The organism is Pseudomonas sp. GW458-11-26-14-LB4 (assembly GCF_059423925.1).
The window spans coordinates 391,176-447,432 of record NZ_JBWKYU010000002.1; the positions used below are offsets into that span (position 1 = coordinate 391,176).

The following is a 56,257-nucleotide window of genomic DNA, read 5'->3' on the forward strand; positions in this document are numbered from 1 at the left end:
CGCGTTTGTAGTTGCTCCTGTCAACGCGGACGCAATCACGCAAGGCCAGCCATTGCGCTTGATGGTATGGCGAATGCCATTGCGCTTCAGCACCATAATCTGACCGGCTTTAGTTTTAGCTCCGGTCAGTTCGCAGACTTGCTCATGGCTAAGAAATTGAATACTCATGCTGGCTCCTTGCTAGGAAATGCAGAGCGCTTCGAATGCGCTTGCATTGCGGCCTTGCCGCCCTCGGTTCCTGGGTACAGCTGCGCAGCCATTACAAGCACCTGTTCGCGCAGCGATCGGGCATCACACTCGAGCTTCTTGCCGGTACGAAAGGCGCTGAAGGTCTCGGCGGCGATCCGTAGCAGCTCGCCGATATCGACCAGCGTCTGGTGCTCGGCCGGGCCGAAGAGTGGACCTGCTTCAAATCGTTTGCAGGTGTGTGCCAGGCGCTTGTGATCGGCCCAGACGAACTGCAGGGAGGCCTGGAGCTCGCGGATGGTTTTGGCGCTTGCGGCGCGCTGGATGTCTTCACCCTCGCGCAGGCCTGTCTCCAGGCCATCGCTGCGGCCCATGATGTAACCGCCCCAGAGCAGAAGGGCGGCCAGCACTATCAGGGTGACGAGTGCACCGATTTGTATTGGGGTCATCATGTGGTGTGCTCCTGGGATTGTCGTTGGCCGGTGGTGACGGCCGTCAGTGGTGTGGGGGCAACAGGGCGTTGGCCGTCCTGCTGTCGCTGCATGTCTTCATCCGCTTTGTAGGCGCGGATGTCGATCAGCGAGGCGACGTGGCGGATGTGCGCGTACTTCAGCGCCTTGCGGCTGGTGTCCAGCGTGGTGATCGGAAGCTGGATCCGGCCGCTGTTGATCTCCGTCACGAACGACTGCTCGTTGAGATTGCGAAAGTACTGCTCGCGGACTTTTTCCAGCGGGATCAGGACGTCACCGAAGATTCGATAGAGCAGTTCGACGGTGGCCGATTCGGGCGCCGGATACAGGCGAAGCGGATTCTGTGCAGCGTTACTCATGGCCTTGTCGAGCCTCCTTGCGTTGTTGTCGTGCCGGGTGGTTCCAGGCGTTCAGGCAGTGGCGTCTGGTCAGCTCGCGCAGATGCTCGGGCACTTCGAGGAGCGCGGCGTTGCGCTCCCCGCGTGTGCGCATGGCAATGATCTGGCGGGCGTACTCCCTAGGCCACGTCACGGCGATCTGCCGGTATGGCAGGAAGATTGATGTCCAACTGCTCGGCCAGCCAACGGATACCGGCCTGCTTCACCCGAGTCGACTGGCTGTACTGCATTCCGTGTTTCTCGTCATACCAAGGACTGTCCTTGACCCGCAGGTACGCTTTGTCTCGCTTCGGGTTCGCCGGCAGGTTTCCCTTGAGCAAACCTTTTTCCCGCATGAGAGCGATCAGTTTGGGGCGAGTGAGGCCGAGTTGAGCGGCTGCTTGGGCGAGGGTGCGTTCCATAAACTGTTCCTCAAGCAGCATGCGCAGCAGGAGTGGCCGCTGCAGCAAGGTGGTTGATGGACTCAATGAGCTTTGCGTAGATCTCGACATCGGGGGCGTACAGGGTGAAGCAACGCGTATGCGGGCTCTTGTTGCCGATGCTCATGATGGTGGTGGCGCCGCGGCGCGAATGGGTGCGATGCAGCGCCACGTGCAGGGGAAGCTCGAAACCCATGTCGAGACTCAGCACACCGCCGGTGTGCACCAGTTCGAACACGCGCTGTTTGTCCTGGACTTCAAAACGGCCGTATTGACGATCGGCATGCGGGAGATGCATCAGGTCGCAGGAGTTGCTCGCGTCGAACGGACCGTTGGCAATCTCTTCGATGAAGTCGGCGAGTTTGAGGTGCATCTTCTTGTCGTTTTGCAGGGTCAGCGTGTGGCGTTCGCTGCCCAGTTCGACGACAAAAGTGCTTTCCACTGTGCCGCGCTCAGCCTTGAGGCGAAACGCCAGGCAATCACGCTTCGGTGCTGTGCGCAGGATGTGGTTGAAGGTCTCGGTCAGATTGACCTGGGCATTGAGCAACTGCACGGTGCGGTTGTCGATCTTGTACTTGATCATGCCGCGCGCCCTCCGCCGTTCGGGTCGAAACTTTTGGCAGGAGGGCGACGTTTTTTGAAGGTCTTGGTGCTGATAAAAGCGCAGCCAGTTTCTCGGGCCAAACGGCGAACCTCGAAAATACGGCAGGGATCAGCGATGGTTGGGTGCAGGTGAATCGTAGCTTTGGTATGCATGAACTTTGCTCGCTCTGTGGTGAAAGAGTGAGCGCAAATTAGCAACAGCTAATCTGTTTCGCAATAGCAAATGCTAAATTTCAGATCTCCAAGTACTTTGACGCCTTCAAAATAGCGCCTACGTAATGAATTTTTTCGACGAGCTTTTCTTCCAAGAAGATAGGAGGGTAGCTGTCGTTAATGCTGTCGAACCGCAGTTGACCGTCCCGGTGATAAATGAACTCTTTCACCATCGCCCTACCGTCGGTGGTCCGCACGAGTACCTCATCGCCAGTTTGATAACGATGATTCGGCTCAATAAGCACAAACTCCCCGTTTTTGATGCGTGGGTGCATGCTGCTTCCCACGACTTTCAAGCCATATGCATCGGGATCGGAACTGATGATTTCCAAGTACCCATCGCCATGCCCAGGGGGGTATTCAAGCGCGTCGAAATAGCCGTCAGTACCCAACATTGCCTTTCCGACTACGGGCACTGGGGCGGGGCGCCGTTGCTCGCTTGCTTCTCGCTCCTCAGCGGTTCTAAGGGCGGTTTCGTTGATGGTTGCATTGAAGAAAGCGGGGTGGGGCAAAACTGGGGGCTTGAGGCCAAGAGCTATCCAAGCGGCGGTGATTTGATGCTGATCCTCGGCCGAGTAGGTACCCGTGGTAAGCAAATCAGCAGGAATTGCGAGCTTTTTAGCAAGGTTCGTGGCAGCCCGGTCACCCAACGTCCGGTGCCCGTTCAGGATCTGAGAAATGTACGAAGCGTCCACATCTGCATGCGCTCCGGCAAAGTCCTTGAGTTGGTTTTCACCAATCAGGGCTTTAAGAATCGTGAGGCGTTTTTCGTAGATATTCATATAGGGAATCATCCGTGCTCCGTTAGCAAAATGTAAATTACGTTTTGCTATTGCGGACCGGATTAGCAGTTGCTAATCTTGTGTGGAATAGGGGGTTAGCAATGACGCTTCTCGAATACATAAAGATCCTAGACGACGCACAGCTCAAGACCTTTGCCTCTCGGTGTAATACCTCAGTCGGCCAATTAAAGCAGGTCGCTTATGGCAATCGTCGGGCGAACGCAGCTTTATCCATTTCGATTGATCGACATAGCAGTAGTCGAGTGACGTGTGAGTCGTTAAGGCCAGACATTGATTGGCAATATTTGCGAATGCAGGCACCAGCTAATCACAGCGTAGAAAACGCTGCATAGAAAAAAGGCGACCCAAGGGTCGCCCAGTTTCTCCCGACAGCATCACCACAATGCGGTCGGGCCGCGATGTCGGAAGGTGAGCACACCACATGCCGCCGACCTTCATCGCGTTTCCAAGACTCGGAAGCCTTGGTGTTGCTGCCGTTCTTACCACAGAGCTGGCAGCTGTTGCGCCAGGGGTGAACAACGGATTGTTCGCCCCGGCACGGTGCCGGTCATCCCCTGCAAGGGTTCCCGGCGTTTGGGCCATACCAAGCCACGCGACAAATGTATCACCACTCCCTGTCGCGCGGCACTGGCAACTTTTAGGATTAATGCCATGAGCCGAATCGCTCTCAGTTCTCTGGAACGGGCGCAGCGGGAAATCCTGCCGCTCGATTTAGCGCTGTACCACGCCGCCCGCGATTACCCGGGCGGCGCTGCTGCCATCGCAGCCACCACTGGCCGTAACCCGACCACGCTGCAACACAAACTGTCGCCGACTCACCCGAGCCACTCCATCAACATTCAGGAATTCGGCGAGATCCTCGAACTGACCAAGGATCGCCGCATTCTCGATGCGGTGCATGCGCTGGTCGGCGACACGGTTTGGCAGGAACTGGCCGACACTTACACCAACGACATGCCTGAGACGCTCACCACTGGTATCGCCGAATACTTTCGCCAAGTCGCCGATCTGGCCGAGACCTGGGCCAAGAGCATCGGTGACGGTGTGGTGACTGATCAGGAACTGGCAGCGATTCGTCTGCAGGTGTTCCGCGGCATTCAAGGGCTGCTCGGGTTGTTCAACCGCGCCACCTACGTCAACCAGACGACGCGAGGTGCTGACCGTGGCTGACATCGCCGATTTCGCCAACGATCTGGTGCAGGAACGCATCGATCAGGCCATGGCCGCGCGCAGCGCTGCCAAAGCAGAAAGCGCTGCCCATTCTTTGCTGTTCTGTGAAGCCTGCGACGACCCGATCCCGGAAGCACGCCGCCTGGCCCAACCGGGTTGTGCGCAATGCATCAGTTGCCAGTCCCTCTCTGAGCGGGGGATTCAGCATGCTCGATGAGGTATTGGGCCAATTCGCCGATTACGGTCTGGAGCCAGCGCAACCGCTGGTGTTCGGCAAGCTGACCCGCTGCAAGACATCGCAGGACAAGGGCAAGGAAAAGAACGGCTGGTACGTGGTCCACGAGCAGCGCACGGAAAAGGGCGACACCCTGATCTTCGGCGCTTTCGGTGACTGGCGTTCGGGCGAGACGCAGAAGATCAAGGTCAAGGCCGGTCGGATGTCGCCGGAAGAGCGCGAAGTGATGCGCGCCCGCCAGGAAGAAGCCAAGCGCCGCGCCGCGGAAATCGCGAATAACGCTGCGCGACGGGCCGCGAAGAGGGCGCAGGGATTGTTCGAGCGCATGCCGACCACCGGGCGCAGCGATTACCTGGACCGCAAACAGATCGTTGGCATCAACGTCCGTTACGCGCCGCGCACCGGCGCCGTGCTGGTCCCAATGAAGAACGCCCGTGATCAGATCATGGGCCTGCAGGTGATCTTCCCGAACAAACAGGAAGACACCGGCCGCGACAAATCCTACTGGCCCTACGGGATGGCGAAGGAGGGCACGTTTCACCTGCTCGGTCCGCATCCGGTGCCGGGCGAACCGGTGCTGGTCTGTGAGGGTTACGCCACCGGCGCCAGCCTGCACATGGCGACGTCGCTCGCCGTGGCCGTGGCCTTCGATGCGGGCAACCTGTTGGCCGTGTGCAAGGCCATGCGCGAGCGCTTTGCCGGCTGCCCGCTGATCATCTGCCGCGATGACGACTGGAAGACCACCAAGCCCAACGGCGATGCTTGGAACCCCGGCGAAGAGAAAGCCAGCAACGCCGCGCTGATTGTCGGTGCCCAGGTGGTTGCGCCGATCTTCTCGGTCGAGCGTCACGACAAGTGGACTGACTTCAACGACCTGCACGTCGCCGAAGGGCTCGACGCGGTGCGTCGACAAGTGCTGGCCGTGGTCCGCCCACCCGCCGCCGGTGGCTGGAAAGACCAGCTCGCCCGCAGCGAGAGCGGCGCCCTGATCGCACACATGCAGAACGTCGAACTGATCCTGGCTCACGACGAACGCTGGGCCGGGGTGATCAGCTACTGCGCCTTCAGCTCGAAGATCGTCAAGTTACGTGCCGCGCCCTATGGCGGTGGCACCGGTGAGTGGGCCGACATCGATGACGTGCGCGTGATGAAGTGGCTCGCCCAGCAGTACAACCTGCGCGTGAAGTCCTCGCACGTGATCGAGGCCGTCAGCGTCGTCGCGCACGACCACGCGTTTCACCCGGTGCGCGAGTACCTGAAAAAGCTCGAATGGGATCGTGTGCCGCGCCTGGACCGTTGGCTGACCGATGTCATGGGGGTGAAGGAAACCGACTACACCTCCAAGGTCGGCAAACGCTGGTTGATCTCGGCCGTGGCGCGCGTGATGAAACCCGGCTGCAAGGCGGACTCGGTGATGATCCTCGAAGGCGTACAAGGCGCCGGTAAGTCGACCGCCATGAGCGTGCTCGGCGGTGAGTGGTTCATGGACACACCATTTGCCCTTGGCGACAAGGACGGCTTTCAGGCGATTCGCGGTAAGTGGATTGTCGAGCTCGGCGAGCTGGACAGCTTCAACAAGGCCGAGAGCACCAAGGCCAAACAGTTCTTCTCGGCGTCGACTGACACATACCGCGAAAGCTATGGCCGCAGAACCCTGGACGTGCCACGCCAGTGTGTCTTCGTCGGTACCACCAACCAGGACGAATACCTCAAGGACGCCACCGGCAACCGTCGTTATTGGCCGGTGGCCTGTACCAAGGTCGATGTGCCGTTGCTGCTTGAGATCCGCGACCAGCTTTGGGCCGAAGCGGTGTTCTGCTTCGAGGCGGGCGACCTCTGGTGGGTCACGCGAGAGGAAGCGCCGATGTTCAGCGAGGAGCAGGACGAACGCTTTGTGGTGGACGAATGGGAGACGCCCATCCTGACCTGGCTCGAAGAGTCGCAGATCGGTGAGACCACCACCGGCAGCGAGGTAATGAGTCAAGCACTCAAGCTCGACCCAGGTCATTGGGGTAAGCCCGAGCAGATGCGCGTCGGTGCAATCCTGCACCGGCTCGGCTGGCGACGCTTCCGGCTGGGGGCTTTGAACAAGAGCGGTCAGCGGCCATGGGCGTACAAGAAACCCGAGCACTGGGGCAGGGCGCCTGCGCTGCAACGGGACGAGTTCGAGGAGCCGTGCTTCGATGATTAAGGCAATCGATATGGCCCTCAAACAATGGGCGCAGGAGCTGCACAGCGATGAGGTGGCCGCCGGTTACTCGGGCGGCAACATGGTCGCTATGATGATGGAGAGCGGTGGCCAGTTGGTGCGCGGCAGGCGCGGAAGCCGGGTGCCGCTGGAGGCGTCTCTGGACATTGAGCGCATTGTCAAGAAACGCCTCGATCCTGAGCTGATGACCGTGGTGCAGGTGCATTACTTCCAGCCTGACGCGCCGTTGGCGGCACGTCTGACGCGCAGTGGTTGCTCACGCAACGTCTACTACCAACGCCTGCATGACGCCCACATCGTGGTCGAGCACTTCCTCCTAGGGGAAGCGGCTTGATCGTGGGCATCCCTTTGGCTCACGCCGTCCCACCGACCTGCGTCCGTCCTACTGCTTTTGCAGCAATGGGACGGGCGCAGGCCCCGTCGTTGTTGGGCTGTCCCACCGTCCCACCTTTTTCGCCTCCCACCCGTGTATGCGTAGTGGGCACAGGTACGCGCGTTCACGCGCACGCGTGCTTTTTAAATTTCTCTCTATACACGAGAAAAGAGAAACAAAAGTAGGACGGTGGGGCAACGCCCCAATCTGCGGGGCTTTCAGACGTCCCACCTTGTTTTAGAGAAGTGGGACGCGTGGGACGCCGCTAAAACAACAGAAGCAAAAGCCAGCCGGGTTGAGATATTCACCGACATTCGCCAGCCGTTCACCGGACCTAAGACACACATTCACCGGATGGCATTAAAACGGCCTTGCTGCCACCAGAATCGAGCTGTAAAAAGGGGCCATCTTCGATGGGTGCGACCGCAAGGCGCGGCAGGCCACCCACCACCTGACCCGGCCATAACGCCGGGTCTTTTTGTTTAAGGGGCAGGGCAATGACGAACGAGCAACAGGCGCTGGCAGAGATGCCGATCTGGTTGGTGATTGCCCTGTCATTGGTTGGCGGCGTGTCCGGCGAGATGTGGCGCGCTGACAAGGACGGGGCACGGGGCTGGGCGTTACTGCGCCGGCTCGCACTTCGGTCCGGTGCCTGCATCGTCTGCGGCGTGTCAGCGATGATGTTGCTGTTTGGCGCGGGCTTGTCGATCTGGACGGCGGGCGCCCTGGGTTGCCTGACCGCGATGGCCGGCGCCGATGTCGCCATCGGCTTGTACGAGCGCTGGGTGGCCAAGCGCCTGGACCTGAGCGAGGCCGAGCCGAAGGCATGAGCCGGGTAGGCCGGGTAGGGCGCAGATTTTCACGGGTCCTCCCTGAGGGCCGCCCCCTACACGGGTTAGTGAACTCGCGGAATCTCTCTAGCTGAAACCTGCGCAGGGATGTCCGTCTTTCCATACGAAGTGCGTAAGGTGCTCAGTACTTGATGCTTAGAGAGCTTTTTTGGTTTTTGCCTGAAGCAGTATTTTTCTCGTCACTCGGTTTGTTCGGTTATCGATTTTGTATACGGTCTGATTCGCGAGAAGAAAAGCGCTTTTAGTATCTGCTGTCACGAGGTACCCAGTAACGCTTTCTCCTTCTTTGGTTACGATGGTATGTACTTGGCTTATTCCGTTCACTACTTCGATACCAGCTGCTTCGCGGATGTCATGTCTGCCCCTGTCAACGCCATGCCTTACCCCGATGGTGGGCAAGATGAAAATTACGAATAGTGCGAAGCTTCCCATTAGTCCTTTTACAACAAGGGATTGCCCATTCGATTCGTGATGCGCAAGCATGTAAACATAAGCTAAAGCCACGGTCCCAAATGGAAACCATTGCAGAAACGGGCCGACAATGGGCATGTCATCAACCCAGCCCATAACCATGGTGAACCAGTGTATGTAACCCGCAGCCAAGATCGTCGGGTTAGTCAATTCGAGCTCGCTTGTCGAGATCCCGAACTGCTCGAAGTAGGCCGCGAGCTCCAGGTAGCCATCGACAAAGAGAGCTGCCTGCAGGAATAGCGCCATACCGATCAATAGCTTCAGGGCAAAGTCTTTGTCTATTGCCTTCGTAACCGGAGCTAGCGAAGTAGGCGTTTGCGGGTCTGTGCAATTTGCCTGGGTGATGGTTATAGGAGCTGTCAGCTCAACTTGAATTTTCTTTTCTCTATTCCAGAACACGTTTCGTCCTTGATGCGTTGGAGGATCAGTGGTGGAGATTAGCGTAATGAGCGTGGCCCAGAAAGCGCCGGGGACCCTGAGGACTTTCAAAGGACACGGGGTCGGAAACCCGCGCGATCGTGTTAGTCGGAGGCCTGCCAGCTTACTGAAATTTCAATCCACTGAAATCTTGAAAGGATTCATTGAAAAGCCGCTGAAAAGGAGGGCTTATGACCGCAGCCACGTACCTATCCAAGAGCGCCTTCGCTGCGCACATCGGCCGATCACCGAGCTACATCACCTGGCTGAAAGAGAATGGCCGGTTGGTGCTGTCGCCCAATGGCAAGCAGGTCGATGTGCTGGCCACCGAAGCATTGATCCTCGATACCGCTGATCCGAGCAAGGCTGCCGTCGCTGCTCGCCACCAACAGGATCGGCTTCAGCGTGATGTGTACAGCCACGTCGCAGCTCAATCCGAGCCGACCAAAATGGCTGCGCCGCCGCCCGTTGACCCTGCGCAAGGGCAGACTCCGGACTTTCAGAAAGCACGAGCGCATCGAGAGCACTACCTGGCGCGGATGGCTGAGATAGAGTTTCGCAAGGCGCAGGGTGAATTGGTCGAGATCAGCTTCGTGCAGAAGGCCGCTTTTGAAACGGCACGTTCGCTCAATCATTCGCTGATGAGTATGTCGCCTCAATTGGCACCGCAACTCGCTGCCTTGTCGGATCCATGGGAAGTGGAGCGGCAGCTGACCGCTGCATTGCGCCAGCGGCTTAATGAAATTGCCCAAGTCTCAAGTGACGATTTTGGCTTCGTATTGAGCGAGTGCTGAGGATATACCTGGCTTAGAATTTGTTATGGTTTGTGGAAAGTTGCACTTTTGATGTTTGGCCATTCTTGAAATGGATGATTTTGTTGAGCAGGCCAAAGGCAAATTGCCCGGCATCCTGGCGGACGCTGGCAAGTTCGGCGAAGAGGTCATCAACGAGATTGCCAAAGGCATCGAAGCGGTGGCTTTCGGCAATCTGGATGTCAAAGGTGATCTGAATGCGGCCAGCGCACAGGCAAGTGCTGCAGTCGATCAATTCAAGAATGATCCGCTGGCCTCATTCAGCAATGTGTTCGGGGCTGCCGCGAGTGCTTATAAAGCGGCTGGCAAGGGCCTGGCCAACAGCGTGGCACAAAATCTGGTGCCCGATGACTTCAAAAAACCGTCTCCGACGAAACCAAAAAAACTGCGCGCGATGGGCCCGGAGCTGCGCACTCAGTTGAGCAACGTCGACGATAAATCGGTGCAGAACTCCATAGGCTGGTTGCTGTTTATCCTCTCCAGTGCCGTGACCGTGTGGCGCAAGCGCAATGCTCATGGCCAGAGCACCGCGGTCCATCCAGACAAAACCGATCAGGCAAAGCACACGGCGTCCGATGGTCAATTGGGGTCCAACGGCCAGCAGGCACCGGCGAAAGTTGTGCCCAATCCGAAGAAAGGTACCTGTGAATGCGCCACGGACTTCAGCATCAATTTCGCCTTCGGTTCGGAAAGCCTGAACCATACCGATTTCAGCCTGCCCGGCCAATTCCCGATCGAATGGACACGCACCTATAACTCGCGCCTCGACGCCTACGATCAGAGTGAACTCGGTGCCCGCTGGATCAGCGAGTTCGACTGCATGGATGAGGGCCTGACGTTCTACGGCGCCGATGGCCGAGACCACAGCTACCCACTGCCAAAGGTCGGCTTGTTCCAGTACGACGCCATCGAAAACATCACGCTGGACTGCAACAGCGAAGATCAACTGCTGCCGTGCCGTGGTTTCGAACGCAAGGAAACCTACGTCCGCCGTGACCAGCGCTATGTGCTGAGCAATATTTCGCTGCGCAACGGCGCTGGGGTCATGCTGCATTACGAGTATCGTCACGGCGAACACTCGGTGCTCTCCGACCTGATCACCTACCAGGAAAACGACATCAGCAAGGTGCACCTGCACCTCGGCACGATGATCGACGATCAAGGCCGGTTTATCGACCTCTGGCAGATCGTTGACGGCGAACCGTTGCGACAACTTTGTGCGTACCAATACGACGTCTATGGCGACCTGATTCAGGCGCAGGACGAGAACGGCGCAGTCTGGTCGTATCAGTTCCAGTATCACCTGATCACCCGCTGCACCGACCGCACCGGGCGCGGCATGAACCTGCAGTGGGACGGCCCCGGCGCCAAGGCCAAAGCCATCCCCGAATGGGCCGACGACGGCAGCTTCGACTCGCGTCTGGAGTGGGACGAAAACATCCGTCTGACCTACGTCACCGACGAGCTTGGCAACGACACCTGGCACTACTACGACATCCTTGGCTACACCTACCGCATCCGTTACGCCGACGAGCGTTCGGAATGGTTCTTCCGCGACGACGCCAAGAACATCGTGCGCCGCGTCAATGCCGATGGCAGCACCGATCGCTACATGATCTGGTTGGCTGAAAGAAAATCTCCCGCGAATCCTCGTCTCAAGCACAACAACTGCGCAGTATGAGAACGCAGTGACGTATTTTCAGAAGCGGTCGGATCCCCCTGGGATACTATTCACTTGGGCTTGCCGAGACGATCCTGCTTAACTAGACATTTCAAGCGACAGGCTTGATCTCACCCCCTCTTCGTAAGTGTCCGAAATCGTAGCTTCTCCCGAATAAATTGATGTGTCAGTTGCTCAGAAGCAGAAAAAAACGGAGCTTCCACGTGGTGGCAGAAACCAAATGTCGTTTTTTGTATCTTCACTACCACTGAGCCATGTAGAGAAAATTAGTGCAGAAAACAATCGGGCGACTTGCGCTATGGCATTGTGCAACTATTCTCACGTCTGCTCAGTCCGCCTGTGCTCACCTCAACTGCAGCGATCATTCCGCCCAAGGTTTTAAAAAGAATAATCAGGCAAGGAAGCTGCGATGGATAGACAGGACGCCTCGGGCGCCGAATCATCTTCCCCTCTGGACACCGGTCTTGCCTGCCTGGTGATGCTTGCTCGCTTTCACAACATCGCTGTTAGTGCCGAACAGTTGAGCCACGAGTATGTCGGCTCTGGCCAGAAGTTCGGCAAGGCCGAACTTCTTCTGGCGGCTCGTCAACTTGAGCTCAAGGCCAAAGCGACGAGTGTTTCCCTCAAGCGCCTTGCGCTTACACCGTTACCAGCGATTGCCCGTGCCACGGACGGGCAGTTTTTTATCATCGCTCGATTTGATCAGGACAAAGTGCTGATTCATGACCCTCGGGTCTGTCGGGCGCAGGTCCTCGGCACCGATGAACTGTCCGCAAGATGGCAGGGTGAGTTGATTCTTGTGCGCTCCCAGGCCTCCCAAGCCAGCGAGTTGACGCGCTTTGATTTCACCTGGTTTATCCCGGCCATCGTCAAATATCGGAAATTGCTGGGTGAAGTGTTGCTGGTGTCTTTTGTCTTGCAGATTTTTTCATTGCTGACACCGCTGTTTTTTCAGGTGGTTATGGATAAGGTCCTGGTGCATCACGGGTTGACGACACTGGATGTGATCGCAATCGGTTTGCTCGGGATCATGTTGTTCGAGACCGCATTGAGTGGCTTGCGTACCTATGTCTTTGCCCATACGGCCAGCCGTATCGATGTCGAGTTGGGAGCCCGGCTCTTTCGTCATCTGGTGACCTTGCCGTTGTCATATTTTCAGGCTCGCCGGGTAGGGGACTCGGTCGCTCGGGTGCGTGAACTGGAAAATATTCGAAGTTTTCTTACCGGTAATGCCATCACCCTATTGCTGGATATCCTTTTCTCGGTGGTGTTCATCGCCGTGATGTTTTTTTACAGCGGCTGGCTGACCCTTGTGGTAGTGCTGTCACTGCCGCTCTATGTATTGGTTTCAATAGTGGTCACGCCCTTGTTGCGAGCCCGCTTGAGCGAGAGCTTTTCCCGTGGAGCCGAAAACCAGGCATTTCTGGTGGAAACCATCAACGGCATAGACACGCTCAAGTCGATGTCCGTGGAACCACAGATCACCCGCAAATGGGACAACCAGCTGGCTGCCTATGTATCGGCCGGCTTCAAGACGCAGACCTTGTCGAACATTGCCAATGAAAGCGTTTCCCTGATTGGCAAACTGGTGACGGTTGCCACACTCTGGCTTGGGGCACGCTTGGTAATAGACGGTCAACTGACGGTTGGGCAGTTGATTGCTTTCAATATGTTGGCTGGGCGGGTCTCGCAACCGATTATTCGGCTCGCACAGCTGTGGACCAACTTTCAACAGACGGGAGTTTCGGTACAGCGGCTGGGGGATATTCTCAATAGTCGTACCGAGCTTTCCCAAGCTACCCGCAGTGCCTTGCCTCCGCTAAAGGGGCAGATCGAGTTCGATCAAGTGCTATTCAGATATCGGCCCGATGGTCCCGAGGTGTTGCGCGGTATAAGCCTGGTAATCGAGGCCGGGGAAATATTAGGTGTGGTCGGGCGCTCCGGTTCCGGGAAAAGCACCCTCACGCGCCTGTTGCAGCGCCTTTACGTTCCGGAGCGGGGCCGGGTATTGGTGGACGGTATGGACCTGGCACTGGCGGATGTATCGTCACTTCGTCGGCAGATTGGCGTGGTGCTCCAGGACAATATGCTGTTCAACCGCAGTATCCGGGAAAACATTGCCTTGACCGATCCCGGGGCCCCGCTCGCGGGAGTCATCGAAGCGGCAAAAATGGCGGGGGCTCATGAGTTCATCCTGGAATTGCCGGAGGGCTACGACACGCTGGTGGGAGAACATGGCTCTTCATTGTCCGGTGGTCAGCGACAGCGCATTGCGATAGCGCGCGCCCTGATCGGCAACCCTCGCATTCTGATTTTCGACGAAGCCACCAGCGCACTCGATTATGAGTCCGAGCGCATCATTCAGCAGAACATGAAGCTGATTTGCAAAGGGCGTACGGTCATCATCATTGCCCACCGACTTTCCGCAGTGCGTGACGCCCATCGGATTGTGGTAATGGACCGGGGACAGATCGTAGAGCAGGGTACCCATAGCGAATTGCTTGCCCTGCAGGCTGGCCATTACTCGCGCCTGCACCGGTTGCAGCAAGGATAAGCCGGCCATGGGAAATTCTTCGGCAGGGCGAGAATTGCTGCGTCGTTACCACCGGGCCTGGCGCGAGGCCTGGAGGCAACGCCACAAGCTGGACGCGCCGCGACGCTTGCCTCATGAAGTGCAGTTCCTGCCGGCTGCTCTGGCATTGCAGGAGCAGCCGGTGCACCCGGCGCCACGCTATATCCTGTTTGCAATCATGTCGTGTGCCGCTTTGGCACTGCTCTGGGCGTGCGTGGGTGAAATCGATGTGGTGGCCACGGCGACTGGCAAAGTGGTCGCTAGCGGCAAAAGCAAGACTATCCAGCCCAGCGAGGTGGCGGTAGTCAAGGCGATTTATGTCCATGACGGGCAGTCGGTCAAGGCCGGTGATTTATTGATCGAGCTGGATAGTAGTGCTACCGGGGCTGACGTCAAACGCCTGCAGAGCGACCTGATCGCTGCCGAAGTGGACAGTGCCCGGGCTGGAGCGATGCTGGAGGCCATTGAGACCAAGAAGCCCCCCGGTTCTTTGAGCGGCAACATTCCCAACGCCGACCCGCAGCAGCAACTGGCGGCACAACGCTGGGTCTTTGGGCAATATCTGGAACTGCGTAGCGCGCTGGATCAGGCGGACGCCGAGATCGAGCAGCGGGCTGCGGAGATAGTTTCGGCCAATGCCAGTGTCGGCGCATTGCTCAAGACATTACCGATCAATCAGCGCCTGGCGGATGACTACAGGACCCTGTTGGAACAGCAGTATGTACCTCGGCACGCTTATCTTGAAAAGCAGCAGGCCTTACTGGACATGCAGCGTGAAATTGCCGTCCAGCAAGGACGGGGCCTGGAGCTCAAGGCCGCCCGCAAAGAAGCTGAACGTCGCCGCGATACCACGTTGGCCCAGACTCGACGAGCGATGCTCGATCTGCAGCAGCAATCCGAACAAAAAGTTGCCTCGTTGACCCAGGAGGTCAACAAAGCGCGCCAGCGGGATCATTTGATGCGCCTCGCTGCACCTGTGGAGGGCACTGTTCAACAACTGAGCATTCATACCGTGGGCGGAGTTGTTACAGCCGCGCAGCCTTTGATGGTTGTCGTCCCTCGAGACCAGCCCGTGGAAGTGGAGGCAATGCTGGAAAACAAAGACGTCGGATTCGTGCGTGCCGGGCAGGCAGTGCGGGTGAAAGTGGAGACCTTCACGTTTACCAAGTACGGGGTGGTGGAGGGCGAGGTTCTGAGTGTGTCCAGCGACGCCATTGAAGATGAAAAGCGCGGTCTGTTGTACAGCGTCCGCATCCGTCTTCTCGAGGATTCTGTTCAGGTCAAGGGCCAGTCAATCCATTTGACGCCCGGTATGTCGGTTTCGGCGGAGGTCAAGACAGACCGGCGCAAAGTCATTGATTACCTGTTGAGTCCGTTGGAACGCCATTTGTCGGAAAGCATGAGAGAGCGCTGATCAGGAGGCGGGGGGATGAGTCGTACGGCAGGCTGGGCTGTGGGGGGGGTGTGTCTGTTCGCCTGCCAGGCGGTGGCGGGGAGCATCGAAATAACGACCCGGGCAGAGTTGTTGGCTGTCTATCGTCAAGCGGTGATGCACAACTCGGACCTGGCCGCCGCCAGGGCTGATTTTGAAGCACGTAGCGAAGCCATTCCCCTGGCTCGCGCCAATCTGCTGCCAACGTTAAGCAGCACGGTCTCCGGCGAGTCGACGCGTCTTGAACGCGATACCCCAAGCCTGACTCGAGCGCGTAGCGGGACGACTTTCCAGGCCAATCTCAAGCAGCCACTGTTCAATGCCGAGTCCTGGTTCGGCTTGAAGGCGGCCGAGGCTTCAACCTCCCAGGCGTCGCTGGAGCTATCGGCCAAGGAACAGGAGCTGATCCTCAAATGCGCGGAGGCCTACTTTGAAACCTTGCGTGCCAGCGACGACCTGGCAGCCTCTGAAACTGAGGAAATCGCTCTCAAGCAACAGCGCGACCAAGCTCAGGCACGCCTTGTCGGAGGACTTGCCAGTATCACGGATGTCTATGACGCGCAGGCGGCCTACGATAACGCCCAGGCCAATCGCAAGCTGGCCGAGCGCAAAATAGAGGACGCTTTCGAGCAACTGATTCGCTTGACCAATCACGATTACGATAGCATCGAGGGTATTGCCCATCAGTTGCCGGTTCTGGCACCTGCTCCTGAAAACTCGAAGTCCTGGGTCGATGCGGCGTTGCGCCAGAATCTGATGCTGCAAGCCAATGATCAGGCTGTGTTGGCCGCAGAGCAGACTTTGAATCAGCGCCAGGCTGGGCATGCACCTACCCTTGACGCCATTGCCTCCTACCGCAAGGGCGATAACGATAGCTTTGGGTACAGCAATCCAACGGACTTTGGTCGTAACGGCTATCAAGGCAATGTGGCGCAAAGTTCGGTAGCGATCCAGATCAATGTGCCCTTGTACAACGGGGGACGTACCAGCGCTCAGGCGCGAGAGTCCTACAAGCGTTTGACCCAGAGTGAGGAGCTACGCGAGACCCAGCGTCGGGAGGTGGTGCTTAACACGCGTAACTACTACCGGGCGGTTAATTCCGATATCGAGCAGATCCTGGCGCGTAAAAAAACCATTCTTTCTAGCCAGGGGTCATTAAAAGCCTCGAAAGTAGGGGCCGATATCGGCACGCGCAATACGGTTGACGTGCTCAATGCCCAGCGCCAGTTATTCACCGCAGTGCGGGATTACAACAATGCGCGCTATGACTACATTCTCAACAATCTACGCCTGAAATTAGCTGCCGGTACATTGAGCCCGCTCGACCTCGAGGGGCTGGCTCATTATCTGAAGTCCGATTATCAGCCCCGGCGGGACTTCTTGCCACCCGAGCTGACACCCGACGACTTCAGAACGCCACATGGCGTGATGCCCGCCAAAGGGCCGGACAAAGAAATAGCTGAGAAGGCGATGCTCTAAGCGGTTGACGTTCAATAGCGCATGGGTCTAAAGCCTTAAAACCCGGAGAATGATCCTGTACTAAGCTCGCTTGGCTGGCTTTTTGCCAGATGTCGATAGGGAACCGCTCGTTCAGAGTGCATGGAGGCAACAATGCATACCTCACCTCCCAGGCACAGTCCTTGTGCGCTCGTTTCGCATTCATCGTGTCTTTTTCGCCGCTTCATGGTGCGCGAACAGCTTCTTTCGTTGCAGTCAGAGGGATCTTCCAGGAGCGCTCTATGGCTTGCGTGATGCAGAGATAAAACCAATGGGCAACATGATCTGGGGGGCTCTAGGACTATTGCCGGTACTGGCATTGTTCTTTCTGTCCTGGAGTGAACTGCCGAAGTTTCAGGGCAAACCGCCGGTGAAATGGAGGGTATGGACCAGCCATGTGCTGTCGGTGTTGGTGTTGGTGGAGTTAGCTGTGTTGTTACTGCTTTTCTATTTCCAATAATCGAGAGGTCGTCATGGCTGGCAACATATTTGAGTTGAAAACCGATACCCCCAACCAGCCCGTAGTGGTCGATCCCGCCTGGTACCAACAGGGGCAGACGATGATCGAAGGGCTGATGGCGAACGGTGAGAATACCATGGAGCAGGCCCTCGCCAAGATCAGCACTTTCATGGAGTCCAAGACGGCATTGCAAAAAGGCAGCATGGCGCTTGGGGTAATGAGTAGCGCGGTCATGAAGTTCGCTGCCAACACTCCGCTGGGCGCGCCCTTGGCGATCAGTGCGTTTGCCGGCGATATCGCCGTATTGAGCGAAGCCATCTCCACGGGTAATGCGACGACAGGCCAGGTGCTAAATGTAGTCAGCGGGGCCTTGAGTATCACTCAAGCATTGGCATTGATGGCCACCATCGGTATTGCCGGAACAGCGGCCGGGGCATCGGCGGCTACGTTCGCCGCAATCGTTGGAGCTGCGGCGCTGGTGGTGGCGGCAGCCAGCTGGATCGTGGACAACATTGATACGGTCAAGACAGGCCTCAATGGCGCTGGCGATTTTATTGTGGAGCAGGGCCAGGCGTTGGCAGGGGCCTTGCTGGGGCTTGGTAACGCGGGCGTACAGGCAATGAGCGACTTCCTGGATGGCCTCAAGTCGCTATTCGAAGGTGCCGGTACGACGTCTAGCCCGTTGATCCTCGATCTGGATGGGGATGGGGTGGAAACTTTGTCGGTCGAGCAGGGCGTGCATTTCGACCACGATGCAAATGGTTTTGCCGAACTCAGCGGATGGGTGGGCAAGGACGACGGTCTGCTGGTTTGGGATCGTAATGCCAACGGCCGGATTGACAGCGGGCGCGAGCTATTCGGTAACAATTCGACATTGGCGAATGGTGGTTTGGCAGCAAATGGCTTTTCCGCGCTGAGCGAACTGGACAGCAATCATGACGGAAAGGTGGATGCCAATGATGCTACCTATGCACAACTGCGAGTCTGGCGCGACAGTAACAGCAACGGGGTTCTCGATGCCGGCGAACTGCTGACCCTCGATCAGGCCAATGTGGGCAGCTTGAACCTGGGCTATGTCGAGCAGACTCAAACCGATGGCCAAGGCAATCAGGTCCTGCAGAAAGGTACGTATACCGACGCAAATGGTGTTGTTCGAGAGATGAGCGATGTCTGGTTCAACGTCGACCCGGCGCGAGCAGTAGACTTGCAAGCGATACTGAGCAGCGGGTCGCAGGCTTTGCCCGATTTGGCCGGTTTTGGTCTTGTGGTGGGTTTGTCCAAGGCCATGGCGCTGCCAGGCGGGGGAGAGTTGCGCTCGCTGCTCGAACAGTTCGTTGCGCAAACTGACCCCCTGGCCCGTAACGTATTGCTCGATAACATCATCTTCGCCTGGAGTGGTGTCGCTGGGCTGAGCCCTACCAGCCGTGGCGGTTTTATAGATGACGCCCGCAAGATTTATGCCCTGGAGGCTTTCCTGGGCCGATCATTTGTCCAGACCGCCAACGGTAATACGCCCAACCCAGGCCCCAATTCCGCTGCCAAGCTGATGAAGGCCTATGACGAACTGGCGGGTTTCATTTCCTCTGGACTGATGTTGCAAAGCCATTTCAAACCCTTGTTGCAGGCTCTGGATTTCACCTTCCAGGGGGGGCAGTTGAAGCTGGATGTAGCGCCGCTGGTGGAGGTGTTTCGCAGCCGCTACAACCAGGAATTCAGCAGCGGGATTGACATAATGAAGGCCTTCGCCAAGGCGCTGGTGGATTCTGGGGGCAAGTGGGGCGCGGACGTTCTGGCTGACTTGAAGCGTGCGGGCAACCCGACGGCGGAGGGTTTCGAGTTTGTGTTGGCCAACCTTGACGCAGTAATGGGCGGGCTGGATAACGACGAATTGTATGGCGATGAAGGGGCTAACTTGCTGCTTGGACTGACTGGTCAGGACATCCTCTACGGCGGTGCCGGAAACGATGTCCTGGACGGTGGCCACGGAAATGATTTTCTGAGCGGTGACGCCGGCTCGGATACATATCGCTTCAGCCGTGGCTGGGGCGACGATGTGATCAACAGCTATGACCCGGGGACGGGCAAGACCGACATCATCGAGTTTGACGCCAGCGTCCTGCCAACGGACATCATTTTTACTCGTTCGGGAAACAACCTGGTGTTTCGTCTGCAAGGTGGCAGCGACAGGATCACCGTCAGCAACTTCTTCTCGGCCGGATACAAGATCGACGAGGTTCGTTTCGCCAACGGTGTCGTCTGGACCGCGCAGCAGATCATGGGCGTAGTCATGGTCAGCACCGATGGTAATGACGAGCTCCATGGCTACGGTTCCGATGATCTGCTCAGCGGTGGCTTGGGAGATGATGTGCTGTATGGCGAAGCCGGCAATGACATTCTCGATGGTGGTGCGGGCAATGATGTGCTCAATGGTGGCGCAGGTTCTGATATCTACCGCTTCAGTCGAGGGTGGGGGCAGGACATCATCAACAATTACGACAGTGCAACTGGCAGAGTCGATGTCATTGAGTTCTTCGGCAACATAAATCCAGAGGAGCTGGTGCTGACCCGTTCAGACAGTCACTTGGTTATCTCCCTCCGGAATTCCTCCGACAAAATTACCGTACGTTATTTTTTCAGTAGTGGTTATCAATTGGAGGAGATCCGTTTTGCCAGCGGCACCACGTGGAGCCTGGCTCAGATAAAAGAGAGGGTCATGGCAAGCACCGATGGCAATGACGAATTGCACGGTTATGGCGGTGATGATCTGGTTAGTGGTGGGTTGGGCAATGACAGCCTGTACGGCGAGGGCGGCAACGATGTGCTGCTTGGCGGTGCGGGCAACGATGTCATGGATGGTGGGGAGGGTTCGGATACTTATCGGTTCGAGCGAGGCTGGGGACAGGACACCATCAACAATTATGACTCGACGATCGGTAAGACCGATGCCATAGAGTTTGGTGTCGATATCAATCCGCAAGACCTGATGCTGAGCCGTACCGACAGCCACTTGAATATTGTCCTGAAGGGGACTTCGGACAAGATCACCGTGCGGTACTTCTTCAGTAAAGACTACCAGTTGGAGCAGATCCGCTTTGCTGATGGAACTGTCTGGAGTCTCGAGCAGGTGAAGATCATGGTGGCGGGCGCCACTGTCGGTGATGATGAGCTACATGGTTATGGGACGAATGATCAGCTCAACGGCTGGCTTGGCAACGATCGCCTGTTTGGGGAAGGAGGGGACGACATCCTTGAGGGCGGCGCTGGTAACGACGTACTTGACGGCGGGACCGGCTCTGATATGTACCGGTTCAGCCGCGGCTGGGGCCAGGACACCATCAATAACTACGACACTACGGCTGGCAAAGTCGATGTCATCGAGTTTGGCGCCGATATCACTCCCGAAGACCTGGTACTGACCCGCACCGACAGCCACCTGAACATCGCCCTGAAGGGGAGTTCGGACAAGATCACCGTGCGGTACTTTTTCAGTGGCGGCTACCAACTGGAGGAAATCCGCTTCGCCAATGGCACGACCTGGAGCCTGGCGCAAGTCAAGGTGATGGTGATGACCAGCACCGAAGGCAATGACGAGCTGCATGGTTATGGCACCGATGATCTGGTGAGCGGTGGCCTGGGTAACGACAGCCTGTACGGCGAGGGCGGCAACGATGTGTTGGTCGGCGGTGTGGGCAATGATGTCATGGATGGTGGCGCGGGTTCGGATATTTACCGGTTCGAGCGGGGTTGGGGGCAGGACACCATCAACAATTACGACACCACGGCTGGCAAAATTGATGCCCTAGAGTTTGGCGCCGACATCAAGCCCGAAGACGTTGTACTGACCCGCACCGACAGTCACTTGAACATTGCCTTGAAGGGGAGTTCGGACAAGATCACCGTGCGGTATTTCTTCAGTAGCGGCTATCAGCTGGAGGAGATCCGCTTCGCCAATGGCACGACCTGGAGCCTGGCGCAAGTCAAGGTGATGGTGATGACCAGCACCGATGGCAATGACGAGCTGCATGGTTATGGTACCGATGATCTGGTGAGCGGTGGCCTAGGTAACGACAGCCTGTACGGCGAGGGCGGCAACGATGTGTTGGTCGGTGGTGTGGGCAACGATGTACTGGATGGGGGGACAGGTTCGGATGTCTACCGGTTCGAACGAGGCTGGGGCCAGGACACCATCAACAGTTACGACTCTACGATTGGCAAAGTTGATGTCATAGAATTTCTAGGAAATATCACTTCGCAAGATATCGCTCTGACCCGTACTGACAATGACTTGAATATTCAGCTTAAGGGTACGTCGGACAAAATTGTAGTGCGTTATTTCTTCAACACTGGTTATCAACTGGAGCAGATTCGTTTTGCCAACGGGCAGAGCTGGGGCCTAAATCAGATCAACGCGATAATTGCCGGAGCAACAACGGGAAATGACGAGATGCACGGCAACGGTACGGATAATGAGCTTAACGGCCTGGAAGGAGACGATCGGATTTTCGGTGAGGGCGGGAACGATGTGCTGATTGGTGGGGTAGGCAACGATACCCTGGATGGCGGAGCCGGCTCTGACATCTATCGATTCAGTCGCGGCTGGGGCCAAGACACCATCAACAACTACGACACCACGGCTGGCAAAGTCGATGTCATAGAGTTTGGTGCTGATATCAATCCCGAGGACATGGTGCTAACTCGCTCCGCCAGCAACCTGAACATTGCCCTCAAGGGAACTTCGGACAAGATTACCCTGAGGTATTTCTTCAACAGTGGTTACCAATTGGAAGAGATCCGCTTCGCCAATGGCACGACTTGGAGCCTGGCGCAAGTCAAGGTGATGGTGATGACCAGCACCGAAGGCAATGACGAGCTGCATGGTTATGGCACCGATGATCTGGTGAGCGGTGGCCTGGGTAACGACAGCCTGTACGGCGAGGGCGGCAACGATGTGTTGGTCGGCGGTGTGGGCAATGATGTCATGGATGGTGGCGCGGGTTCGGATATTTACCGGTTCGAGCGGGGTTGGGGGCAGGACACCATCAACAATTACGACACCACGGCTGGCAAAATTGATGCCCTAGAGTTTGGCGCCGAAATCAAGCCCGAAGACCTGGTACTGACCCGCACCGACAGTCACCTGAACATTGCCTTGAAGGGAAGTTCGGACAAGATCACCGTGCGGTATTTCTTCAGTAGCGGCTATCAGCTGGAGGAGATCCGCTTCGCCAATGGCACGACCTGGAGCCTGGCGCAAGTCAAGGTGATGGTGATGACCAGCACCGATGGCAATGACGAGCTGCATGGTTATGGTACCGATGATCTGGTGAGCGGTGGCCTAGGTAACGACAGCCTGTACGGCGAGGGCGGCAACGATGTGTTGGTCGGTGGTGTGGGCAACGATGTACTGGATGGAGGGACAGGTTCGGATGTCTACCGGTTCGAACGAGGCTGGGGCCAGGACACCATCAACAATTACGACACCACGGCTGGCAAAGTTGATGCCCTGGAATTTGGCGCTGACATCAAACCCGAAGACCTGGTACTGACCCGCACGGACAGCAATCTGAACATTGCCCTGAAGGGGGCTTCGGACAAGATTACCCTGAGGTATTTCTTCAGCAGCGGTTACCAAATGGAAGAGATCCGCTTCGCCAATGGCACGACTTGGAGCCTGGCGCAAGTCAAGGTGATGGTGATGACCGGTACCGACGGTAATGACGAATTGCATGGTTATGCTAGCGACGATCTGGTCAGTGGTGGGGCGGGCAATGACACCCTTTATGGCGAAGGTGGAAACGACATTCTTGATGGCGGTAGCGGGAATGACTTGATGGATGGAGGTGCAGGTTCCGACACCTACCGGTTTGGTCTAGGGGGCGGGCAGGATCGTATCTCGAATTACGATACGGTTGCCGGAGCCGTGGACACGCTGGCTTTTGACCCGGGTATCAGTTCCCAGCAATTATGGTTCAGAAACAACGGTTCTCATCTTGACGTCAGTGTCATAGGCACCTCCGACAAGATAACGGTGAACAATTGGGCAGTAGGCAGCAGTTATCGCCTGGATCAGTTCCGGACAGCGGATGGAAAGACGCTGTTGGAAAGTAATGTCCAGAACCTGGTTCAGGCGATGGCCGCTTTTGGAGTTCCACCGGGAGGGGAGTCGAATTTGACATCCGCCCAGCGTGAACAATTGGATGCCGTCATTGCAGTCAACTGGCAATAAGTCGATTGCATTGCCGGGGTGGCCTCGGGCTCGCGAATGAGGGTGATGCTCGATTACACGAGCAGGAATGGTTGTCGTCCATTTTGTTGACGCGGCCGCCTATGGTCAGGCGGTCGATGTTATCGAGCCGCTACACGTACTTGTGCTTGAACTTGATCTGTCATTGATTCGCCCAGACTTTCGTAGACGGTCCTATGCCCTTAACCGAGGTACATCAGAATTATGGATCCAGCTGTTTTGATGACACCATTGCGCGTCCGCTTCTGGCCGAAAGCTGTCCGTTGAAGACACCCACTTCCCCTGGTCTTTCGAGGTCGAACCAGTGATGTCGGAGAGATGGGTTGCGGAAATGGCCGAAAAGATGCGGAAACGATCCAGAAAAGTGCGGGGTAAAAATCTCAAACCCTAGAAACGACAAAGCCCTGAATAATCAGGGCTTTGTCGTATAAAAGATGGCGGAGGCGATGGGATTCGAACTCATGGACCTGTTACAGTCGACGGTTTTCAAGTCCATGAATAAAGCAAGTATTTTCAATGAGTCATGGCCAAAAGTATTCCGCTTTGATTGTGCGCAAACCTCACTCGGTTCGGCCGTTGAAAGCCAGTAGTTGCCTTTCGTCACCTTCAGCTATCGGCCAGAACGATCGTTGGTGACAGGTGCTAGGAACTAGGCTGTCGGCGCCGGGCATAGAGTATTGAACCACTCATTCCCGACGTTCCTCTCGTTTGCAGTTCGAACGTTTCTGGATACCCCTTGATCAACTCACTGAGCTTCTTATAACCATGGGTGCGAGGGTCGAATTCAGGTCTCAATTTGCTGATGTTGGTGCCCAGCGCACCCAAGTGAGCCCAGCCATCCTCATCGGCAATGTCATCCAAGATCTTTGCGATAAAACTTACTGGTGCCTTGGGTCGCTTCTTTACCTCGGGCGTACTGGGGACTTTGACGGCCTCTACTGCGACGGGCGGCTCGGGCTGGGGCTCGGGTCGGTCCTGTCCATTGCTCGCAGCAACAAGCACTTCATTGCGCAGCAATTCGGTATATATGAACTTGTCGCAGGCCGACACGAATGGTCTTGGGGTTTTTTCTTCACCAAACCCGTAGACGGTCAAACCTTCTTCTCGTAACCGCGAAGCAAGGCGGGTGAAATCACTGTCGCTCGAAACCAGGCAGAAACCGTCGAAGCGTCAGGTGTACAGCAGGTCCATTGCATCGATGATCAAGGCGCTGTCTGTTGCGTTCTTACCTTTGGTGTAGGCGAACTGTTGGATAGGCTGAATCGAATGGTCGAGTAGCACCTTTTTCCATCCACCCAACTGAGGACCAGTCCAGTCGCCATAGATCCGCTTGACGTTGGCGACGCCGTACTTGGCGATTTCTTCGAATAAACCTTCGACAATTGCAGCGGGGGCATTGTCGGCGTCGATTAACACTGCCAAGTGGTTTTGCGTAGGGGGGGTGCGTGGATGGCCATGGGACGTCCTTGAGTTGAGGACTTCAACATATCGTTAAATCACGGATGAACAAAGGTACCACCGCTTTGCGCCAGAGCGTGTGCCTAGCCAGCGGCTACAGGTTTACAGTGATGTGCAAAGCGGAATCGGTTAGCCAATGTGTTGCATCGATCGGTTGAATCACAGCCAAAGCAGTCAGTTGGATGTATCTAGAAAACCAGGGGCGATTCACAATGGTAGATTGCGGAATAATTTAGGTGTTTCGGCGCTCGTCACCGACCTACCGTGGAGCCCTTATCAGTGGGCATTTCTACTACCTTTTTGTGCTAATTTAACATGAAATTGACACCCGAACAGATCAACTTGCTCTTGGAAAACATTGGTTTTACCGTTATCAGCGACAATCAGAAAAAACACATCTGGCAGTATGAAGACGGTGAACCGTTGTTTGTGAACATGGCGGCTGACTCGGGAATATCTGCGGTGGTGATCGACCCTCACTGGATGAGTCGAGTCTCGGAGCTCCAAATGATTCGAGGCGTCACTCCAGGGGCCGCCTACGTTCACCATAGCAACATGAACGTGTTTCCAAAGCGACTGAACCGTGGAGTCAAACCGATCCCCTACGGCTTACCGATAACGTTGGAAGATAAAAGTTCGCTGCTTGGGCTTTTGGGAGTTCTGTACCCATCGCTCGGTGCTAAGTGGAATGGCTTAGTGACGCGTTCATCTGCGAGCGAAACGCCTCTACAAGAAAGTCAATTCATCAGCCATTACGAGTTGTTGGCTTGGTTTGAGCAGTACACTGGGCAAGTGCTTACCTGGGAGCAGCTCCAGCAAGCTCCCGGTACCGTGACGATCTCAGCCAAGGGTATCTACAAACCAAAGGAGCTCGTTTACGCGTTGTCGATTAGCCAGAGGCTGGACAGCCCCTACCGCGATCAAAAGCCTGTTTATCAAGAGAACGGAAGCTGGCACTACTCCTACGCTCAAGAGGAGGCCCAGCGTGGTGACTCCGCGAGTCTGTTTACTAACCAGGGGCTGAAGAGGTGCATGGATGATGCAGTGCCTGTCGCAGTTCTGGTGCAGCTATCAAAGAAGCCAAAAGTAACGACATACCGGATTCTAGGACTGGCTAAGGTTATCGCGTGGGAGGACGGCTTTTTTACCCTTGAGAGCACCACGCTGGAAGAAGATGGCATCACGGCAAGCCCAACTATCGACAACTCATCGACCTATTCGCCAACAGGAATCGAAGATAACCGCGAACGTACACTCAAGGAGATCGCTAAACGTCAGGGGCAGGGCGCGTTCCGAAGTGGATTGCTTACCGCCTACGAGGGACGCTGCGCCATTACTGGTTCCGCAGTTAAGCAGGTGCTGGAGGCTGCGCATATCACCCCGTATTTAGGACCAGAAACTAATCATATTAGTAACGGGCTTCTACTACGCAGCGATCTACACACACTATGGGACAGAGGCTTGATCTATCTTTGTGAAAATCTCAAATTGCAACTCAAACCGAGCCTTGAAACCTCTGAGTATTTCGATCTCGCGGGCAAAAAAATTAGGGCTAGAACGGGCGACGCTCCAGGGCTATCTATGAATGCAATTCGGGCACATCGAGAATGGTGCTGCAAGACCGATTGAGTCCGGTGGTAGATCCTATCTGAGGTCCAGTGTGACCCTGGTTTATCCAATGTGTTGCATCGAACGGTTGAGTCCACAGTCGATTTCCGTCAGTCATGAAAGGCTGAAATCGTTCAAAAGAGGTCGTTCAGGAGTGGCTGCTTGCGGCCAATAGCGGACAATCAGTTAACGCATTTCTTATGCACATTGCGAAATTCAAAATCTGATCTTGGAATCGCAAGGGGAAAAAGGGCGGGATTAACCCGCCCCATTTTTTAGCTCCGCACGAATGCCAGAAGATCTGCGTTAATCGTCTCGGCGTTGGTTGTCGGCATTCCATGAGGGAAGCCCGGGTAGATTTTCAACGTACTGTTTTGCAGAAGTTTGGCCGACAAAACCCCTGCATTTTCATAAGGCACGATCTGGTCATCATCACCATGCATTACCAGGACGGGGATCTTGATGCTCTTCAAGTCTTCGGTGAAGTCGGTCTGAGAAAACGCCACTATCCCGTCATAGTGTGCCTGTGCACATCCCATCATGCCTTGTCGCCACCAGTTCAAGACAATGCCCTCGGAGGTCTTTGCACCCGGGCGGTTATAGCCATAGAAAGGCCCTGCAGGAACGTCGTGATAAAACTGTGCCCGGTTGGCTTTCAGTTGTGCCTGCAAGTCGTCGAACACTGACTTCGGCAGGCCGCCAGGATTGGTCGGTGTCTGGACCATCAGCGGTGGCACGGCACTGATGATGGCTGCTTTCGAGACTCGGTCTTCGCCATGGCGAGCGATATAGTGAACGACTTCGCCGCCGCCGGTGGAGTGCCCGACGTGAACTGCGCCTTGTACACCCAGGTGATCAACTACGGCCGCGACGTCGTCGGCGTAGTGGTCCATGTCGTGTCCATCCCAGACCTGGCTGGATCGCCCGTGACCGCGCCGATCGTGTGCTACAACCCGGTAACCGGCACCCAGGAAAAAGAGCATTTGCGCGTCCCAATCATCTGCGCTCAGTGGCCATCCGTGGTGAAAAAAGATGACTTGGGCATCGCGTGGCCCCCAGTCTTTGTAGAAGATTTCAACACCATCTCTTGTAGTGACATACCCCATGTTCGTATCTCCTGAATGAAGTGGAGGCCTTCATCGAATCGCGTTCCGATCATGGCCTTGAGTTAACAGCATGCAGCCCTTCCGGTAGGCAGTTCAGAGTGCGTTGCTGGATTAGCCTGCGCTTACTCACGAACGCCATGACGACCAAGTCACACGTTGCGCTTGGCCGCCCGAGGACTTTAGGTTTAAAGTCAACTTTAAGGTCAATAGATTTTTCAGGGTGAGGTATGAGAATAGGCGAACTGGCGAAAATCAGCGGACTGGCACCGTCACGCATCCGTTTCTATGAGGCCAGTGGCTTGATCAGCTCCGTTGAGCGCAAGGCCAATGGCTACCGGGACTATGCGCCCGATACCGAATGGGTACTGGAACTCATCACCGGCGCACAAGCGGCAGGTTTCTCATTGGAGGAGATTCGGCAACTGATGCCGATGAATGCCAGTGGCTGGCGGCACGACGAGTTGCTCACTGGACTCAAGCAAAAGGTGGAAGAAATCAGCGTTCTGCAGGAGCGGCTAGCGCAAAACAAAGCTCAACTTCTGGTCGTCATCAAGGGCATCGAAGATAAACCCGAGGGCATGGCGTGTGGGGATAATGCTCAAATGCTGATAAATCGTCTGCGTGAAGAGGGAGTTGGCAAAGCTTCAGATAGGCGCGCGGTAACGTCTTCTACAAAAAAACACACCCGTCAGGCTTCCGGAGCCTGACAGGCGCAAAAGGTCTCAGCGCTCGCCAATCAGGCTGGCGAGTGGCTTGGGCGCATAAAGCGCACTCTGGAACTCTGGCACGTATTCGTACTTCATCATTTTCCCCAGCTTCAGGGCACGGAGGTAATTCGACAGACTGCCGTCGCCCAGTGTGAGGGTGGCCGAATCAGCGTCGCGGCTGGAGCCGTGACTGAGCTGGCGGGAAACCGCATACCCGTATGCCAGTTGGCCATGATGATCTAGATTGGTGAAGCTGCTGGTGACGATATCGACATCACGAGAGAGGTTGTCGAGTTTCTTCGCTTTGAAGGACACGTCAACTTTTCCGGTCTGGCTGTCGGTGATGTCATAGACCACAGATTGGGCATCTTCTTTGCGGTCAATACCGGTCAGCCATTTAGGCAGGTTGTAACCGACGACACCGCGCACCCGTGCAAGCTCGGTATTGACCGGCAGCTTGAGCACATAGCCCCAGAAGTCGCCAGACATCGACTGGCCAATCAGTGTGAACGGGCCCAGATTGGCTTTGCCTGGCTTGTTGGTAATGATCGACACGGCCACTTCGTTATAGGCGTCGTTATCACAATGCTCATAGGTGTACGCGGTAAACGCAATCAAGCCGCGACCCGGCCAGATTTGCAGGGGGTGTACGGTTGCCAATACTTCCGGCGGCATCAATGCCCGAAGTGCGTCCAGGTCGGCCGTGTAGACAGCAGTTACCCGACTGTTCTGGTAGTAAAAGTTCGGGGAGTATGACTCGAAGCCGATGTCGACCTTGTGCTTTTCCAGTCCCTTGAACCAGCTCAAATCAACACCTGGCAGTTCTGCTGCAATCACCGACAAGGGAGGATTCGAGCGATAACGGTCGTACAAGCCGCCCTTGACGACCGGCACTGTGTGGCCTGCGATATCGATTGTGTTGGTTTCAGTCGGGCTGAGCATTTCAGGCGTCCCCGCCAACGCATGGTTGGCAATTGAGCTGAACAGCAATCCTGTTAATACGGCGCTTGCGAGTTTCAATCGGTCTTTCTCCGGGTGGTGGGAACTACTTGAGGGTTCAGCGAGCTACGTTGTCGCCTGAGAGCACCGCCATCACGGCTTCAGCTACGGCTTTGGGCGATTGAGGGTTTTGGCCGGTGACAAGCCTTCCATCAGTGATGCCGAATGACGTGAATGGCAGCCAGCCCTTTCGGTACCGCGCGCCTTGGCTCACCAACTTGTCCTCAAGGAAGAAGGGCACCTGGCTTTTCATGCCGGAGAACAGCTCTTCGCGATCAGAGAAGCCGGTGATGTTCTTCCCTTTGATGATCAACTGGCCTTGTTCATCCTTCAGATCCAACAGACCCGCAACGCCATGGCAGACGGCCGAGACGATGCCACCCTGGTTGTAGATAGTTTCGGCGACACGCCGCAGGTCGGGATTATTGGGGAAGTCCCACATCACCCCATGGCCCCCGGTGAAGTAGATGACGCTGAACTGGGACGGATCGACATCGGCGATCGGCAGTGTGTTTTGCAGGCGAGCGCGAAAGGCAGGGGACTGCAAATGCTCTCGGGCGGCCTTGTCCATGTAAAGCCAACCGAGGCTGCGCTCATCTAGAGGCACCGCACCGCCTTTGGGACTGGCAAAAACTGTGCTGTAACCAGCTGCCTCCACTACGTCGGTGAAATGCGTCAGCTCAGTCAGCCACAACCCCGTCGTATCGGTTCGTGAGGGATAGCTGGAGTGGTTGGTCAGAATCACCAGAATTTGGCGATTCTTGGCAGTCATTGTGGAAGGGGCGGTGTCAGCATTTGCAAATGTCATGAAAGCGCTACCTATCAGTACCAACGCATAAGAAACAAAGGTCTTGAGCATCATCCGGGTTCCATCAATCAAGCAGGTCGGCGCATGCTCACCTTAAACCTCGCTTTAAGGTCAACCCCGCCGCTGCAAATAATTTCCACTGGTAGCTGCTCACTTCAACTTGACCCTCAACCTGACTTTAACGCTAGCGTCTGATGCTGAATGAGCAAGGCATTAACGCTCGTCACTAATCCACTCGGGAGCCATGCATGAGTCAGCAAGACAACCTTGATATGCAGATGAAATGGATGATTTATGGAGCCAACGGCTACACCGGCGAGTTGATCGCTCGTGATGCTGTAAAACGTGGGCTTAAACCTGTGCTGGCGGGACGTAGCCGAGACAAAGTTGAAGCCCTGGCTCGGGAGTTGGGTCTTGAAGCTCGGGTGTTTGGACTCGAAGACGAAGTACGTTTACTTGCTCAGATCAAAGGCCATGGCTTGGTTCTGCATTGTGCAGGGCCGTTCTCAGCGACCGCTGTTCCGATGATGGAAGCATGCTTGCGTGCCAATGCACATTATTTGGATATCACCGGCGAGATTGCCGTATTCGAGCACGCTCAATCCCTGAATGAACGTGCGCGGGCGGCGGGCGTGGTCATTTGCCCAGGCGTCGGTTTCGATGTGGTCCCTACGGACTGTGTTGCTGCTGCATTGAAAAATGCGATGCCGGATGCCACGCATCTGGCATTGGGTTTTGATTCGCGCTCAAGTTTTTCGCCCGGTACTGCTAAGACTTCAATTGAGGGTATGGCGCAGGGTGGCAAGGTTCGCCGTGACGGCAAAATCACCTCGGTGCCGCTGGCCTACCGGGTGCGTCGCATCGACTTTGGTGCCGGAGAAAAGCTGGCAATGACTATTCCATGGGGCGACGTTTCCACTGCTTGGCACACCACCGGCATTGCCAACATCGAAGTTTTCATCCCTGGTTCCGCAGGCATGATCCGCGGCGCCCGGTTTGCTAATTGGATTCGTCCGTTGCTGGGTTTGTCGTTCGTGCAGCGGTTGCTCAAAGCACGAATTGGAAAAACCGTGGTCGGCCCAGATCAGGAAAAACGCGCAGATCAAGGCACCTATGTTTGGGGCGAGGCTCGCAACGCCCGTGGTGAGTGCAGAACCGCGCGCCTGCATACCGCGAACGTCTACAGCCTGACGATCGACGCTGCATTGGCGGTGGTTGATTACCTGTTGCAAATGCGTCCGACTGGCGGGGCTTACACACCCGCACTGTTGTTAGGTGCTGAGCTGGTGACGCAATTGCCAGGATCTGGCGCGATGAACATCGACTGATTCGGAAAAAAGATGTTGACCTTAAAGTTGACTTCAATCTTAAGGTAGCCTCATATCCAGTTGAGGACTGCCCCATGAATGTGTTCGACACCCTGATGCTTCCAAACGGTTCGTCTATCAAGAACCGAATCGCCAAAGCCGCCATGGAAGAGAACATGGCGGACGCCGATCAGGCACCCTCCGAAGAACTGATGCGTCTCTACCAAGCGTGGGCCGATGGTGGTGCAGGCCTGATCATCACCGGCAACGTGATGGTCGACGGCCGCGCCATGACCGGACCGGGTGGCGTAGTTTTGCAGGACGATCAGCAACTGGCCAAATTCAAGCGCTGGGCGCGTATTGGTCGATCCGGCGGTGCGCAGTTCTGGTTGCAGATTAATCACCCAGGGCGGCAGATGCAGTCCAATCTTGGGCAAAAAACATGGGCGCCGTCGGCCGTGCCGCTGGATTTGGGCAAACTGTCCAAGCGTTTCGCCACGCCTCACGCGATGACCTCAGGCGTGATTAAGGAGGTCATCCAGCGCTTTGCGAATACCGCGCGCCTTGGTGAACAAGCCGGGTTCACCGGCGTGGAGGTCCACGCCGCGCATGGCTATTTGTTGAGCCAGTTCCTTTCGCCGTTGACCAACCAAAGGACGGACGAATGGGGCGGTTCCCTAGAAAATCGGGCACGTCTGTTACTCGAAATCGTCAAGGCGGTCAGGGCTGTGGTTTCTGCGGATTTCGCAGTGGCGGTCAAGCTCAACTCCGCCGATTTCCAGCGGGGAGGGTTTACCGCCCATGATGCGAAGAAGGTCGTTGAGCTGCTCAATGGCCTTGGTGTGGATTTGGTGGAATTATCCGGAGGCAGTTATGAAGCGCCCGCTATGCAGGGGGAGGCGCGCGATGGTCGCACTCTGGCTCGCGAAGCCTACTTCGTCGAGTTCGCCCGTGATATCCAAACTGTTGCCAGAATGCCGGTGATGGTCACCGGTGGTATACGTCGCCGCGCGGTGGCGGAAAACGTCGTGCAGAGCGGCGTCAATATGGTTGGGATCGGAACAGCGTTAGCCATCGATCCCAACTTGCCTCGGGACTGGCTGCTGGGCAAAGACAATGCTCCGCAATTGCCGCCGATTACCTGGAAAAATAAAGCCATCGCATCCTTGGCAAACATGGCGGTAGTGAAGTTTCAGTTACGCAAGCTGAGTCGAGAGAAAAAGCCCGATCCGAACGTTTCACCGCTGCGTGCGCTTATCCTGCAACAGCTCGGTATGGCATTTCGCACTCGTCAATATCGACGGTGGGTGGAAAACCGTTTGATGTGAGCCGATACGTTTTTTACTTGAAGAGCTAAGTTTTGTCGTATCGGTCTTTACTAGCAGGAGCGTCCGCTTTTGGCCGTTAGCGGCCACTTGCGAACGTCCGCTTTTGGCCGGTAGCGGTCGCTTGTGAGGGGCCGCTAACGGCCAATAGCTGCCAGTTGTATCCGGCAGCAACTGACCAGAAGCGGACATCTGCAAGGAACCGTTATCGGAGAGATAGCGAACTCAAATTATTAACCAGAATCAACCCCGGACATTACCTTTGAAAGTAAGTAACCAATCCGCTCTCACAGGCCTGGGTACTTTTACTTCGGGAAATTACTCAGCGGGATGGGACTATTTCTGAGCGAAAGACTTATCAAGCGCAGCTCTGATTTCCAATGATAGCCTTTGATAGTTAGCGCCCTTTCTTGCGGCACCTAGCTCCATCAATTGCATTGCGCCAAATTTAACCTCTCTACGCTTTGCAGATAGCTGACGAAGTAGCAGCGCGAATAACGACTTACCTCGCAGCACAGAACTGTACTTTTCAAGAATAGACTTTTTAAAAGCATCAGGGTATTGCTCCCCCTCCGCTAAGATTACTTGTGAGTCGTAGTAAATATTGTCATCAAGTATCTTTCCCGGATGTGTCCGAAAAGTAGAAGCGCCACCATTGATTTTTCTATATACAGCCAGAGCGTACCAGTTTACAAACTTGCTAAGGGAGCCAGTAAAGTGGTCGCGCTCATCTCTATTGAGAAGGATTTCTAATTCTCCGTCCTCATACATATCATTCTCAATGGAATAACCGCGAGTGGTGATTACACCGTCCGGCCTTTGATCACCGTCAAAATGACCATGCACCCATAGATCGTTATCGACTACAAACACGACTGGTGCAGGGGTTGGTTCGTTCTTAATTTTTTCGTAGAGTTCGAGAACGGCACCTTTGTTTCCTGCTGGAAGCATATCTACACCGTAATCTTGAAGATCTTCCTCTACTTTTCTGTAGAAGATTATATCATTTTTCCCTTCTACCAATACGGTCGGTATATAGCTGCGCTTTATCAGCTCAAAGATCTCGTTTACAGTTGGACGAGGCTTTTCAGAAGACATTCATTCGCCCCTATCGCTGCCCAATTGAACTTCTTTATCAGGATATTTCCCATAAATAAATGGCGAATGTGTCGCAAAAATGAATTGGTTACCTGAATTTTGAGATTTTAGAATTGGGTAGAGCTGCCTTTGCCAGTCGACGTGCAAACTAAGCTCAGGCTCATCAATCAATATTACACTGTTTTTATGGAAGGCATTATAGCAAATAAAACTGAGCATTTGCTTTTCTCCAGCAGATAGAGTGTCACTAGACACCGCGTCGGCTGCGTCGCCGAAGTTCAACCTCTTCCCAAAACTAATGCCCGAATGCTTGAAAAGCTTTTCAACCAATTTGCGAATTGCATCAAGCGGCTTGAGTGTTTCAGATCGAAATTCTTCAATTTTTTCAATTTCAGCTCTTGTTTCCGATAGCAGGGAGTCAGCGTCTTGTCGTACGCTTTGAGTTTTTTCGTATTGGCGTATCTTCTCAATCACACTCTTTGAAATAAGAGCTTGGAAGCTACTGACCTTTTCAGAAAACTCAGCGTAACGGCGCAGGAGAAGACTGGTCACATCTTGAGTGGAAATTGCCGAAATAAAAACATGCTCTTTCTGTGTAAGCTTTCGAGACAGCGAGGATAGAGTTTCATCAATTTCATTGTCACCTCTGAGCCCTGTTCTAGAGCCAGAGCTTTGACCCGTCGTCATAGAAAAGCCGCCTTCGATTCTCCTGAATGTGGGGAAGAAAATTGAGCTACCAATGGATGCTAGTATTGAAGTTGCTTTAGTTGCGGACGACTCAACCCATGGATAATGCTCACTTTCGTCTTCAGCGCTATCATATAAATAATTAACGCCGCTATGCTCAATATTAATAGAATAATTAGAGTTGGACGCTCTAGCAATCCTGCATGTATATTCATCAGTTATTAAAGTGCAAGTGCGGAACTCAATTTCCCTGAGGGCGAGACTGACATTTCCACTCATAATAAACCAAGCAAGCTTTAAAATAGTTGTCTTCCCAGAGCCATTGCGTCCGGTCAAGATATTTAGATCACTATTAAATTCATAATTTATATTTTCTTGAGTCCCATAAAGACCCGAGACGTGGATTGATATAAGCTTCAAGACTTTCTCCTTTAAGTCGTTAAATCCGAATGTTGACTAATCTTTGATTGTACTTTCGAAAGGGAATGATGTCTAATTGACATATATCCCTTAGCCTACACCAAGCCGTGAGCTGTCGCTAGATATCCATAAGATGCATTTTAAGCAAGGCTGTTTTGGGATAGCTGTGACTGGTCCCAGCGACAGCCATGAAACGAAAATCGTGATCGTAAGCCTAATCCCCCCCCTTCCTGACTCCTTTGGAGCGCTTTCAAGCCATTAAATTCTGTATTTATACGAAGATTGCGTTGCATGCTGAGGCCCATTCCGGTATCCAATACGTCCTAAAGATTGCTTAACCAAGCTCTTGCAATCATTCCGGGAATATCCCTATTGGGTATCTTTATTCGGCCCTTGCCTGCCATTCTCAGTTCACAGCTAGAGGCCAAATCAAGCTTTTCGACTCATCGCACGTGCGATTAAACTCTATTGGATTCGGGCTGGCTCAGCCTTTTTAGTTGCCTTAGCATTTGCAGCCGCCCGCAAAGCAGCTTTTGCGAGCTTAGTATGCTCTTTAAGCTTCTTAAGCGAGTAAGGAAGTACCAGTTTAACGGGCGACTTTATAAATTCGACTCCATGAGCCCGCTTATACGACTCACGAAGCGTGCTACTTATATTCGAACTGCTTATGAGCCTTACTATCAAGCCAGATCGTTCCATTAATGGTCGGAGTTGGTCGTCTTTCTTTGATACCAGGCAGCAATAAAAAATATATCTAGCTTCACCAAAGGTTATTTGACTGGAAACTATGTCCCAATAAGGCTTTCTTTCTTGATCGGTTGGAAGATCTCGCTCGATTAATTCCAGAATATTTTGAAGCGTACCAAGATAACGAGCTTGTCGAACAATATGCTTTTGAATTTCTACGAACAAATGATACTCGTACACGACTCGACCATGGTCGACCTGTAGAAAACTACTATGTCGTTTCATTGAGTCTGTAAATCTTTTGCTATAGTAATAAAGCGCGCCAATACCTTCGTGAGTCTTACCTTCAAAATCTACAACTCTTACGTCTTCCAGATTCCTTCTGCAAAGCTCCAGCAAACGATAAAACGAACCCTCGAACCTTTGAATTCTGAAAATCTCTCTCGATTCTGTTAGCTCTTTTCTTTGCAATAATATGGTTAGAATAATCCCTGCAAAAGCCAAACCGGAAAACAGAGAAGTTACCACGCCAAAACTATCGCCGAAAGTTCCAGCTTTTGCAATTGAGTATTCAGTTATTGGCCATGTTTTGTAGAGAACGAGGGATCCGTAGGAGCCGAATATTAAAAGCACGCCTATACCAACTGCAATTGTTATTTTTGTCAGATTCATTATCACCCCCTCAAGGAGAGCCGAGAGCCGAATTTTTCCAAAACGTCAGCACTTAGCAACCCGCTTCGCAAGCTATATTAGCCCCTCAAGCTCAAATCAATGCGCGAAATGAAAATGCATCAATCTTTCTGAGCACCTCTGAGACGCTTACTTTTTATATATCAGGCACGCTAATAGATGCGTAATGCCTTAGAACTTATAAGTTGATTTTTTTCTAGATGCATCCTATTTATAGAAGTCTGGATAAAATATACTGATAGGATTGCCAACGCTTTCAGGATCATCAATAGCCTTCCTTGCTTGATTCGCAATCTCTGCTCGATATGTTTGAAGCTTTGGGATTAAAGAGTATATATCGGTTGTATCAAAGACCAAGGTCCGGGATTGGTTTACATCAAAAGGAAGGCGGTCACTTTTTCTAATGATTTGTACTACCGGCAGCCTAAGTGCATGTCGCAGTGCCACCTCATAAAAGACATTAGGATTTAAATATGAAAGATCTGCAATCGCAAGCTTAGATCTCTTGAGATACTCTAGCACCTGAGTGGTGATCATACCCGGGTCACCAATATGGTCAGCACGAACTACGGTCAGCCCAAGCTCTTCTAATGCGGGTTGGACCAACGAAGACATAAACAAATCAGCATGCTTCCGCTCAATACTCTCTTCTGAACCTATAGGTGTGATATAAAAGCAAATTTTAGACCACTCTACAGAGTCCTCCTTTTGGTTTAATCCCCCAAGTACTTGCGGAGTATTTACCATCTTTGAAAAAGAGACGTCAGACGTTTTTTCGGAAAGTTCATCAATAACCTGATCTATAGATATTAGCGTCTCTGCGCCTCCAAGCGTTCTAAGTAGATCAAGGCCTTTTACATTAACAATAAAGGTATCTACACACTCATCAAGGTCGGGTACTTCGATGCTCGAGTCTCGAAGAAAGTCCTTTATAACTTCACGATCAGGAAGCCGCTTTTCTTTGTAATGATCGTAAAGTAATGAAAATGGTGCTACCCCTGCAATAGCTAACTCGAATGCAGCTTTACGACGTTCGCGCTCTGGGCGCGCTGGGTTTACTACGATCCTACCCTTTTCTGTCAGCTCTAAATGCTCGGCTGAGTAACCGCCCGATGTGATTCCATACTTGTTTGAGTTGGTAATCATCATCTTTGTCGCACCGCTACCCGGCGACTTATTCATATGTTGCATGAGCGTCAGGCGGCGCACTTTCTCACCCGCAGCGTATTGCATGATCGCTTCGCCTAACGACAAGGCATCCTCGAACGACGCTGCTGGATAGGGGCGAGTGCGCCTCGTACGTGCTGATTCCGCTGATTCGCCGTCTGCTTTAGCGGCATCATCAATTGAGCTCTCGGTAGCCATGTTATGCCTCCCTGCAGGTGGTTGGTAACTTTTAGCACAAGACTGTAGCTGGCAGAAGGCCATAAGAGAGATTAAAGGGTTGCATAGGGCTGTTGGTTAATTGTTGGCACAAGAACGCACAGGTTAAGGACTGAGAATGGATCGCTGGAGTGCTTCAATAACCGTCAGCTTCTGGCCGACAGCGGTCGCTCTAGAACGTCCGCTTTTAGCCGATAGCGGTCTTTGAAGACTGATAGGTGGAATCCTGCTTATGTTCAATTGACCCCTACACCTAGCCCAGGCGTGGGCACTCTTTCTTGCCACCTCGGAAACCGGGCCTCTATGAGCTGAGTCCACCGATCCTTTCTGCCTAGCTAGAGGAGGCGACAGTTACCAGTGATAGATCCATATCAATCTGTAGCCTATCTTCCACGTCCGGTCCGTCATCCCTGATCCACGCTCCGTACTGCTGACTGATCATCTTTCCATGAGTATGGCTCAATTGATCGGCGATCCAATCGACCGGCGCACGGTGACGGCCAGGCCTCTCTACAGCCCGATTTCTTTCCGCAATTTATTTTGAGGTGCTGATTTTGTTGTCTTGGAACGGATAAGAAATGTGTGCGATGCGGAAAAATCATGTCCCTAAATGCATGATTTAAAAGGAAAAAAATCTGGACTTAAAATCCCCCGCTCGTAAGGGCGTGCCGGTTCGATTCCGGCTTCGGGCACCATGAATATCAAGGGCTTGCGTGAGTTTACTCATGCAGGCCCTTATCATTTGCGCTCCGCAATTTCGGAGCCTGCTCCGCAACTCACTTGGTCGGGGTGACTTTCTTGCCGATCCTTTTCCGGGTGTCATTCTCCGTCGACACTTCGGTGGTGTGCCCGAGCTGCTCCTTGTTTTCCATAGCGCACAAGTATCGCGAAACGCGCACGGCTTTCTTTAACTCGGCCTAGCGTCGGGTTTTGTATTAAAGATTTCAGCTTTGCAGACGACATAGTGGTGTTAAGAACAATACGCCGGAGGAAAAAATGGGATTTTTCGACAAGGTCAAGGAGCTGGCTCTCAAAGCTAAATGCGGAGTTGGCATTCACGCCGGAGACTATGTCAAGGCTGTTAGTGGCCCGGCGTGTTTGCTGGAAAAAACATGCCCTGACTGTTTTGAGCATTTGACCAAACACAAGCATGAGTTTGGTGAGTTTACCTACAAGAACCATCATACCTGTACGATGATTCGCAACTGCGTACATTGCGACCACGAAGATTCAAAGGTGAAGCATGAAGATTTCGTCGAGATGGGCACGGATGATTTTTGCAAGGTGAAGGAAAAATGCATCAGATGCGGCTTCACTCAGGTGAAGAAGGAGGACCACTACATGACTGAGGTCTCCCGTAACGATACGCATAAAACGCTTTCGTGCATCCGGTGTAACAAGACCGAGACAAGGCAGTTAGAACGATACTGAGTTTGAAAACATCCAAAACCCGGCCACCGAGCCGGGCTTTTTATGCGCATGATTCTTGTCTGAACGCTGTTTTGAAAAGCCACCACCTTTTTCCCTTTCCTATCCCAGGTGTACTTTTCGGTCATTGCGAGCGAAGTGAGCTAGTGTTTCTTTCTGGCTCAACCGAACACAGGACAATGATGATGAAGCGACTGCTATTGAGCGTTTTGCTGATGTCTTCAGGCTTTGCTCAAGCCGGCATCCCGCTGTTGAACGCAACATGCCCGGGCAATATCGAGGTCCATGCTGACAAGGGCGGCCCGATCTATATCAACGGTAAAGAAGGGAAACTGAAGAAATTCAACGATAACGCCTTCGAAGCCAAAGGCAGTGGCGTGACCATCTCGCTGACGATCATGCCCGACGGCTCACCTGATGTTTCTTACACGGGCAAGAACAAAGCCAATGGGGTTTGTCAGGTGAAGGAAACAAAGTAATTCGGGTTGTTCCATTAATAAGCAATGATCAGCGGGGCGTTGAGCAAACAAAAGTTTGCCCAGTAAACCCTCTAGGCAAGCGCTGAAGTCCGGCCATCGCGGTCAACCGCTCGATCCACTCCGAACGCCAGTCGGACGCGGAGTGTGCAGCCCTGGAATGGCGAGCCGCGCGCCGCGCCGCATTGCGCTGGTCTTTGCGCGCATCCTTGTATGCGTCGGTATTGCGGCAGCTGCGGCAATTCACACGATTGAGTTCGCTGCTGGCGGAGAGGTTGTTGCCCTTGTGCCCGCAGGCCAGGTGCCCGTCGACTTTGAAATGAATGACCATAAGACGTCTCCTTGGTGACGTGTAAAGGTATTGACCTCTCACGACCAAGGACGTTCTTTATTCGCGCACCGTGAATCGATGGCCTACCTGAAGCGTGGCAACGGCCGGTCGATCGGTTTGAGCGATGACAGGGTGCTGCGAATCAGCGGGGTATCCTTTTCGATATCGTTCAGCCGGTCGCGGATGCGCAGGGCGGTGGGGTGCCCGCCTTGATGGTCGACCCAGTCGGCGATCTCTTTGCAGGCCGCGGCGAGGCGTGCTTCGCGGGCATCGAGCAAGGTGAGGAGAGTGGTGATGGACTCTCTTTCGGACATGGAACACCTCCGTTCATTAATCCGCTCGGTGGCAGCAAAAAGCCCGCGAAGGGCGAGCTTTCTGCCGTTGGGGCGCTGCTCCTTCAGCTGGTTTGAGTATAGACCCGTAAATGACAGCTATCAGCCCGACGACTCGGGGGCGGTCACTCGCGAGCTGGCGGCGTTGAGCCGATGACATTCCTTGCGGGCGTCTTCTTCCCGATCGTAGCCATCGCCGATGAAACCGCCGGTTCGCGTGTCGCAGATGCGATACCAGCCCAGGGCTTCTGCGGGCTCATGGAGAGTCTCTCCGGCGCGCCGGCCGTGGATGACGATCTTGTTGCAGCGCTTCACGACGAATATGTCTTCCATGGCGTCACCGCGGCTGATTCGTACCAGATCAACTATAGAAGCCCTGAGCAATCGTGCAAAAAATAGCCAAGTCAGTTCGTCGGGTGCAGTTGCCAGCCTAATGGGTGCCAGCGCAGATGGTGAGTCGGATTCAACGCCTCGAGGAAGTCCTGATCGTGGGAAACGGCGACAATGGCACCCGGAAATGACTGCAACGCCCGTTCGAACGCTTCCACCGACGGCAGATCCAGATGGTTGGTCGGCTCATCCAGCAGCAACAGCTGCGCAGGATCCGTTCGCCACAAGGCCAGCGCCAGTGCGGCTTTCAGGCGCTCGCCACCGCTCAACGAAACGCAGGGAGCCGTGGCGCGGCTTGCATCCAGCTGCAAGTGTGCGAGATAGCTGCGCAGGGTGCCCTCGGTCAGTGCAGTTCCTTGCATCATCAGCTGTTCGGTGATGGAACGCTGATCGTCCAGTTGCGCCAGTTGCTGATCCAGGAATGCGAATGGCACGTGAGTCGTGGCGGTTCCATCGACGGGTGTCAGTTCCCCGGCGAGCGCTTTCAACAGGGTTGATTTGCCACAGCCGTTGGGACCGCTGCCAGCGATGCGCATCGGGCCGTGGATCGTAAGGCTCAGTGCGCCGTTTGACAGCCAGGGCAGCCGAGCGTCAACCAGCGAGCAGATCTGGCGGTTGTTCGGCACCGCGCTCCCGGGCAGGTTGATCAGCACGCTGTCCTCGGGTTGCACCTTGGCGTAAGCCTCGCGCACCTGGGCATCGAGCTCTGACTTGCGGGCCTGATGACCCTGACGTACATGCCCCATGATCTCTCGCGCGGCGCCCTTGATCGCCACGTATTCGAAACTGGCAATGTTGGCGGTTTCGGCGTTGCGCCGCGAGTTGGCGGCGTGGCGCTGTATCGTGTCGTGTTCGCGCCGTAGCCGAATCCGCTCTCGCTGGCGTTCGCTTCTGGCGTGGTCGAGGCGTGCCTGCGCCGCGGCTTGATGGATCCGCTGATGCTCGCGGAATGCCGAGTAATTGCCACCGAATTCGATAGCCCCCGACGCGCTCAACTCGACAATCCGCAGCATCCGGTCGAGCAGCTGCCGATCATGGCTGACGACGATCAAACCAGTGTGCCAGCGTTCCAGTAAGTTCATCAGCCATTGTCGTCCTGGTGCATCCAGATGGTTGGTCGGCTCATCGAGAACCAGCAGCGGAGCCTGACTCAAAAACGCGCCAATCAGTGCGATGCGCGCTTGCTGGCCACCACTGAGGTTTCCGGTCTCGTCGGTGAAGGCGACTTCGGTCAGGCCGGCGTCATCGAGCAGGCGGCGCAGACGGTCCGCCAGATCCCATTGTTCGCCAATGAGATCGAAATCCTCGACTGATCCGCAGCCCCGGTTCATTCGGCCCAGAGCCTGAAGAATCGCGGCGCTGCCGGTGGACTCGGCGACCGTCTCGCCGGGTGCAGCGACAAAGCTCTGCGCCACGTAGGTTGTCGCCACGGCGCGCGTCACGCTGCCGCTGGTGGGTTGCCATTCTCCGGCGATCAGGCGCGCCAGTACGCTTTTGCCAACGCCATTGCGCCCGACGATGGCGGTCGGGGTGTGATCGAATTTCAGATTGAGTGCAGTGAAAATCGTCTCGCCATTGGCGAACTGAAAACCCAGTTGATTCAGGGAGACGAGAGCAGGCGTACGCGAGACGTGAGTCATCGGCACCTCCAGAAAATGTCGTGAACACTGACACGCGCCATGAATGGCGTGTCGCGATTACATTTTTGAAGGCTTAGTTGTTCACTTCTGCGGTCGTCCCGGGGAGGTAGGAGGGCGTAGCCTAGTCGAGACGGCCGAAGGCTTCAAGGCGTGCCTGCCTGCTCGACCATCCGCTCAAGGAATAGCGCCAATGCGACTTCTTCCTTGCGCAGGCCTTTGCGGATGCGCGGCTTCGGCAGCTCGGCCAAGGCGCCGAGCATGAAATGCTCGACCACCGCCGGGTGGATGTAGCACTTTCTACAGACCGCCGGCGTGTTGCCCAGTTGGCGGGCGACGCCCTTCACCATCTCGACCACATGCCGCTTGGCCTCGGTCTCGGATTCCCATTGCAGCTCCCGCAGAACCGCCAAAGCGAGGGCGCTGCCGGCCCAGGTTCGGTAGTCCTTGGCGGTGAAATCCGCGCCGGTCAGGGTTTGCAGGTAGGTGTTGACGTCAGAAGAGCTGACGGTATGCCGCTCGCCATTTTCATCCAGATACTGAAACAGGTTCTGCCCCGGAATTTCCAGGCAGCGCTTGATGATCCGCGCCAGTCGCCGGTCCTTCACCGTGATCTGATGTTCGATGCCGCTCTTGCCGCGAAACTGGAACAGGATCGCGCTGCCGTTGACCTCGACATGCCGGCTGCGCAGGGTGGTCAGGCCGTAGGAGCGATTGTCCCGCGCGTATTGCGTGTTGCCGACGCGGATCAGCGTGGCGTCGAGCAGCGTGATGACCGTCGCCATGACTTTGTCGCGGCTGAAGCCCGGCGAGGCCAGTAGCGCCTCCAGCTGTTTGCGCAGTTTGGGCAGCGCCAGACCGAACTCACGCAGACGCGAATACTTGTCCGCGTCGCGCACTTCGCGCCAGCGAGCGTGATAGCGATATTGCTTGCGCCCACGTGCGTCCCGGCCGGTGGCTTGCAGATGGCCGCGCGGGTCGGCGCAGATCCACACGTCGACGTAGGCCGGCGGAACAGCCAGTGCGTTGATGCGTTTGATCTCGTCAGGATCGGTGATGCGCTGGCCTGCGGGGTCGAAATAGGCGAATTTTCCGCGCAGTTTTTTTCGGGTGATACCGGGCTGTGTGTCATCGACGTAATGCAGATCCGAAGGCAACACTTCGGTGAGCGCAGTATCGGGCATGGCGGACTTCCTTCGCGTCAAATCAGGCTGTTAAAGCCATTGACCGCACGCCATGACGGTCGTGCCCGCGGATTTACGCCAACACCGCGACGGCCTTGATCTGGGCCCACAATGACTGGCCCGGATGCACGCCAAGCTGATCCCGCGAGTAGCGAGTGATGCGCGCCAGCAACGGTGTCCCGCCGGCATCGAGGCGAATGAGCACGTGCGCGGCGTTGTCGGCCGGTTGTTCGCTGACGACCGTGACCGGGAGGCGATTGAGGATGCTGCTGAACTCGCTGTTTTGCAGGGTCAGGCTGATGTCGCGTGCGTGCACCTTGCATCGCAGTCTCTGGCCCGTCGTCATCGGCGCGTGAGTCACGCGAATGTTCAGTGACGAGTCCGGCAATCGCAGGGTGAGCAATTGGTAGTCGGTATCGTAGCCGCTGACCTGGCCTTCGATGATCACCCCGGCGTCATTGTCCATGGCCAGGGGCAGGTCGAGCCGCGCCAGGGTTTCGCCAATCGGACCGCTGGCCAGCGCTTTGCCGTCGCTGAGCAGCACCAGATGATCGGCGAGCCTGGCCACTTCGTCCTGAGCGTGGCTGACATACAACACCGGGATTTCCAGTTCGTCGTGCAGGCGTTGCAGGTAGGGCAGGATTTCGCTTTTGCGCTGACTGTCGAGGGCCGCCAAAGGCTCGTCCATCAGCAGCAGTCTGGGGCTCGTCAACAGCGCGCGAGCGATGCCGACACGCTGACGCTCACCGCCGGACAAGCGCTGCGGATGACGATCGAGCAAGTGGCCGATCCCTAGCAGTTCTGTGGCTTGGGTCATGTCGACCCGGCGCTGTGCCTTGGCAATGCGCTTGAGGCCGAATTGCAGATTGGCCAGCACCGACAGATGCGGAAACAGGCTGGCTTCCTGAAAGACATAGCCGAGCGCGCGTTTGTGCGGCGGCACGAAAATGCCTTTCTCGCTGTCCTGCCAGACCTCGTCATTGATGCGGATAAAGGCCTGTGGCGCGCGTTCGAGCCCGGCGATGCAGCGCAGGCATGTGGTCTTGCCCGAGCCGGACTGACCGAACAGCGCCGTCACACCGCGACCGGGCATCTGCAGATCGACATCGAGGCTGAAGCCCGACCAAGCCAGTTTCAGACGTGCATCAATCATCGATCAGCTCCAGCCCGCGCGGGTCTTGCGGCTGGAATACAGCGCCAGCAACACCAGAAACGAAAACACCAGCATCGCCCCGGCCAGCCAGTGCGCCTGCGCGTACTCCATGGCTTCGACGTGGTCGTAGATTTGTACGGAAACCACCCGGGTCTTGTCAGGAATATTCCCGCCGATCATCAGCACCACACCGAATTCGCCGACGGTGTGGGCGAAGCCGAGGATTGCTGCAGTGATGAAACCGGGGCGGGCCAGGGGCAGAATCACGCTGAAAAAAGTGTCCCAGGGATTGGCGCGCAAGGTCGCGGCCACTTCCAGAGGACGAGTGCCGATCGCGGAGAAGGCGTTTTGCAACGGCTGCACCACGAACGGCATGGAATAGAGCACCGAACCGATCACCAGGCCGGTGAAGCTGAAGGTCAAGGTGCCAAGCCCCAGCCAGTGGGTGAACTGGCCAATGAACCCGTTTGGGCCGAGCGCCAGCAACAGATAGAAACCGATGACCGTAGGAGGTAGCACCAACGGCAGCGCGACGATCGCGCCGATGGGGCCGCGCAGCCAGGAACGGCTGCGCGACAACCACAGGGCGATCGGCGTGCCGACGACCAGCAGGATCGCGGTGGTCAGGGACGCCAGTTTCAGGGTCAGCCAGATCGCCGCGAAATCGGCACTCGTCAGCGACATTTACAGCTGATAACCGTAGGACTTGATGACCGCAGCGGCTTTCGGGCCTTTGAGGTAATCAACCAGCGCCTTGGCAGCGGCGTTGTCTTTGCCTTTGTTGAGGATCACTGCGTCTTGCTTGATCGGGTCGTGCATGCTCGCCGGAACGATCCACGCCGAACCGCTGCTGACCTTGCCGTCCTTGTAGATCTGCGACAGGGCGACGAAACCCAGCTCGGCGTTGCCGGTGGACACAAACTGGTAGGCCTGGGTGATGTTCTGGCCTTCGACGATTTTGGCTTTGGTGGCTTCAGTGAGTTTCAGTTTTTCCAGCACCTGGGTGGCTGCCAGACCATAAGGGGCGGCTTTCGGGTTGGCGATGGACAGGTGTTGGTACTCGTTTTTCTTCAGGACGTCGCCTTTGGCATCGACGTAGCCTTCCTTGGCCGACCACAGCGCCAGGGTGCCGATGGCGTAGGTGAAGCGCGAACCCTTGACGGTGTCGCCTTCTTTTTCGAGTTTTTCAGGGGTGGTGTCGTCCGCCGAAAGGAATACTTCGAACGGCGCGCCGTTTTTGATCTGGGTGTAGAACTGGCCGGTGGCGCCGTACGCAGCGACCAGTTTGTGCCCGGTGTCTTTTTCGAAATCGGCGGCAATCGCCTGGATCGGCGCGGTGAAGTTGGCCGCAACAGCGACTTGCACTTCGTCGGCCTGCGCGGCGCCGATGGCGAATACCGCGAGCAGGGCAGGGGCAAAACGTGAGGCACGATTGATCATGTAACGGCTCCGTGGATGGCAAGTGCAGTGGGCAGTTGTTATTGGAAGGTAGACTGCGCCGATGCGAGGGAGTGAAACGCTATATAGAGAAATATATAGCGAAATGCCGCCAAACGGGAAGCACTGCTTTTAAACCGGGTGAGAGCGCCACGCTCCTCACCCGTTCGGGTTCATCATCGCGTCAGTTTCGCCAGTGCGCCTTCCGCCAGTTGCCGGGTCAGTTCGGCGGTGCCGAGGTCCTTACCAAGTGTGAAGGCCTGGCCGGCCCAAAGGTTACTGAATTCGGCTTCACCCTTCGCGCGCAACGGCATCAAGGCACCGCCGGCCAGCGGAAAGGCGGGGGCCTTGTCCGACATCGGGCCCAGCTCGCGCATCACCCGATTGAGAATCCCCCGCGCCGGGCGCCCGGTAAACAGATTGGTCACCGCTGTCTCGCTTTCCTTGGCGGTGCGCAAAGCTTTGTGGTGAGAGGCACTGACTTTCGCTTCCGGGGTAAACAGATACGCCGTGCCGACCTGAACCGCCGAAGCTCCGAGCAGGAACGCTGCCGCCACGCCGCGCGCATCGGCAATCGCACCGGCAGCGATCACCGGCACACTCACGGCGTCGACCACTTGCGGCACCAGCGCAAACGTACCGACCTGACTGCTCAGGTCAGCGCTGAGGAACATCCCGCGATGGCCGCCGGCCTCGTAACCCATGGCGATGATCGCGTCGCAACCGTTCTGCTCCAGCCAGATCGCTTCGTCGACGGTGGTTGCCGACGAGATGATTTTCGCACCGGTGGCCTTGACCCGATCCAGCAGGGATTTTTCCGGCAGGCCGAAGTGGAAGCTCACCACTTCAGGGCGAAATTCTTCCAGCACTTCGCAGGCGGCCGCATCGAAGGGCGCGCGGTTGGACACCGGCGTCGGTGCATCGAAATCGACACCCAGTTCGCGATAGTAGGGTTCCAGCAGGTTTTTCCAGTCGCGGGCCTTTTGTTCATCGGCAGCCGGCGGTTGATGGCAGAAGAAGTTGACGTTGAATGGCTTGTTCGTGCCCTGGCGAATGGTCTTCAGCTCTTCGCGCAGTTGCTCGATGGTCAGCATCGCGGCCGGCATCGAACCCAGGCCACCGGCGTTGCACGCTGCGATGACCATGGATGAGTTGGTGGCACCGGCCATGGGGCCCTGGATGATCGGCAGTTCGATGCCGAACAGGTCAAGAATGCGGGTATCAGGCCATTGGCTCATGGAATAGCTTCTCCGACGACGAAACAGGGCAGGGACGGTAGCAGCCGGTTTTTTAACGCAAAGCCACCCCCCATGACCAGCACAGATTTGTAGCTTGAACAGCCGGCGCTGGCTCGGCGTTCGGGCCCGATTGGCTAAAGGTCGAGTAGGGCAAAATGTTTCAGTGTGCTATTCCAAACCCTCGACATCCTGAATTCCACCCGAGAGAGGCAGTCATGTTCAAAGGCATTTTGATCGACAAAGACGACAGCGGTTATCGCGCCAACCTGCATGAGATCAACGACGAGCAGTTGCCCGAGGGCGATGTGACGGTTCGCGTCGCGTACAGCACGCTGAACTTCAAGGACGGCCTGGCGATCACCGGCAGTAGCCCGGTGGTGCGCAAGTTTCCGATGGTGCCGGGGATCGATCTGGCGGGTACCGTTGAAGTCAGCTCGCACCCCGATTACAAGGTTGGCGATGCGGTGCTGCTCAATGGCTGGGGCGTCGGTGAAAACCACTGGGGCGGTCTGGCGCAAAAAGCGCGATTGAACGGTGACTGGCTGATTCCGCTGCCCAAGGCATTCACCGCCGCGCAAGCCATGGCCATCGGCACGGCCGGCTATACGGCGATGCTTTGCGTCATGGCGCTGGAGCGAAACGGCGTGACCCCGCAACAGGGCGAAGTGCTGGTAACGGGGGCCAACGGCGGCGTCGGCAGTTTTGCCATCGCATTGCTGAGCAAGCTGGGCTACCGCGTGGTCGCTTCGACCGGTCGGGTGTCGGAACACGAATACCTGAAACAACTGGGCGCGGGCGAAATCATTGATCGCGCCACCCTGTCCGAACCCGGCAAGCCGCTGGCCAAGGAGCGCTGGGCGGGCGTCATCGATTCGGTCGGCAGTCACACGCTGGCCAATGCCTGCGCCAGCACCCGGGCCGAAGGCATCGTGGCCGCGTGCGGTCTGGCTCAGGGCATGGATTTTCCGGCATCCGTGGCGCCGTTCATTCTGCGTGGCGTGACGCTGGCCGGGATCAACAGCGTGACCCAACCCAAGGCGCGCCGCATCGAGGCTTGGGATCGCTTGGCGAAGGATCTGGATTTTACCCTGTTGCCGCTGATCAGCCATGAAATCGGCCTTGGCGAAGCTATCGACGCGGCACCGAAGTTGCTGGCAGGGCAACTCCGGGGGCGGGTTGTCGTTGATGTGAATCGCTGATTACTGTCGGGGTTTGCCTTCACGCTCGAGCAATTCGCGCTTGCGCTCCACGCCCCAGCGGTAGCCCGACAGATTGCCGTCACTGCGCACAACGCGATGACAGGGGATCGCAACCGCCAGGCTGTTGGCGCCGCAAGCCTGGGCCACTGCGCGTACGGCTTTTGGTGAGCCGATACGCAAGGCGATGTCCGCATAGCTGGCGGTGCTGCCGACCGGTATTTCGCGCAGTGCCTGCCACACCCGTTCCTGAAACGCCGTGCCGCGCACATCCAGCGGCAAATCCAGGCCGATGGCAGGCGCTTCGATGAAGCCGACGACGCGCGCGATCAGTTGTTCGAACTCGGTGTCGGCGCCGATCAGGTTGGCCCGGCGAAACTGGTCCTGCAGGTCGCACACCAATTGGTGCGGATCGTCCCCCAGCAGAATCGCGCAAATCCCGCGCTCACTCTGTGCCACCAGAATAGCCCCGAGCGAACATTGGCCGACGGCGAAGCGGATGTCGTTGTTCTGGCCGGCGGATCGGAAGTCGCCGGGTTTCATCCCCAGTACCTGATCGGCCGCTTCGTAGAAACGGCTGTTGGAATTGAAACCGGCGTCATACAGCGCTTCGGTCACCGAGCCGCCGTCCGCCAGACGCTGACGAACCCGGCGCGAGCGATGCGCGGCGGCGTAGCCTTTGGGCGTCAGGCCCGTTGCGGCCTTGAAGACACGATGAAAATGAAATGCGCTCAGACCGGCGGTCTCGGCAAGATCGTTGAGCGCCGGCAGGCTGTCCGACGCCTCGATCTGGCGACAGGCTGCCGCGACAGTGGCGGTATGCTGCGCGGCGACTTCGGTCTGATCCTTGCTCGCCCGTTTGCTGGGGCGATAGCCCGCGGCTTCGGCGTCCTCGGCGGTATCGAAGAACTCGACGTTCTGCGGTTTCGGCAAGCGCGCCAGGCTGCTGGGGCGGCAATAGATGCCGGTGGTTTTCACGGCATAGACAAACTGGCCGTCCGCCCGAGGGTCGCGTGCGACGACAGCGGCCCAGCGTGGATCGTCTTCAGTGTTCAGCGAGGTGGAAAGCGTTTTCATGATGGAGAGTCCGTTGACCTGTTGAATTTCAGGTTAACCAGTGCCACCGGCCGGAACACTCCGACCCTTGCGGTCAAACTTTGCAGGATTATCCGGCGGTGCGAAACGTCAGGTTGAAACGCTGTTCGCCCAGGCGCGGGTGCCGGCCGGGTTTGATCGGCAGGATGCCGTGATAGCGCAGCCGGTCTACGCCGCCCCAGATCACCATGTCGCCGTGCAGCAGCGAGATTTTCTGGCTCCTGTCGCCGCGTGCGAAACCGCCGAACAGGAACGTCGCGGGCAAGCCCAATGACAGAGAAACGATCGGCGCTTCGTAGGCATTTTCGTCTTTGTCCTGATGCAACGACATCTTCGCTCCTGGGACATAACGATTGATCAGGCAGGAATCCGGCATGAAGTCGGCAAATCCGGCGCGTTTCGCTGCGGCCTGGGCCAGCTCGCGAAACACTTCGGGCATGGCTGGCCAGGGTTGGTGGCTCACGGGATCTTCGGATGAATAGCGGTAGCCGCTCCGATCGGTGATCCAGCCCAGTGCGCCGCAACTGCTGGTGGCCACCGACATGCTGAAGCCCCCGGGCGTCATCATGTGGCGCAACGGGGCGCAGGCGATGATCGATTCCAGGGCCGGCAACAATTGCTCGATTTGCGGCAGGGCAAACCCGCGCAGCACCCAGGACTGCTCGCCAATCTGTTCGGCGCGTCGGGGCTGCTCGGGTTCTGTGTCGGCGAACAGATCAAAGATGGTTTGCATGATCGTCAGGTCGCGTCGTGGAAGATAATGCCCAGAGTATGCCGTGTTCCGCTGTGCAGTCGGCTGACACCGTGGCGCATGGTCACCCGATAGTCGCCGCGCACGCCTTTGACCGGGCGCTGGTTGACGGCAAAGATCAGCGCATCGCCTTTTCTCAGGTCCATTACCAGCGGCCGGGACTGCATTCTCGGACGCTGTTCGGTCATGACGAACTCACCGCCGGTGAAGTCTTCGCCAGGTTCTGACAGAAGAATCGCCACTTGCAGCGGAAAGACATGTTCGCCGTACAGGTCCTGATGCAGACAGTTGTAGTCCTGCGGGCCGTATTGCAGCAAGAGCGGGGTGGGTCGCAGTTGACCGGCGGCGTGGCAGCGCTCGAGAAACTCGCGGTGTTGCTCTGGAAAGCGCGCTGGCAGGCCCATTCGTTCATGCCAGCGGTTGGCCAGTGGCACGAGTCGCGGGTAAAGCGCGCTGCGTAGGCGTTCCACAGCGGGCGGAAGCGGATAGCGCAGGTATTTGTATTCCCCGCGCCCGAAACCGTGGCGAGCCATGATGACCTGGGACCGAAACGGTTCGCTGTGCGGGTAAAGCGCACTCAACCGATCACAGGTGTCCGGGCGCAGCAGCGTGCGGATGACAGCACAACCGTCCTGATCCAGTTGCTGCTCCAGGGCGATCCAGTCGAGCGCATCGAGCGGGGAGGCGGGTGAGGGTGACATGTTGATTCCTTGGCGTACATTCAGGTATCAGTCTGGGTCGTCCACCCGGCCGCAACACTCCGCCGCTTGCGGTCGAATTTCGTCCGGGTCTTACAGGGCCTTGCTGACGCGGATGTCGCTGATCACATCGTCGCTCTGGCCGTGCAGAGCATCCAGTGCAGCTTTGGCTTCTTCCGGCGTGCCATTTTCCAGCTGGGCGAACTCGAAACGGCGCTCACCGTTGAGTTTGTACTTGATCACGTATTTGGTCGTTTGGGCCACGTTGATGCTTACCTGTCTGCGTTGGCGGAACCGCTCAGCTGAGTTTGGAGCTCGAGCGGCGAATGATCTTGATCGAGTGCGTCAAGGTCGGTTTGCGAGTCACGCTGATCGCGCGGCGGTTGACGGTGTCGATGGTGATGTTCCAGAAACCGGTGCTCGGCGCGGTGATACGGGCCGGGAACGTGTCGAAAGCGCCGCCGTGATAGGTGTGACGGCCGCCATTTTTGAAGCTGCGGAAGTTGGCGTCGTTCATCAAGCGGATGTTGCAGGTTTGCGAGCATTGGATGACGACGATGTCGTCTTCGTTGAGGTGTTCGCGCTGGTGAATGAATTTCATGGGCGCCTCCAGAAGGGCTTTTTCTACAAAATCAAAACGATAGCATTGCCGATTGGCGCAGTTTATCAGCCCGGACGGGTTATTATCCGGCCGTCGGGCGCCGCTTTGACAATTAAAAACAGATATTCACGATTTGATGTGGGTTAAATGCAGTGAGCCTCGGAGAAAAACGGCATTCGTGCTGTCGGAGGGTCTTTATTGGAGGTTTTGTATGAAATGGGGTGTGGTGATTCTGCCGTTGGCATTGGCAATGGGTGGTTGCGCAAGCGTTTCGGAAATCAATGAAACGCTGCCAACCATGAACGTCATTTCCGGCAAGAAACCCCATGAATATGCTGAGTGCCTGGCCGAAAAGCTGTCCGACAGCCGGGGTGCCTTGCAGGTCGAGCGACACAAGGATGAGGTTCGGGTCATCGTTCCAGGCAAGCTGGGATCGGGTCCGGCCGCGGTGTTTGACATCGAGGATCGCTCCGGCGGCAGCAGCATCAAGCTGCATGAGCGAATGTCCAATGTGCCGCTGCGCCCCTGGGATGTGCGCAAAGCCGCCACGGCCTGTATTTCCGGCTGATAGACTGTCAGCAGTCAGCATTGATGCCGTCACAGCGTTGCTGTGGCGGCATTGTCATTTCTGGAGAGGTGAATGAAGAGAGAGCAGGTGCGGGAGCGACACAAGGAAGGGCTCATTGCGGCGACCCATGTGATCCAGAACCCGGCGAATCCGGGGGAGTGGATTGTGTTTTTCAAGAAGAGCGCCGGCCGCAGTTACTTCCTGGTCGACGATAACGACGAAGTCGAGTCCTTCAACCGGCTCGACGACCTGATCGAGGTCGTGCGCGGGCTGGGGATCAAGTTCGCCGAAATTCATATGTAAGGCTATTTACACACGACCACCACGCTGCGGTTTTTGTAGTTGCCGACGTCGACGCCCAGTGTCTTGTCGTCTTCCTTGGGCGCCGGTGTGCCGTCGGTCCCGACGATGCGGTAGCCGGTTCCGGCGCAGGACGCGTCAGCCTTTTCATAGCAGGTGGCCCAGGAATTGGCTTCACCGGAACAGTCGATGCTTAACCCTTGTTCGCCGTTGTTCAGGTAGGTGGTCTGCGACGTAGCGCAACCGGCCAGAGCCACGAGCGCAATCACGGGCAGGAAGTTGATGCAGGGGCGGTTGATCATGGCGATGTCGTCTTCGAGAGGGAGAGGGCTAGACGCTATGACAGCGCCGACATGAAAAGGTTATAGCGATTGGCCAGTTCTTTGTGCGAAGCCCAAAAAAAAGCCCTGCGCGAAGGCAGGGCCGTGATTTGCAGTCGTCGATCAGTCTTGATCCTTGCCGCGACGCTTCGGTGAAGGAGGCGTGTAATCAAGCACCGCGGCCACTTCAATCGCCATCGCTTCAGTGGGCAACGGACCGGACACATCTTCGCCGTTGGCGGCGGTGATATGCCACTGGCCATCTTTCGCCTTGGCGACGGTGTACCCATTGATGATTTTTGCTGCGGACATCTAGCGGCCTCGTTGGCTGGTTCAAAGGCGTCATGATAACGGTAAATCGGCGAACGGGCGCAGGTCGATGCGGTGTTGCGGCATATTTGGGCTACGCTGAATGCGCAGCCTCCGTGTGCGGATTGAACTATCTGCCAGATTATTTCTCTATGTTGACATCGGTTAGCCAGTGCGGGGCATTGTAAGGTGCACGCCGCCTGATTAGACTGCGCCGAAACTCGTACACACAGCCCTTTCAAGGACTTATATGATCAAGAAATGCTTGTTCCCAGCAGCCGGTTACGGTACTCGCTTCCTCCCAGCGACGAAGGCCATGCCCAAAGAAATGCTGCCGGTGGTAAACAAGCCACTGATCCAGTACGGCGTCGAAGAAGCTCTGGACGCTGGTCTGACTGAAATCTCCATCGTGACCGGCCGTGGCAAGCGCGCCCTGGAAGACCACTTCGACATCAGCTACGAGCTGGAAAACCAGATCAAGGGCACCGACAAGGAAAAATACCTGGTCGGTATCCGCAAGTTGTTGGACGAGTGCTCGTTCTCCTACACCCGTCAGACCGAAATGAAAGGCCTGGGTCACGCGATCCTGACCGGTCGCCCATTGATCGGTGACGAACCGTTCGCTGTGGTGCTGGCGGACGACCTTTGCGTCAACCTCGAAGGCGACGGCGTATTGACCCAGATGGTCAAGCTGTACAAGCAGTTCCGCTGCTCGATCATTGCCATCCAGGAAGTCGATCCGCAGGAAACCAGCAAGTACGGCGTGATCGCTGGCGAAATGATCCGCGACGACATCTATCGCGTACACAGCATGGTCGAGAAGCCAAAGCCGGAAGACGCGCCGTCGAACCTGGCGATCATCGGCCGCTACATCCTGACCCCGGACATCTTCGACCTGATCGAACAGACCGAGCCAGGCAAGGGCGGTGAAATCCAGATCACCGACGCCCTGATGAAACAAGCCCAGAACGGCTGCGTAATGGCCTACAAGTTCAAGGGCAAGCGTTTCGACTGCGGTGGTGCTGAAGGCTACATCGAAGCAACCAACTTCTGCTTCGAGAACTTCTACAAGACTGGCAAGGCTTACTGATAAAGCCTGATCTGCCTGTACGAAAAAGCCACCTTCGGGTGGCTTTTTCATTTTCCGCCCCTATATCGGCAGGAGTGCTTGCCCAACGGACGACGGCGGGTATGCTGATCGCCTGCCGAGGAGATAGAAATGGCCTACGATTTTGACCTTTATGTGATTGGTGCCGGTTCCGGCGGTGTGCGGGCTGCGCGTTTTGCTACCGGGTTTGGTGCGAAAGTGGCGGTGGCCGAGAGCCGTTATCTGGGTGGTACTTGCGTCAACGTCGGTTGCGTACCGAAAAAACTGTTGGTGTACGGCGCCCACTTTGCCGAAGACTTCGAACAGTCCTCGGGTTTTGGCTGGAGCCTGGGCGAGGCGGATTTCGATTGGGCCACGCTGATTGCCAACAAGGATCGCGAGATCAATCGCCTGAACGGCATTTATCGCAATCTGCTGGTTAATAGCGGTGTGACGCTGCATGAAGCCCACGCGAAAATCGTTGGTCCGCACGAAGTTGAGGTCAACGGCGAGCGCTACACCGCGAAGAATATTCTGATCGCCACCGGTGGCTGGCCGCAGATCCCGGAGATTCCGGGGCATGAGCATGCGATCAGCTCGAACCAGGCGTTCTTCCTCAAAGAACTGCCCAAGCGCGTCCTGGTCGTCGGCGGCGGTTACATCGCCGTCGAATTTGCCGGGATTTTCCATGGCCTGGGCGCCAACACGACGTTGTTGTATCGCGGGGATCTGTTCCTCCGTGGTTTCGACGGTTCGGTGCGTAATCATCTGAAGGAAGAGCTGACCAAGCGCGGTCTGGATCTGCAATTCAATGCCGACATTGCCCGCATCGACAAGCAATCCGACGGCAGCCTGAAGGCCACCCTCAAGGATGGTCGCGTGCTGGAAGCGGATTGTGTGTTCTACGCCACCGGTCGGCGTCCGATGCTGGACAACCTGGGGCTGGAAAATACCGATGTGCAGCTAGACGACAAGGGTTTCATCAAAGTCGACGAGGAATATCAAACCACCGAGCCGTCGATTCTGGCGCTGGGCGATGTCATCGGTCGTGTGCAGTTGACGCCGGTGGCGCTGGCTGAAGGCATGGCGGTGGCGCGACGTCTGTTCAAGCCTGAGCAATACCGCCCGGTGGATTACAAGATGATCCCGACAGCAGTGTTCAGCCTGCCGAACATCGGCACCGTCGGCCTGACCGAAGAAGAAGCGCGGGAAGCGGGTCATGACGTCGTGATCTACGAAAGCCGCTTCCGGCCGATGAAGCTGACCCTGACTGACTGCCAGGAGCGCACGCTGATGAAACTGGTGGTCGATGGCAAGTCTGACAAGGTGCTGGGCTGTCACATGGTCGGCCCGGATGCCGGCGAGATCGTACAGGGGCTGGCAATCGCGTTGAAGGCTGGCGCCACCAAGCGTGACTTCGACGACACCATCGGGGTACACCCGACGGCGGCCGAAGAGTTCGTCACCATGCGTACACCGGTCGGCGCTTAAGTCTTTTTCGGTTCTGCTGCGTCTGGCGCTGCCGCAACGGTGGTGGCCAGGCGCAGACTGTCTTGCGCCTTGGTCAACTCCTTCTCCAATGACTGATTGAGCTGCGACTGCTCGTCGACGTTTTGCTTGAGCGTCTGACTTTCCAGCAGGGCCACGCGCAGACGTTCCTGGAGGAGGGTGCGCTCGCTGTCGACCCGGCTGGCCTGCTCCAGCAATTGATCCTGTCGCTGATTGCTGTGCTTGAGCTGATCCTGCACCAAGCTCAGTTCACGCACGGTGCCGCGATTTTCGGTCAGCAGGCGCTCGTTGTCGCGGTGCAGCTGGGTGATCTCGTCCTGACGTACCAGCGCACTTTGTTGCGCCTGACGCAACTCCATCTGCAACTGCTGCACCTGGCTTTCGTGACGGCTTTGCTCCTGCTCGCGCTGTTCCTTGA

56 protein-coding genes and 1 pseudogene (2 of these 57 only partly in view) are annotated in these 56,257 nt (G+C 56.1%); 24 read left to right on the forward strand and 33 right to left on the reverse strand.

What is annotated here, in order from left to right:
- The 7 genes from AC07XZ_RS04590 to AC07XZ_RS04620 form a co-directional block, all read right to left on the reverse strand.
- On the reverse strand, window positions 1-168 hold the 5' portion of the coding sequence (locus AC07XZ_RS04590; protein ID WP_008080161.1) for a DUF4224 domain-containing protein. It extends 39 nt beyond the left edge of the window; 168 of the gene's 207 nt are visible here — the first part of the coding sequence; its start codon is at window positions 166-168; the stop codon falls past the left edge of the window.
- Entirely contained in the window at window positions 165-638 is a 474-nt protein-coding gene (locus AC07XZ_RS04595; RefSeq protein WP_102687998.1) for a hypothetical protein, read from the reverse strand. The genes AC07XZ_RS04590 and AC07XZ_RS04595 overlap by 4 nt, the downstream gene beginning before the upstream one ends.
- Window positions 635-1,015, reverse strand: coding sequence for a pyocin activator PrtN family protein (locus tag AC07XZ_RS04600; protein WP_102687999.1), 381 nt, complete (start codon window positions 1,013-1,015; stop codon window positions 635-637). The genes AC07XZ_RS04595 and AC07XZ_RS04600 overlap by 4 nt, the downstream gene beginning before the upstream one ends.
- The gene (locus AC07XZ_RS04605) at window positions 1,008-1,148 is read right to left on the reverse strand and encodes a hypothetical protein (protein ID WP_173896974.1); all 141 of its coding nucleotides are present in this window, start codon (window positions 1,146-1,148) and stop codon (window positions 1,008-1,010) included. The genes AC07XZ_RS04600 and AC07XZ_RS04605 overlap by 8 nt, the downstream gene beginning before the upstream one ends.
- 25 nt (window positions 1,149-1,173) lie before the next feature.
- Window positions 1,174-1,455, reverse strand: coding sequence for a phage antirepressor KilAC domain-containing protein (locus AC07XZ_RS04610; RefSeq protein WP_102688000.1), 282 nt, complete (start codon window positions 1,453-1,455; stop codon window positions 1,174-1,176).
- Window positions 1,456-1,465: 10 nt separating this feature from the next.
- Complete coding sequence (locus AC07XZ_RS04615) at window positions 1,466-2,056, reverse strand: hypothetical protein (RefSeq protein WP_102688001.1); 591 nt, start codon at window positions 2,054-2,056, stop codon at window positions 1,466-1,468.
- Between the two features lie 253 nt (window positions 2,057-2,309).
- The gene (locus AC07XZ_RS04620; RefSeq protein ID WP_102688073.1) at window positions 2,310-3,071 is read right to left on the reverse strand and encodes a S24 family peptidase; all 762 of its coding nucleotides are present in this window, start codon (window positions 3,069-3,071) and stop codon (window positions 2,310-2,312) included.
- Between the two features lie 101 nt (window positions 3,072-3,172).
- On the opposite strand from AC07XZ_RS04620, the gene AC07XZ_RS04625 reads away from it, so the two are divergent.
- The 6 genes from AC07XZ_RS04625 (at window position 3,173) to AC07XZ_RS04650 (ending at window position 7,909) form a co-directional block, all read left to right on the forward strand.
- Window positions 3,173-3,424, forward strand: a complete 252-nt coding sequence (locus tag AC07XZ_RS04625; protein ID WP_102688002.1) for a helix-turn-helix domain-containing protein — start codon at window positions 3,173-3,175, stop codon at window positions 3,422-3,424.
- Between the two features lie 319 nt (window positions 3,425-3,743).
- The gene (locus AC07XZ_RS04630; protein WP_083368989.1) at window positions 3,744-4,262 is read left to right on the forward strand and encodes a phage regulatory CII family protein; all 519 of its coding nucleotides are present in this window, start codon (window positions 3,744-3,746) and stop codon (window positions 4,260-4,262) included.
- Window positions 4,255-4,479, forward strand: a complete 225-nt coding sequence (locus AC07XZ_RS04635; RefSeq protein ID WP_102688074.1) for a TraR/DksA family transcriptional regulator — start codon at window positions 4,255-4,257, stop codon at window positions 4,477-4,479. The genes AC07XZ_RS04630 and AC07XZ_RS04635 overlap by 8 nt, the downstream gene beginning before the upstream one ends.
- Window positions 4,469-6,688 carry a VapE domain-containing protein gene (locus AC07XZ_RS04640; RefSeq protein ID WP_102688003.1) on the forward strand — a complete coding sequence of 740 codons (2,220 nt, stop codon included), beginning with the start codon at window positions 4,469-4,471 and terminating at the stop codon, window positions 6,686-6,688. Before AC07XZ_RS04635 ends, AC07XZ_RS04640 begins: the two co-directional genes overlap by 11 nt.
- A complete protein-coding gene (locus tag AC07XZ_RS04645; protein ID WP_102688004.1) occupies window positions 6,681-7,040 on the forward strand; it encodes a PA0613 family protein in 360 nt (119 codons plus the stop codon). Before AC07XZ_RS04640 ends, AC07XZ_RS04645 begins: the two co-directional genes overlap by 8 nt.
- Window positions 7,041-7,576: 536 nt before the next feature.
- Window positions 7,577-7,909: a phage holin family protein gene (locus AC07XZ_RS04650; RefSeq protein WP_008080174.1), complete on the forward strand. Its 333-nt coding sequence runs from the start codon at window positions 7,577-7,579 to the stop codon at window positions 7,907-7,909.
- 156 nt (window positions 7,910-8,065) lie between these two features.
- Here AC07XZ_RS04650 and AC07XZ_RS04655 read toward each other — a convergent pair whose 3' ends face one another.
- Window positions 8,066-8,800, reverse strand: a complete 735-nt coding sequence (locus AC07XZ_RS04655; RefSeq protein WP_102688005.1) for a hypothetical protein — start codon at window positions 8,798-8,800, stop codon at window positions 8,066-8,068.
- 209 nt (window positions 8,801-9,009) lie between these two features.
- Here AC07XZ_RS04655 and AC07XZ_RS04660 point away from each other — a divergent pair, with 209 nt between their 5' ends.
- The 7 genes from AC07XZ_RS04660 to AC07XZ_RS04690 all read left to right on the forward strand — a co-directional run bounded on the left by AC07XZ_RS04660 (window position 9,010) and on the right by AC07XZ_RS04690 (window position 23,498).
- Window positions 9,010-9,612: a terminase small subunit gene (locus tag AC07XZ_RS04660; protein ID WP_102688006.1), complete on the forward strand. Its 603-nt coding sequence runs from the start codon at window positions 9,010-9,012 to the stop codon at window positions 9,610-9,612.
- Window positions 9,613-9,682: 70 nt separating this feature from the next.
- Complete coding sequence (locus AC07XZ_RS04665; protein ID WP_178084655.1) at window positions 9,683-11,311, forward strand: DUF6531 domain-containing protein; 1,629 nt, start codon at window positions 9,683-9,685, stop codon at window positions 11,309-11,311.
- Between the two features lie 409 nt (window positions 11,312-11,720).
- Window positions 11,721-13,865: a type I secretion system permease/ATPase gene (locus AC07XZ_RS04670; RefSeq protein WP_102688007.1), complete on the forward strand. Its 2,145-nt coding sequence runs from the start codon at window positions 11,721-11,723 to the stop codon at window positions 13,863-13,865.
- A 7-nt stretch (window positions 13,866-13,872) separates the two neighbouring features.
- Window positions 13,873-15,297, forward strand: a complete 1,425-nt coding sequence (locus tag AC07XZ_RS04675) for an HlyD family type I secretion periplasmic adaptor subunit (RefSeq protein ID WP_102688008.1) — start codon at window positions 13,873-13,875, stop codon at window positions 15,295-15,297.
- A gap of 15 nt (window positions 15,298-15,312) precedes the next feature.
- Entirely contained in the window at window positions 15,313-16,794 is a 1,482-nt protein-coding gene (locus AC07XZ_RS04680) for a TolC family outer membrane protein (protein ID WP_102688009.1), read from the forward strand.
- A 265-nt stretch (window positions 16,795-17,059) separates the two neighbouring features.
- Window positions 17,060-17,272 (forward strand): hypothetical protein, encoded by a 213-nt coding sequence (locus AC07XZ_RS04685; protein WP_146024030.1) that lies wholly within the window; start codon window positions 17,060-17,062, stop codon window positions 17,270-17,272.
- 13 nt (window positions 17,273-17,285) lie between these two features.
- Window positions 17,286-23,498 (forward strand): calcium-binding protein, encoded by a 6,213-nt coding sequence (locus AC07XZ_RS04690; protein ID WP_207252743.1) that lies wholly within the window; start codon window positions 17,286-17,288, stop codon window positions 23,496-23,498.
- Between the two features lie 660 nt (window positions 23,499-24,158).
- Here the strand turns inward: AC07XZ_RS04690 and AC07XZ_RS04695 are convergent.
- Window positions 24,159-24,973, reverse strand: a pseudogene (locus AC07XZ_RS04695) (NYN domain-containing protein).
- 316 nt (window positions 24,974-25,289) lie between these two features.
- Here AC07XZ_RS04695 and AC07XZ_RS04700 point away from each other — a divergent pair.
- Entirely contained in the window at window positions 25,290-26,603 is a 1,314-nt protein-coding gene (locus tag AC07XZ_RS04700) for an HNH endonuclease (RefSeq protein WP_102688011.1), read from the forward strand.
- A 254-nt stretch (window positions 26,604-26,857) separates the two neighbouring features.
- Here AC07XZ_RS04700 and AC07XZ_RS04705 read toward each other — a convergent pair whose 3' ends face one another.
- Window positions 26,858-27,688: an alpha/beta fold hydrolase gene (locus tag AC07XZ_RS04705; protein WP_048390108.1), complete on the reverse strand. Its 831-nt coding sequence runs from the start codon at window positions 27,686-27,688 to the stop codon at window positions 26,858-26,860.
- A 227-nt stretch (window positions 27,689-27,915) separates the two neighbouring features.
- Here AC07XZ_RS04705 and AC07XZ_RS04710 point away from each other — a divergent pair, with 227 nt between their 5' ends.
- Window positions 27,916-28,395 (forward strand): MerR family transcriptional regulator, encoded by a 480-nt coding sequence (locus AC07XZ_RS04710; RefSeq protein ID WP_102688012.1) that lies wholly within the window; start codon window positions 27,916-27,918, stop codon window positions 28,393-28,395.
- 15 nt (window positions 28,396-28,410) lie between these two features.
- Here the strand turns inward: AC07XZ_RS04710 and AC07XZ_RS04715 are convergent, their stop codons facing one another.
- Together AC07XZ_RS04715 and AC07XZ_RS04720 are read right to left on the reverse strand one after the other, a co-directional pair.
- A complete protein-coding gene (locus tag AC07XZ_RS04715; protein WP_102688013.1) occupies window positions 28,411-29,337 on the reverse strand; it encodes an acetoacetate decarboxylase (ADC) in 927 nt (308 codons plus the stop codon).
- A 115-nt stretch (window positions 29,338-29,452) separates the two neighbouring features.
- The gene (locus AC07XZ_RS04720) at window positions 29,453-30,256 is read right to left on the reverse strand and encodes a type 1 glutamine amidotransferase domain-containing protein (RefSeq protein ID WP_102688014.1); all 804 of its coding nucleotides are present in this window, start codon (window positions 30,254-30,256) and stop codon (window positions 29,453-29,455) included.
- 194 nt (window positions 30,257-30,450) lie between these two features.
- Here AC07XZ_RS04720 and AC07XZ_RS04725 point away from each other — a divergent pair, with 194 nt between their 5' ends.
- Window positions 30,451-31,530 (forward strand): saccharopine dehydrogenase family protein, encoded by a 1,080-nt coding sequence (locus tag AC07XZ_RS04725; protein WP_102688015.1) that lies wholly within the window; start codon window positions 30,451-30,453, stop codon window positions 31,528-31,530.
- 74 nt (window positions 31,531-31,604) lie between these two features.
- Window positions 31,605-32,837, forward strand: coding sequence for an NADH:flavin oxidoreductase/NADH oxidase family protein (locus AC07XZ_RS04730; RefSeq protein ID WP_102688016.1), 1,233 nt, complete (start codon window positions 31,605-31,607; stop codon window positions 32,835-32,837).
- Window positions 32,838-33,170: 333 nt separating this feature from the next.
- On the opposite strand, the gene AC07XZ_RS04735 is transcribed toward AC07XZ_RS04730, so the two are convergent.
- The 4 genes from AC07XZ_RS04735 to AC07XZ_RS04750 form a co-directional block, all read right to left on the reverse strand.
- Complete coding sequence (locus AC07XZ_RS04735; protein ID WP_102688017.1) at window positions 33,171-33,932, reverse strand: DUF4435 domain-containing protein; 762 nt, start codon at window positions 33,930-33,932, stop codon at window positions 33,171-33,173.
- The gene (locus AC07XZ_RS04740) at window positions 33,933-35,039 is read right to left on the reverse strand and encodes an AAA family ATPase (RefSeq protein WP_102688018.1); all 1,107 of its coding nucleotides are present in this window, start codon (window positions 35,037-35,039) and stop codon (window positions 33,933-33,935) included.
- A gap of 465 nt (window positions 35,040-35,504) precedes the next feature.
- Window positions 35,505-36,398 carry a hypothetical protein gene (locus tag AC07XZ_RS04745; RefSeq protein ID WP_173892815.1) on the reverse strand — a complete coding sequence of 298 codons (894 nt, stop codon included), beginning with the start codon at window positions 36,396-36,398 and terminating at the stop codon, window positions 35,505-35,507.
- 225 nt (window positions 36,399-36,623) lie between these two features.
- Window positions 36,624-37,781 carry a hypothetical protein gene (locus AC07XZ_RS04750; RefSeq protein WP_102688019.1) on the reverse strand — a complete coding sequence of 386 codons (1,158 nt, stop codon included), beginning with the start codon at window positions 37,779-37,781 and terminating at the stop codon, window positions 36,624-36,626.
- Window positions 37,782-38,795: 1,014 nt separating this feature from the next.
- Here AC07XZ_RS04750 and AC07XZ_RS04755 point away from each other — a divergent pair.
- Complete coding sequence (locus AC07XZ_RS04755) at window positions 38,796-39,230, forward strand: hypothetical protein (RefSeq protein WP_007958899.1); 435 nt, start codon at window positions 38,796-38,798, stop codon at window positions 39,228-39,230.
- Between the two features lie 182 nt (window positions 39,231-39,412).
- The gene (locus AC07XZ_RS04760; RefSeq protein ID WP_085745524.1) at window positions 39,413-39,706 is read left to right on the forward strand and encodes a hypothetical protein; all 294 of its coding nucleotides are present in this window, start codon (window positions 39,413-39,415) and stop codon (window positions 39,704-39,706) included.
- 28 nt (window positions 39,707-39,734) lie between these two features.
- Here AC07XZ_RS04760 and AC07XZ_RS04765 read toward each other — a convergent pair whose 3' ends face one another.
- The 9 genes from AC07XZ_RS04765 to AC07XZ_RS04805 all read right to left on the reverse strand — a co-directional run bounded on the left by AC07XZ_RS04765 (window position 39,735) and on the right by AC07XZ_RS04805 (window position 47,405).
- Entirely contained in the window at window positions 39,735-40,034 is a 300-nt protein-coding gene (locus AC07XZ_RS04765; protein WP_102688021.1) for a hypothetical protein, read from the reverse strand.
- Window positions 40,035-40,117: 83 nt separating this feature from the next.
- Window positions 40,118-40,348 carry a hypothetical protein gene (locus tag AC07XZ_RS04770; RefSeq protein WP_007958902.1) on the reverse strand — a complete coding sequence of 77 codons (231 nt, stop codon included), beginning with the start codon at window positions 40,346-40,348 and terminating at the stop codon, window positions 40,118-40,120.
- Between the two features lie 120 nt (window positions 40,349-40,468).
- On the reverse strand, window positions 40,469-40,699 hold the full coding sequence (locus AC07XZ_RS04775; RefSeq protein ID WP_007958903.1) for a hypothetical protein: 231 nt from the start codon (window positions 40,697-40,699) through the stop codon (window positions 40,469-40,471).
- Window positions 40,700-40,770: 71 nt separating this feature from the next.
- Window positions 40,771-42,396, reverse strand: coding sequence for an ABC-F family ATP-binding cassette domain-containing protein (locus AC07XZ_RS04780; RefSeq protein WP_102688022.1), 1,626 nt, complete (start codon window positions 42,394-42,396; stop codon window positions 40,771-40,773).
- Between the two features lie 143 nt (window positions 42,397-42,539).
- Window positions 42,540-43,577: a DNA topoisomerase IB gene (locus AC07XZ_RS04785; RefSeq protein ID WP_085745527.1), complete on the reverse strand. Its 1,038-nt coding sequence runs from the start codon at window positions 43,575-43,577 to the stop codon at window positions 42,540-42,542.
- Between the two features lie 73 nt (window positions 43,578-43,650).
- The gene (gene modC / locus AC07XZ_RS04790) at window positions 43,651-44,730 is read right to left on the reverse strand and encodes a molybdenum ABC transporter ATP-binding protein (RefSeq protein ID WP_102688023.1); all 1,080 of its coding nucleotides are present in this window, start codon (window positions 44,728-44,730) and stop codon (window positions 43,651-43,653) included.
- A gap of 3 nt (window positions 44,731-44,733) precedes the next feature.
- Entirely contained in the window at window positions 44,734-45,414 is a 681-nt protein-coding gene (gene modB / locus AC07XZ_RS04795) for a molybdate ABC transporter permease subunit (protein WP_102688024.1), read from the reverse strand.
- A complete protein-coding gene (gene modA, locus AC07XZ_RS04800; RefSeq protein WP_102688025.1) occupies window positions 45,415-46,170 on the reverse strand; it encodes a molybdate ABC transporter substrate-binding protein in 756 nt (251 codons plus the stop codon). It lies immediately after the preceding gene.
- 173 nt (window positions 46,171-46,343) lie between these two features.
- Window positions 46,344-47,405, reverse strand: coding sequence for an NAD(P)H-dependent flavin oxidoreductase (locus AC07XZ_RS04805; RefSeq protein WP_102688026.1), 1,062 nt, complete (start codon window positions 47,403-47,405; stop codon window positions 46,344-46,346).
- Window positions 47,406-47,620: 215 nt separating this feature from the next.
- Between AC07XZ_RS04805 and acuI the strand changes: the two genes are divergently transcribed.
- Window positions 47,621-48,604 carry an acrylyl-CoA reductase (NADPH) gene (gene acuI, locus AC07XZ_RS04810; RefSeq protein ID WP_102688027.1) on the forward strand — a complete coding sequence of 328 codons (984 nt, stop codon included), beginning with the start codon at window positions 47,621-47,623 and terminating at the stop codon, window positions 48,602-48,604.
- Here the strand turns inward: acuI and ada are convergent, their stop codons facing one another.
- From ada to AC07XZ_RS04835, 5 genes are all read right to left on the reverse strand, one after another.
- Window positions 48,605-49,678 carry a bifunctional DNA-binding transcriptional regulator/O6-methylguanine-DNA methyltransferase Ada gene (gene ada / locus AC07XZ_RS04815; protein WP_102688028.1) on the reverse strand — a complete coding sequence of 358 codons (1,074 nt, stop codon included), beginning with the start codon at window positions 49,676-49,678 and terminating at the stop codon, window positions 48,605-48,607. It lies immediately after the preceding gene.
- Window positions 49,679-49,766: 88 nt separating this feature from the next.
- The gene (gene alkB, locus AC07XZ_RS04820; protein WP_102688029.1) at window positions 49,767-50,429 is read right to left on the reverse strand and encodes a DNA oxidative demethylase AlkB; all 663 of its coding nucleotides are present in this window, start codon (window positions 50,427-50,429) and stop codon (window positions 49,767-49,769) included.
- Between the two features lie 5 nt (window positions 50,430-50,434).
- Window positions 50,435-51,148 carry a 2OG-Fe(II) oxygenase gene (locus AC07XZ_RS04825; protein WP_102688030.1) on the reverse strand — a complete coding sequence of 238 codons (714 nt, stop codon included), beginning with the start codon at window positions 51,146-51,148 and terminating at the stop codon, window positions 50,435-50,437.
- A gap of 90 nt (window positions 51,149-51,238) precedes the next feature.
- Window positions 51,239-51,409 (reverse strand): hypothetical protein, encoded by a 171-nt coding sequence (locus AC07XZ_RS04830; protein WP_166673412.1) that lies wholly within the window; start codon window positions 51,407-51,409, stop codon window positions 51,239-51,241.
- A gap of 34 nt (window positions 51,410-51,443) precedes the next feature.
- Window positions 51,444-51,746 (reverse strand): DUF1883 domain-containing protein, encoded by a 303-nt coding sequence (locus AC07XZ_RS04835; protein ID WP_007958929.1) that lies wholly within the window; start codon window positions 51,744-51,746, stop codon window positions 51,444-51,446.
- Between the two features lie 211 nt (window positions 51,747-51,957).
- Here AC07XZ_RS04835 and AC07XZ_RS04840 point away from each other — a divergent pair, with 211 nt between their 5' ends.
- Both AC07XZ_RS04840 and AC07XZ_RS04845 read left to right on the forward strand, forming a co-directional pair.
- On the forward strand, window positions 51,958-52,314 hold the full coding sequence (locus AC07XZ_RS04840) for a hypothetical protein (protein WP_085745535.1): 357 nt from the start codon (window positions 51,958-51,960) through the stop codon (window positions 52,312-52,314).
- Between the two features lie 72 nt (window positions 52,315-52,386).
- A complete protein-coding gene (locus AC07XZ_RS04845) occupies window positions 52,387-52,617 on the forward strand; it encodes a hypothetical protein (protein ID WP_011334337.1) in 231 nt (76 codons plus the stop codon).
- 2 nt (window positions 52,618-52,619) lie between these two features.
- Here the strand turns inward: AC07XZ_RS04845 and AC07XZ_RS04850 are convergent, their stop codons facing one another.
- Together AC07XZ_RS04850 and AC07XZ_RS04855 are read right to left on the reverse strand one after the other, a co-directional pair.
- A complete protein-coding gene (locus AC07XZ_RS04850) occupies window positions 52,620-52,916 on the reverse strand; it encodes a hypothetical protein (protein ID WP_102688031.1) in 297 nt (98 codons plus the stop codon).
- 141 nt (window positions 52,917-53,057) lie between these two features.
- Window positions 53,058-53,246, reverse strand: a complete 189-nt coding sequence (locus AC07XZ_RS04855; RefSeq protein WP_085745537.1) for a hypothetical protein — start codon at window positions 53,244-53,246, stop codon at window positions 53,058-53,060.
- A 247-nt stretch (window positions 53,247-53,493) separates the two neighbouring features.
- On the opposite strand from AC07XZ_RS04855, the gene galU reads away from it, so the two are divergent.
- Together galU and gorA are read left to right on the forward strand one after the other, a co-directional pair.
- Window positions 53,494-54,333 (forward strand): UTP--glucose-1-phosphate uridylyltransferase GalU, encoded by an 840-nt coding sequence (galU, locus tag AC07XZ_RS04860; RefSeq protein WP_007912230.1) that lies wholly within the window; start codon window positions 53,494-53,496, stop codon window positions 54,331-54,333.
- A gap of 129 nt (window positions 54,334-54,462) precedes the next feature.
- Window positions 54,463-55,821: a glutathione-disulfide reductase gene (gorA, locus tag AC07XZ_RS04865; RefSeq protein WP_102688032.1), complete on the forward strand. Its 1,359-nt coding sequence runs from the start codon at window positions 54,463-54,465 to the stop codon at window positions 55,819-55,821.
- Here gorA and AC07XZ_RS04870 read toward each other — a convergent pair.
- A protein-coding gene (locus AC07XZ_RS04870; RefSeq protein ID WP_102688033.1) for a DNA-binding protein crosses the window boundary here: on the reverse strand, window positions 55,818-56,257 show its 3' end. It continues 565 nt past the right edge of the window; only the last 440 of its 1,005 coding nucleotides appear in the window; the start codon falls outside the window, past its right edge; the stop codon is at window positions 55,818-55,820. The two genes, gorA and AC07XZ_RS04870, sit on opposite strands and share 4 nt — an antisense overlap.

Bases quoted from the DNA above. Each gene is read 5' to 3' on its own strand.
- AC07XZ_RS04595 (WP_102687998.1), bottom strand. From the start codon at position 638: ATGATGACCCCAATACAAATCGGTGCACTCGTCACCCTGATAGTGCTG.
- AC07XZ_RS04600 (WP_102687999.1), bottom strand. From the start codon at position 1,015: ATGAGTAACGCTGCACAGAATCCGCTTCGCCTGTATCCGGCGCCCGAA.
- AC07XZ_RS04605 (WP_173896974.1), bottom strand. From the start codon at position 1,148: ATGCGCACACGCGGGGAGCGCAACGCCGCGCTCCTCGAAGTGCCCGAG.
- AC07XZ_RS04610 (WP_102688000.1), bottom strand. From the start codon at position 1,455: ATGGAACGCACCCTCGCCCAAGCAGCCGCTCAACTCGGCCTCACTCGC.
- AC07XZ_RS04615 (WP_102688001.1), bottom strand. From the start codon at position 2,056: ATGATCAAGTACAAGATCGACAACCGCACCGTGCAGTTGCTCAATGCC.
- AC07XZ_RS04620 (WP_102688073.1), bottom strand. From the start codon at position 3,071: ATGAATATCTACGAAAAACGCCTCACGATTCTTAAAGCCCTGATTGGT.
- AC07XZ_RS04625 (WP_102688002.1), top strand. From the start codon at position 3,173: ATGACGCTTCTCGAATACATAAAGATCCTAGACGACGCACAGCTCAAG.
- AC07XZ_RS04630 (WP_083368989.1), top strand. From the start codon at position 3,744: ATGAGCCGAATCGCTCTCAGTTCTCTGGAACGGGCGCAGCGGGAAATC.
- AC07XZ_RS04640 (WP_102688003.1), top strand. From the start codon at position 4,469: ATGCTCGATGAGGTATTGGGCCAATTCGCCGATTACGGTCTGGAGCCA.
- AC07XZ_RS04645 (WP_102688004.1), top strand. From the start codon at position 6,681: ATGATTAAGGCAATCGATATGGCCCTCAAACAATGGGCGCAGGAGCTG.
- AC07XZ_RS04650 (WP_008080174.1), top strand. From the start codon at position 7,577: ATGACGAACGAGCAACAGGCGCTGGCAGAGATGCCGATCTGGTTGGTG.
- AC07XZ_RS04660 (WP_102688006.1), top strand. From the start codon at position 9,010: ATGACCGCAGCCACGTACCTATCCAAGAGCGCCTTCGCTGCGCACATC.
- AC07XZ_RS04665 (WP_178084655.1), top strand. From the start codon at position 9,683: ATGGATGATTTTGTTGAGCAGGCCAAAGGCAAATTGCCCGGCATCCTG.
- AC07XZ_RS04670 (WP_102688007.1), top strand. From the start codon at position 11,721: ATGGATAGACAGGACGCCTCGGGCGCCGAATCATCTTCCCCTCTGGAC.
- AC07XZ_RS04675 (WP_102688008.1), top strand. From the start codon at position 13,873: ATGGGAAATTCTTCGGCAGGGCGAGAATTGCTGCGTCGTTACCACCGG.
- AC07XZ_RS04680 (WP_102688009.1), top strand. From the start codon at position 15,313: ATGAGTCGTACGGCAGGCTGGGCTGTGGGGGGGGTGTGTCTGTTCGCC.
- AC07XZ_RS04690 (WP_207252743.1), top strand. From the start codon at position 17,286: ATGGCTGGCAACATATTTGAGTTGAAAACCGATACCCCCAACCAGCCC.
- AC07XZ_RS04700 (WP_102688011.1), top strand. From the start codon at position 25,290: ATGAAATTGACACCCGAACAGATCAACTTGCTCTTGGAAAACATTGGT.
- AC07XZ_RS04705 (WP_048390108.1), bottom strand. From the start codon at position 27,688: ATGGGGTATGTCACTACAAGAGATGGTGTTGAAATCTTCTACAAAGAC.
- AC07XZ_RS04710 (WP_102688012.1), top strand. From the start codon at position 27,916: ATGAGAATAGGCGAACTGGCGAAAATCAGCGGACTGGCACCGTCACGC.
- AC07XZ_RS04715 (WP_102688013.1), bottom strand. From the start codon at position 29,337: ATGCTCAGCCCGACTGAAACCAACACAATCGATATCGCAGGCCACACA.
- AC07XZ_RS04720 (WP_102688014.1), bottom strand. From the start codon at position 30,256: ATGATGCTCAAGACCTTTGTTTCTTATGCGTTGGTACTGATAGGTAGC.
- AC07XZ_RS04725 (WP_102688015.1), top strand. From the start codon at position 30,451: ATGAGTCAGCAAGACAACCTTGATATGCAGATGAAATGGATGATTTAT.
- AC07XZ_RS04730 (WP_102688016.1), top strand. From the start codon at position 31,605: ATGAATGTGTTCGACACCCTGATGCTTCCAAACGGTTCGTCTATCAAG.
- AC07XZ_RS04735 (WP_102688017.1), bottom strand. From the start codon at position 33,932: ATGTCTTCTGAAAAGCCTCGTCCAACTGTAAACGAGATCTTTGAGCTG.
- AC07XZ_RS04745 (WP_173892815.1), bottom strand. From the start codon at position 36,398: ATGAATCTGACAAAAATAACAATTGCAGTTGGTATAGGCGTGCTTTTA.
- AC07XZ_RS04750 (WP_102688019.1), bottom strand. From the start codon at position 37,781: ATGGCTACCGAGAGCTCAATTGATGATGCCGCTAAAGCAGACGGCGAA.
- AC07XZ_RS04755 (WP_007958899.1), top strand. From the start codon at position 38,796: ATGGGATTTTTCGACAAGGTCAAGGAGCTGGCTCTCAAAGCTAAATGC.
- AC07XZ_RS04760 (WP_085745524.1), top strand. From the start codon at position 39,413: ATGAAGCGACTGCTATTGAGCGTTTTGCTGATGTCTTCAGGCTTTGCT.
- AC07XZ_RS04765 (WP_102688021.1), bottom strand. From the start codon at position 40,034: ATGGTCATTCATTTCAAAGTCGACGGGCACCTGGCCTGCGGGCACAAG.
- AC07XZ_RS04770 (WP_007958902.1), bottom strand. From the start codon at position 40,348: ATGTCCGAAAGAGAGTCCATCACCACTCTCCTCACCTTGCTCGATGCC.
- AC07XZ_RS04775 (WP_007958903.1), bottom strand. From the start codon at position 40,699: ATGGAAGACATATTCGTCGTGAAGCGCTGCAACAAGATCGTCATCCAC.
- AC07XZ_RS04780 (WP_102688022.1), bottom strand. From the start codon at position 42,396: ATGACTCACGTCTCGCGTACGCCTGCTCTCGTCTCCCTGAATCAACTG.
- AC07XZ_RS04785 (WP_085745527.1), bottom strand. From the start codon at position 43,577: ATGCCCGATACTGCGCTCACCGAAGTGTTGCCTTCGGATCTGCATTAC.
- modC (WP_102688023.1), bottom strand. From the start codon at position 44,730: ATGATTGATGCACGTCTGAAACTGGCTTGGTCGGGCTTCAGCCTCGAT.
- modB (WP_102688024.1), bottom strand. From the start codon at position 45,414: ATGTCGCTGACGAGTGCCGATTTCGCGGCGATCTGGCTGACCCTGAAA.
- modA (WP_102688025.1), bottom strand. From the start codon at position 46,170: ATGATCAATCGTGCCTCACGTTTTGCCCCTGCCCTGCTCGCGGTATTC.
- AC07XZ_RS04805 (WP_102688026.1), bottom strand. From the start codon at position 47,405: ATGAGCCAATGGCCTGATACCCGCATTCTTGACCTGTTCGGCATCGAA.
- acuI (WP_102688027.1), top strand. From the start codon at position 47,621: ATGTTCAAAGGCATTTTGATCGACAAAGACGACAGCGGTTATCGCGCC.
- ada (WP_102688028.1), bottom strand. From the start codon at position 49,678: ATGAAAACGCTTTCCACCTCGCTGAACACTGAAGACGATCCACGCTGG.
- alkB (WP_102688029.1), bottom strand. From the start codon at position 50,429: ATGCAAACCATCTTTGATCTGTTCGCCGACACAGAACCCGAGCAGCCC.
- AC07XZ_RS04825 (WP_102688030.1), bottom strand. From the start codon at position 51,148: ATGTCACCCTCACCCGCCTCCCCGCTCGATGCGCTCGACTGGATCGCC.
- AC07XZ_RS04835 (WP_007958929.1), bottom strand. From the start codon at position 51,746: ATGAAATTCATTCACCAGCGCGAACACCTCAACGAAGACGACATCGTC.
- AC07XZ_RS04840 (WP_085745535.1), top strand. From the start codon at position 51,958: ATGAAATGGGGTGTGGTGATTCTGCCGTTGGCATTGGCAATGGGTGGT.
- AC07XZ_RS04845 (WP_011334337.1), top strand. From the start codon at position 52,387: ATGAAGAGAGAGCAGGTGCGGGAGCGACACAAGGAAGGGCTCATTGCG.
- AC07XZ_RS04850 (WP_102688031.1), bottom strand. From the start codon at position 52,916: ATGATCAACCGCCCCTGCATCAACTTCCTGCCCGTGATTGCGCTCGTG.
- AC07XZ_RS04855 (WP_085745537.1), bottom strand. From the start codon at position 53,246: ATGTCCGCAGCAAAAATCATCAATGGGTACACCGTCGCCAAGGCGAAA.
- galU (WP_007912230.1), top strand. From the start codon at position 53,494: ATGATCAAGAAATGCTTGTTCCCAGCAGCCGGTTACGGTACTCGCTTC.
- gorA (WP_102688032.1), top strand. From the start codon at position 54,463: ATGGCCTACGATTTTGACCTTTATGTGATTGGTGCCGGTTCCGGCGGT.